Source organism: Erythrobacter sp. QSSC1-22B, from assembly GCF_001678665.1.
In the GTDB taxonomy this organism is placed as follows: Bacteria; Pseudomonadota; Alphaproteobacteria; order Sphingomonadales; family Sphingomonadaceae; genus Qipengyuania.
Genome location: NZ_LZRP01000002.1, coordinates 284,122 through 340,063, shown reverse-complemented (window position 1 = coordinate 340,063; position 55,942 = coordinate 284,122). Strand labels below are relative to the sequence as shown.

Below are 55,942 nucleotides of genomic sequence, written 5' to 3'. Positions count from 1 at the left end.
ATCCCGCGCCTAGGCGGCTTTTCTGCTGCGGACCGCAGCAAGTTCGGCGCCCAGCAACAGGAAGAATGCGCTGAGATAGAACCAGGTGATCAGAACAATCACTCCGCCCAGCGACCCATAGGTCGCGTTGTAACTGGCGAAGTTCGCGGCATAGAGCCCGAAACCTGCGGTGGCCCCGATCCACAACAGCGAGAACAAGCTCGCGGCAGGCCAGATCGCCTGCCATTCCGGACCTGGCTGGTTGGGCGCCACACGATAGAGCAGGCCGGCACCCAGCGTCGCAAAGCCGAACAGGACGACAAAGCCGACCACGCCGCCGGCAGGGCCCGGGATCGTGCTGACCGCTGCCACCACGCCGCCCAGCACCGCGAGCCCGACCACCGCCGCCACGGTGATCGCGAGGGCGATCAGATTGCCACGCACGAATCCGCGCGCGCTCTCGGTGTTGAAGGCGATGTTGAGCCCCGTCATCACCGCGCGCGCGCCATTGCGCGCGCCGAACAGCGCGATTCCCAGCGCGATCAGCAGGCTGAGAATCTTGGTCGCGTCGCCATCCTCGCTCATGCGGCGCAATTGATCGCCGATGATCTCGGCGGCGGCCGCGGGCAGGTTCTCGGCGAGCAACCCGATATGCTGCGAGACGGTCTGCGGATTGGCGAACAGACCGTAGCCCAGCACGGTGACCGCCAGCAGCGGCACCAGCGCGAGCAGGACGTAATAGGCGATCCCGGCGGCGATGATGCCGATATTGTCGTCGCTACCTTCCGCCCAGGCGGATTTTATCTGGTCGAAATAGGAAATCATCAATCAGGGGTCAGATCAGTCGCCATCGCCCGGCTCGGAGGTGAAGTACTTCTCGAACTTGCCTTCTTCGCCCTTGTGCTCGTCGGCATCCTCGGGCGGCGCCTTCTGGCTGGTGATATTGGGCCAGTCGGCGGAGAATTTGGTGTTGAGCTCGAGCCATTGCTCCAGCCCGCCCTCGGTATCGGGCAGGATCGCTTCGGCCGGACATTCGGGTTCACACACGCCGCAGTCGATGCATTCGCTGGGATTGATCACCAGCATCGTCTCGCCTTCGTAGAAACAGTCCACCGGACAGACCTCGACGCAATCGGTGTATTTGCATTTGATGCAGGCGTCGGTGACGACGTAGGTCATGGGTCGGCGTGTCCTCGTGGCGATTGTGTCTTTTCCGCTGCTAGGTCGATATGGCCGTGCGGGTCAAGCATCCGGTAGCAGCTGCGCGCCTCCTCGGGCGGACCGCGGCGGGTTGGCAGCGCGAGCAGTTCGACCAGCCGCACCTGTCGTCCCAGCGGGATGGTGAGCACGTCGCCCGGTCCCATCGGCTGGCTGCTGCGCGAAATCCGCTCGCCATTGCGGCGCAGCTGGCCGCTGTCGACAATGCCCGCAGCGAGGCTGCGCGAACGCGCAAAGCGGAGGAAATAGAGCAGCCGGTCGACCCGCATCAGCGCATGAGTTTGGCGAGCTCGGCGAAGGCGCCGCCTTCGACCGGCGGTGCGGGACGGCTGCTCTCGGGCTGGCGCCGCGCGGGCCGCCAGCTCCAGCGGTGCGGGCGCGGCGGCCCGAAAGCGCCTTCGGCCAGCGCGCGCGCATGCTCAACCCGGAAGCCGGCCTGTCCCAGCAGCCGTTCGGCATTGCCCTGTTCGAGACCGATCGACACCGGCAGTGCGAGATCGAGCACGAACTTACCGCGTCGCTCGGCGCCTTGCGCCTTCGCACGAGCCTCATGTGCAGCGCGAAAGATCTTCTCCGCCAGATCGACGCGGATCGCCTGGCTGCCGGCATTGCGGTAGCCTGCGGGCAGTTTGCGATTTCCGGCGATCACCGGGAGCATCGCCGCCTCGAGCGGGCGTCGATCGAGCCCGAGCGCTGCGAGCAATTGCCGCGGTGCGGGTTTGAGCAGCGCGGGCGCGAAGACGTCGAGCGCGCCGAAGGTGACGCCGATCCGCCGCAAGAATGGCCGCGTTTCCTTGGGAAGATGCTCGATACCCGCCTGCTCGCGGCTAACGAAACCGTGCCCGGCGATCAGATTGAGCAGCAGCGCGCGCGCTTCTGATCCCGCCTCGGGATCGCGCGACGCCTGCTGGAGCTTTTCGAGCGGGTCCAGGACGGCCAGCTTGGTATCGAGCCAGCCTTCGAGCGCTGCCATCAGCATGGCGCGGCTGGATGGCGGTAGCGCGGCGACCTCGCGCGAGGCTTCGAGCACCGGCCGCACCGCCCCGTCGCGCATCGCCAGCGTGGCGAGCACCTGCTCATCCCAGCGCAGCGCACCGCGCGACAGTGTCACCTGTGTCAGCCCGCTCGCCGACGCACCGGGTGCGAGCTCCTTCGCCAGAGCTTCGGCACGTTCGCCCAGCAGCCGCGGCAACGCCTTCTCGGCGGCGGCGAGCAGCATCTTGCGGTCGGCATGACCGGCAGCGTGATCGACGGTGAAGCGCAGACCCTCGAGCCGACCGATCGGCTCCTCCTCGACCCGCACCGTGCCATCGGCATCGATGGCGATCGGGAGCATCGCGGGGTCTTCTCCCAGGGATTTCATCAGTAGTGCGGTCCTTCGATTGACAAAACGTTCGGTCAGGCGGGCGTGCAGCGCATCCGACAGGCGGGCTTCGACCGCCCGGGCACGGGCATCCATCTCGTCGCGGGCCAGCACCCAGTCGGGTCGCTGGCAGATATAGGCCCAGCTGCGAATCGCGGCGATGCGGCCCTGCAGCGTATCGATGTCCCCCGCCATATTGTCGAGTTCGGAGATGCGCGCCGCCACATAGTCGGCACCCAGATAGCCGCCGCGCAGGTCCTGCCACAGCCGCGCCACGAAGCGCGCGTGGACATCGGGGCCGCGCTGGCGGAAATCGGGCAGCGAACAGGCTTCCCAGAAGCGCCGCACCTGGCCCGCGCCGCGGATCTGTGCAGCCAGCGGTTCGTCGGCGAGCCGCTTGAGCGTGGCGAGATCGATGGCTTCGGGGGCCAGCCGCAGCGCTTCGTGCGCAGGCGGGGTCTCGAGATCGGCGACCAGCGCCGCGATCGAATCGAAGCGCGGCTGGGGCTCGCGCCAGAACAGCTTGGTCAGCGGCGCAAAACGATGCTCCTCGATCGCGTAGATTTCTTCCTCGGTGAATTCGGGCGAAGGACCGCCGCCGATGCCGCCGCCCAGTGTGCCGAATGTCCCATCGCGCTGGTGCCGCCCGGCGCGTCCGGCGATCTGCGCCATTTCGGCGGGGACCAGCCGCCGCGTCCGCACCCCGTCGAACTTGGTCAGCCCGGCGAAGGCGACATGCGTGACATCGAGATTGAGCCCCATCCCGATCGCATCGGTAGCGACGATGTAATCGACCTCGCCATTCTGGAACAAGGCCACCTGCTTGTTGCGGGTCTCGGGGCTGAGCGCGCCCATCACCACCGCCGCGCCGCCGCGGAGCCGCCGCAGCATTTCGGCCACCGCATAGACCTGTTCGGAACTGAAGGCGACGATCGCGCTTCTCGGCGGCAAGCGCGAGAGCTTGCGCGGTCCGATGTGCTTGAGCGTGGAGAACCGCGGTCGCTGGGTGATCTCGGCCTCGGGGACGAGCTGGCGCACCAGCGGCGCCAGCGTGGCAGCGCCCAGCAGCATGGTCTCCTCGCGGCCGCGCGCGTTGAGCAGGCGGTCGGTGAAGAGGTGGCCGCGTTCGCGATCGGCGGAAAGCTGTGCTTCATCGAGCGCGACGAAGGCGCGGTTGCCGCCGTCGCGCGGCATCGCCTCGACCGTGCAGCACAGATATTTCGCATCCGCCGGCTCGATCCGTTGCTCGCCGGTAATCAGCGCGACATTGGCCTCGCCCTTGATCGCGCAGACCCGGTCGTAGACCTCGCGCGCCAGCAGCCGCAGCGGGAAGCCGATCGCCCCGCTCGAATGACCGCACATTCGTTCGATCGCCAGATGGGTCTTGCCGGTGTTGGTAGGCCCAAGGACCGCTGTGATCGTGTGATCAGCCACGGTCGGGTGATGGCAGCGCATGTGCCGCGCGACAACCGTTCAGCGCTCACCCGAATCCAACTTGTTGCACAATTCGTCGCTTCGTGGACTCGGATTGCCGCGATTTAAACCGGCCTTAACTTTAATCCGGCAGAAAACTCGGCCAGGGTCCGCGCGCGAACAATCGCGCATCGGGTCGGGCCGCGTATCCCCATGATATTGCGGTCGAAGCGGAGGCATCGCGTGTACACGTCCCCCGAGGACCAGAACCGGAATGAGGCCGGCGCCGGTGACGGCGCAGGCGGCAGGGCGCTGCCCACAGCGCGGCTGGGGCACGACCAGATTGTGCGGGTTTTCGGGGGTAAGCCGGCAGCCGACAAGGCGTCGGACCAAGACCCTGCTCGCAAGACGAACACGCCGCTGGCTTCGCGAATCGCCGGGCTCGAACTCGCGCGGGATCTGAGCTGCGATATCGGCAGCCGTCGCTGGTTTGGCGGGCTTGGGACCTTCATCGGGCTGACCGCGGTCGCGCTCGCATTCTGGCCCAGCTACGCCCCGCTCGAGGCTGCGTCGCCCGTGCGGATCGAGGCTGCGAATGTCGACGAATACCGCAGCCAGATGATCATGCCGCTGGCGCTGGGGAGCGACACTGGTCGGCGGATGGGCGCCACCGCGCTGGTCCGCCCGCTTGCCGCCGCGCCCGAACGTCCGCAGGTTCAGCTGGTCGCGACGCTGGCGCGCGGCGACAGCTTCGACCGGATGCTGCTGCGTGCGGGAGTGGGGCGCAAGGATGCTGCGCGGGTGGCGGCGCTGGTGAGTGACGCCATGGCGATCGAGGAAATCGAGCCCGGCACCAAGGTCGATATCACGCTCGGTCGCCGCGCCGGCGCGAATGCGCCGCGTCCGCTCGACCGCCTGCAGTTCCGCGCCCGCTTCGATCTCGAACTGGCGCTCACCCGACCTGGCCCGGCCAGCGGATTGTCGCTTGAACGCAAGATCATCCGGGTCGACGATACCCCGCTGCGGATCCGCGGCCGCGTCGGCAGCAGCCTCTATCGCTCGGCCCGCGCCGCGGGGGCGCCTGCCAGCGCCGTGCAGGCCTATCTCAAGGCGCTGGGCGAGCATGTGAACATGGACCGCGAGATCGGTGCCGACGACACTTTCGACCTGATCGTCGCGCATCGCCGCGCCGCGACCGGCGAACGGCAGGCGGGGCAATTGCTCTTTGCCGGGCTCGAAAGCGGCGACAAGCCGCGCGCACAATTGATGCGCTGGGGCGAGAAGGGCGACTTCTTCGAAGCGTCGGGCGTGGGCGAACAGCGCAGCGGCCTGGTCGCGCCGGTCCCGGGGCGGATGAGCTCCAGTTACGGCATGCGTCGCCACCCGATCCTGGGCTATCGCCGGATGCATTCGGGCGTCGACTTCCGCGCCCGCCACGGCACCCCGATCGTCGCGGTGACCGATGGCCGCGTGACGGGTGCCGGTCGCATGGGCGGCTGCGGCAACGCGGTTCGGCTGCGTCATGGCGGCAATCTCGACACCCGCTATTGCCATATGAGCCGGATGGCGGTGCAGAATGGCCAGAGCGTGCGGCGCGGGCAGGTGATCGGCTATGTCGGCTCGACCGGCCTCTCGACGGGCCCGCATCTGCATTATGAAATGTACCGCGGCGGGCGGGCGATCAATCCCGCCGGCGTCTCCTTCGTTACCCGCGCGCAGCTCAGCGGCAGCGAGCTGCGCGAATTCCGCGCGACGCTCGCCAAGCTCAAGACGGTCGAGGCGGGTGCGGCGCTCGCCAGACTCGACCAGACCGAGGACGAGCGCGCCGCGCGCGAACCGCTGCGCGAGATCGATCGGCTCGATCCCAACCGGACCGAACCCGTTTCCTGACACCCCGACGCGCGACATCCGCCACGCTCCATTGCACCGCCGGAACGATTGCGGCACACATCGCTGCATGGACGCCAGCTATCCCCACATTCGCCTGCGCCGCACCCGATCGAGCGGCTGGAGCCGCGCGCTCCACCGCGAGAACCGCCTGGCCCCGAGCGATCTGGTCTGGCCGCTGTTCGTCACCGCGGGCCAAGGGGTGGAGGAACCCATCGCCAGCCTGCCCGGTGTCTCGCGCTGGTCGGTCGACGGGATTGCCGAACGCGCGCGCGAAGCGGTCGCGCTCGGCATCCCCTGCATCGCGCTGTTCCCCAACACGCCCGGCGACCGCCGCAGCGAAAGCGGCGAGGAAGCGCTCAACCCCGACAATCTCATGTGCCGCGCGATCAAATCGATCCGCGACGCCTGCGGCTCCGATATCGGCGTGCTCACCGATGTCGCGCTCGATCCCTACACCAGCCATGGGCAGGACGGATTGCTCGACGCGTCGGGCTATGTCGCGAATGACGACACGGTGGCGGTCTTGGTCGATCAGGCGCTCAATCAGGTCGCGGCCGGCGCGGATATCGTGGCGCCCTCTGACATGATGGATGGCCGCGTGAAGGCGATCCGCATGGCGCTGGAGATGGCCGGGCACCACCAGACCCAGATTATGAGCTATGCGGCCAAATACGCCTCGGCCTTCTACGGCCCGTTCCGCGATGCGGTCGGGTCGGGCGGTCTGCTCAAGGGCGACAAGAAGAGCTACCAGATGGATCCCGGCAATTCTCGCGAGGCGCTGCGCGAAGTCGCGCTCGACATCGCCGAGGGCGCCGACAGCGTGATGGTCAAGCCCGGCCTGCCCTATCTCGATGTGGTCGCACGGCTGGTCGATCGCTTCGACCTGCCCGTGTTCGCCTATCAGGTGTCGGGCGAATACGCGATGATCGAGGCCGCCGCCGCGGCGGGCGCGGGGGATCGCGACGCGCTGGTGCTCGAAACGCTGATGGCGTTAAAACGCGCGGGCTGCACCGGGGTGCTGAGCTATCACGCCCCGCTGGCCGCGCGGCTGGCCGCGCGGCTGCTCAACGGCTGACGACGCGTGGCCGGGTTCCACCTCGAAACCGATCGGCTGATCCTGCGCGACTGGCAAGCGGGGGATGTCGACGATCTCCATCGAGTATGCAGCGACCCACAAGTCATGGCGACGCTCGGGCCGGTTATGACGCGCACCGGAACTGCGGCATTGATCGCAGATCTTCAGGCTCGCGCGCTGGATTTCGGGCACACGTTCTGGGCAATCGAGCGCAAGTCCGATGGCCGGGTCATCGGTTTCACCGGGCTTGTGCGCGGTGCGATAATCCAGATCGCCGGGCAGTTGGAAATTGGCTGGCGGCTGGCAGCGGATTGCTGGGGGCAAGGCTATGCGCGCGAGGCGGCAGAGGCTGCGCTCGCTTGGGCACACGAACACCGCTCGGGCGAGCCGGTCATCGCGATTACTGCGCGCAGCAACACCCGCAGCCGCGCGCTGATGCAACGGATCGGGATGAGCTATCAGCCCGAACACGATTTCGAACACCCGGCGTTGACCCAGGGCGACCCGCTCCGTCCACACGTGCTCTATTCGATCAAACCCGGGGCCTGGGATTGAAGCGTCCGATACATTTCGAAACCGACCGGCTGATCCTGCGGGATTGGCGCGAGGCGGACTGGGCCGAATTCTGGCGCGTCACCAACACCCCGGCGGTGATGCGCTGGCTGGGCGGGGTGGCGAATACGGAAAAGCGCGCAGGCGCGCAGGACCGGCTGTTGTCCTACCGCAGCGAGCATGGCCACACCTTCTGGGTGGTCGAGCGCAAGGAAGATGGTGCGCTGCTCGGTTTTTGCGGGCTCAAGCGAAGCAATCAGGCCGGCGGACCGATCGGCGCGATGGAAGTGGGCTGGCGCTTGCGCGAGGACGCCTGGGGGCAGGGCTACGCTAGGGAAGCGGCCACTGCGGCGCTCGATCTCGCCTTCGGCCGTTTCGGCGCGCAGGAGGTCATCGCACTGACGGTGGCTGGAAACGAGGCGAGCTGGGGATTGATGGTACGGCTCGGTATGGAGCGGCGCGAAGATCTCGATTTCGATAACGCCGAGTTCGATCCCGAAAGCGGGCGGATCATTGTCTATTCGATCGCGCGAGAAGCATGGCAGGCGGGACGGGTCGCCGCGCGTGCCTGACATCGTGGTGGAGACCGCAAGGCTGGTGTTGCGCACAATCGCCGAGAGGCGATGCAGCCGAGCAATGGCGAGTGCTCAACACGCCCGCCGTGATGCGCCATCTCGGCGGGCCGAAGGAATTGCACGAGATCGAGGCGCGGCTTGCCAGGGCCATGGCGCTGTATGCACAAGAAGGGTTTTCCTTCCTGATGGCGATCGAGAAGGAAACCGGCGAACTCGTCGGCCATTGCGGAATGAAGCGGGTCGATGCCGAAGGCGCGAAGAACCCGGGCGATCTGGAGATCGGCTGGCTGGTGCGAGAGGATCGCTGGCGTCGCGGTTATGCGCGCGAAGCGGTCGCGGCGGTCATCGACTGGGCTTTCATCCAACACGGGGCCGCCCATGTGGTGGCGCTGACCAGCCTTGCCAACGAACCAAGCTGGCGACTGATGGAAAAGCTCGGCATGCGGCGGCGCGAAGACCTCGATTTCGATGACCCCCGCTTTGCGCCCGAAGACAATCCCACGATCCTCTACAGCCTGACCCGCGAGGAATGGTGCGCCCGCCCATGACCGATATGGATATGGCGGCGCCTCCTGTGCGCACCGCGCGCCGCGACCTGTCGTGGCACCGCCTGCCCGCTCCGGCACAAAACTTGTGGACCGACGATTTCGCGTCCATCCTGCCGCACATCCAATGGCAGAACATCTTGGGAAATTGAGCATGAGCATCCATCGGCCCGGCGTCCGCATCGTCCCGATCCACGGCAAGACCCCGAAGATCCACGAGAGCGTCTTCATCGCGCCGGGCTGCACGATCATCGGCGATGTCGAGATCGGCGAGGGCAGTTCGATCTGGTACAATTGCGTGTTGCGCGCGGATGTCTTTACTATCCGCATCGGCGAGCGCACCAATGTCCAGGACGGCAGCGTGCTCCATTGCGACCCGCCGCGGCCCGGCGATCCGGATGGTTCGCCGCTCGAGATCGGCAGCGATGTGCTGATCGGCCACATGGCGATGTGCCACGGCTGCACCATCGCCGACCGCGGCTTCGTGGGCCTTGGCGCCATCGCGATGAACAAATCGGCCATCGGCTCCGACGCCATGCTGGCAGCCGGCGCCATGCTGACCGAAGGCAAGGTGATGGAGCCGCGCTCGCTGTGGGCCGGTCGCCCGGCCAAGCCGCTGAAGGAACTGACCGACGCCGCAATCATGGGGATGCGCGCCGGGGTGATGCATTATTCCGAGAATGCGAAGCATCATGCTGCGGCTTTGGCGGACGTTACGCAGGCTTGACCATGGTGGCATCGGGCGGACCGCGCCGCTCGATCCAGAATGCGATGCCGCACAGCACGACAGCCAGCGCCGATGCCGCCGATTCCGCGATTGCGGTGTCGTAAGTACACAGCCAGCCGCCGAGAGCCGCGCCTGCGGCAAGGGTTCCCCATAGGAGCCCGTAGCCGCGCGTTGCGGGTCGCGCGTCCCCTGCAAACCGCGCGGCCAGTCCCTGCCCGAACTTGACCAGCGCACCGGTCATGTACGGCCAGTCCCTGCCCGAACTTGACCAGCGCACCGGTCATGTAGGTCACCCCGACCGTCACTTCGCCGTCGCGCGAGAAAACATTGTTGGCGAGGCCCATCGCAACCCCCGCAAGCGCCAGAAACGGCCAGTCGCGACCGGTCCAGAGGCTTACGGTCGCCAGGCCAAGCATCAGCGCGACCAGTCCGAGCAAGACCCGCTTATGCCGTCCCTGAACGCGCCGCAGGATCAGGGCTCCTGCGACAACTCCGCCAAGGAAGCACCCGATCAGCGCCAGCGGGATTGCAGCCATCGCCGGACTAGCGGCTAGATCAACGCCCATCCGGGTGGTGTTGCCCGACATGAACGAGGTGAAATAGCCACCCGCCACGACGAAACCGGTCGCGTCGACGAGGCCCGCCAATCCGGCAAGACCGATGGCCAGTCGCTGGCGCGCAGGATCATAGCGATGCATTTGCCCATCCATGCGCCCGGAGGCGAGAAACTCAATCCCTGATCAGCGCCTCAAGCGCCGCGATCCGGTCCGCCTCGTGCGCGGGCTTGTCCCAGCGGATGCGGTGGATCCGCGGGAAGCGCATTGCGAGGCCGGATTTGTGGCGCTTGCTCGCGTGAACGCTGTCGAAGGCGACCTCGAACACCAGGCTCTTGTCGGTCTCGCGCACGGGGCCGAAGCGCTTGACTGTGTTTCCGCGGACATGGCGGTCGAGCTTCTTCAATTCCTCGTCGGTGAAGCCCGAGTAGGCCTTGCCCACCGGGAGCAGTTCAGCGCCGGCCCCATGCGGATCGTTCGGGTCGCCCGCCCAGCAGCCGAAAGTGTAGTCCGAATAGAAGCTCGAGCGTTTGCCGCTGCCGCGCTGGGCATACATCAGCACGCAATCCACCAGCAGCGGGTCGCGCTTCCATTTGTACCACAGCCCGGTGCGGCGCCCAGCGATATAGGGGCTGTCGCGGCGCTTGAGCATCAGCCCCTCGATCGCCTCCTCGCGGCTGCCCTCGCGGATTTGCGCCAGATGCTCGAAATCGCGCGCCTCGACGACCTTGCTCAAGTCGAAATGGCTGGCGGGGAGCCGCGGCATCAGCGTTTCGAGCCGGGCGCGGCGTTCGCTCCATGGCAACGGCCGCCAGTCCTCGCCCTCGACCAGCAGCGCATCGTAAAGCCGGACGAAAGCGGGCGCCTCGGCGAGCATCTTCTTGCTCACCGTCTTGCGACCCAGCCTTTGCTGGAGCGCGTTGAAACTTGCCGCGCCGCCCTGCGTGCGCTCGTTCTCCTCGCCCCCCTGCGCCGAACCGCGCACCAGCAGCTCGCCATCCAGCACGGCGGGGAAGGGCAGCATGTCCAGCAGCTCGGGGAAGGTGGCGGAAATATCGTCGCCCGAGCGCGAGAACAGCCGGGTCTGCGCCGCCTCGCCCTGGCCTGCGCGAACCAGTTGGACGCGAATGCCGTCCCATTTCCACTCGGCGGCGTAATCCGCCAGATCGACCGTGCCATCCTCGAGCGGATGCGCGAGCATGAAGGGGCGAAAGGTTGGCAGGTTGGCGATATCGGGAGCGGGCTCGCCCTCGGCGGCCCAGGCGAACAATTCGCCATAGGGCGCGTGGAGCCCGTGCCAATACTCCTCGACCTCGTCGACCGGCACCGCAAAGGCCTGCGCGAAGGCGGTCTTGGCGAGCCGGCTCGAAATCCCGATCCGCATACCTCCGGTGGCGAGCTTGAGCAGTGCGTAACGGCCATCGGCGTCGAGCCGGTCGAGCAGCAGCGGCAGTTCGGTGAGCACGCTCTTGCGGGTCATTGCGCTGAGCAGTTCGACCGCTTCGCTCACCCCGGGCGGCGATGGCGCGGCAGCTGGCGCGGGCCACAGCAGGCTGGCGGTCTCGGCGGTGTCGCCGACGAAATCGCGGCTCAGCGTCCACAGCACCGGATCGACACGTTCTTTCAGCAGAGTGCGGATCGTCCCCGATTTGACCGCGGGAAAGTCGAGCCCGTCGGCCAGCGCCGCCAGCGCCCAGCCGCGATCGGGATCGGGAGTGGCGCGCAGATACTCCGCGATCAGCCGCAGCTTCTCGTTGCGGCTCCGGGTGTAGACCAGCGCGTCGATCAGGGCGGCGAAGGCTTCCATCAGATGGGGTTTCGCCTCACCTCAATCATCCTCGTCTTCATACCCGACCAGCGCCAACGCCCGCGCGCGCCGCTGGTGAAGCTGGCACCAGCGCAGCAGCGCATCCTCGCGGCCGTGGGTGATCCAGTTCTCCTGCGCATCGACCTCCTCGATCGTACGGGTCAGCTCGCCCCAGTCGGCATGGTCCGAGATCACCAGCGGCAACTCGACATTGCGCTGGCGGGCGCGCTGCCGGACCCGCATCCAGCCGCTCGCCATCGCGGTGATCGGCTCGGGCAACCGGCGGCTCCAGCGGTCGTTGAGCGCCGAGGGCGGGCAGACCACGATGCTGCCGCGCATCTCCTCCTTCGTGTGATCCGCGACCAGCCGCAATTCGCCCAGAGCCACGCCGTGGTCCTCGTAGAGCCGACACATCCGCTCCATCGCGCCATGCAGATAGATCGGATCATGATGGCCTGCGGCGCGCAGCTCGGCGATCACCCGCTGCGCCTTGCCCAACGCGTAGGCGCCGACCAGCACGCAGGCGTCGGGATGCGCGGCCAGCCGGTCGAGCAGCTTGCGCATCTCCTCGGCGATCGGCGGGTGGCAGAACACCGGCAGACCGAAGGTCGCCTCGGTGATGAAGATGTCGCATTTGGTGACTTCAAAAGGTGGGCAGGTGGGATCGGCGCGGCGCTTGTAGTCGCCGGTCACCACCACCCGCTCGCCCGCGTGCTCGAGCAGGATCTGGGCGCTGCCGAGCACATGGCCGGCAGGGATGTAGGTCGCATCGACCCCGCCGGGCAGGCGGATGGTCTCGCCATATTCGACCGGGGTCGCGCCCTCGCGCGTGTTGTAGCGCAGATCCATGATCGCCAGCGTTGCCGGGGTGGCGACGGTCTGGCCGTGTCCGCCACGCGCGTGATCGGCATGGCCATGCGTTACCAGCGCGCGGTCGACGGCGCGCGAGGGATCGATCCAGCAATCGGCCGGGCCGACATGGATCCCGTGCGGTTCGGGCCGGATCCAGGAAAAGGGCGCTGCCATCCCTCACTCAAACCCGGGGCGTCGCGAGCGTTCCCGCCCATGGTCTCGGCAGCGCATCTTGCGCCCTATTGGGGTGTGGCGCGGAACCGCTCGAACAGCTGCTTCAGGCCCGGTTTCTGTCCCTGCGACAACAGGCTGGCGCGGAACAACCGGCCCAGAAACACGATTTCGAGCCAGACGAAGCCCGCCAGCAACACCCCCGAACCGACGATTTCCCACATCTCGATCCCCGCACCAAGCCGCGCCAGCACCGCGAACGGCGTCCACAGCGGAACCCAGGTCAGGACCTGCACCATGATTCCGGTCTGCCCCATCACGATCGCCTGGATCAGGAAAGTGATCGGCAGCAGGATCCCGAGCAGGATCGGCATCAGATAGCCCTGCGCCTCGCTCATCGAATCGGCCAGCGCGCCGATCGCGACGAACAGGATCGAGATCGCGACATAGCCGGCAACGAAGAAATAGATCATCGCGAGGATGATCCCGGGCGAGGTCAGCGGGGCGAGCGCGGGGCGGATCATGTCGGCGATTGCGCCATGGGTGGCGAAGGCGACCACTGCGGCGCAGCCGACCCAGACCAGGATCATCGAGAAGCCAACCGCCAGCGCGCCCAGCAGCTTGCCGTACATCAGCTCTTCGGGACGAATGCAGGCGAGCAGGCTCTCGAGCAGCTTGTTCGAGCGTTCCTCGACCGAGCCCTGCAACATCCAGCTGCCTGACAGCATCAGGCTCATCATCAATATATAGGCCAGCGCCAACGGCACGATCGAACGGATCAGCAGCGCCTCGCGCGCGCCGCCGCCCGGCGGCGGGGTGGTCACCGCGATGGCGGGCGCCGCCGACTGGATCGCTTGCGCCTCCTGCGGCGAAAGACCCCGGCCGGTGAGCAACCGCTGGCGCAGATCGCCGGTCAGCACATCCTGCAGCACGGTGACGAAGCTGGTGGCGGGCTGCTCGTTGGACCACAGCCGGATCGTGGGATCGGCGGGATAGTCGCGCCCGATCATCACCACCGTCGCCACTTCCTCGTCGCCTTCGGAATCGAGTAGCGTATCGACCCGTGCATCGAGTTCGTCATCGCTGGCCGCAACGAGCGTCTCGGGTGCTGCGGGAAATTCATATTGCGGCTCCGGGGCCTCGAAGCTGGAGGTTTCCTCCGGCTTGACCGCATCGAGCGCGGCGATCGCCGCATCCATGCCGCCCTGGGCGCGAAAGGCGGCGACATCGGCGGCGGTGTACCAGCGGTCATGCTGCGCCCAGGGCGCCTGCGGGTCGGCTTGCTCGAGCCCATGGCGGCGGACGTAGCGCGACAGCGCGCTCAGCCGGTAGCGGTCTTCCTCGAACTCGAAGCGATCGACGATCGCAGCGCGCGCGGTTCCGCCCGAACGATCGAGCACGACCACCCTTGTGGCTTCGTCATCTTCGAGCGCCTGTCCAACGATCGGCCCCAACGCCAGCGCGATCGGGACGAGCAGCAGGGTGAGCCAAAAGCTCTTCATTGCGGCAATCTGGCGGAACTCGCGCCTCGCCACGAGCATGATGCTGGCACGGTTCATGGCTGGACCTCCGCGGTTCCGACAAGCGAGACGAAGACATCGTGGAGACTGGCGCGTCGTTCCTCGAACCGGCGCAGCGGCACGCCGCCCGTAGTGCAGCGTTCCAGAACCTCGCCGACCTCGGTGTCCGGAGCCAGCGTGATGGTCCATTCGTGCCACCCGGCGCCGAGGTCTTCAACGGGTTCGGCGTGGGCCACGCCCGCGACCGCGGCGATGCTGCGCGGCGCAATCGCGGCGATCCGTGCGGGCAGGGTGGCGCGCGCCTCGTCGATCGTGCCCTCGAAGCGCTTGTGCCCCTTGCGCAGCAGCAGCAGCCGGTCGCACAGGCGTTCGGCGTGCTGCATCACATGGGTCGAGAAGATCACCGCGGCGCCGCGTTCGGAAGCGCGCAGGATCTCGTCCTCGAGCAGCCCCTGATTGACGGGATCGAGCCCCGAAAAGGGCTCGTCGAGCATCAGCAGCTGCGGGCGGTTCACGAGCGCGGTGGCGAGCTGGACCTTCTGCGCCATGCCCTTGGACATGTCGGAAATCTTGGCGGTCGCGCGATCGGCAAGATCGAAACGGGCGAGCAGCTCGAGCCCGTGGCTGCGCCCCTCGGCCGCAGCCATCCCCTTGAGCCGCGCGAAATAGACGATCGTGTCGATTGCGCTCATATGGCCGTAGAGCCCCCGTTCTTCGGGCAAAAAGCCGATCGCGGCGGTGTTGCGCTTGTCGGGGGCGTTGCCGAACACCGCAATCCGCCCGGAGCTCGGGCGGATGATGTCGAGCACCATCCGCAGCGTGGTGGTCTTGCCTGCGCCATTGCCGCCGAGAAAGCCGAATATCTCCCCGCGTCGGACCGCGAAGCTCAGGTCGTCGACCGCGAGCACCTCGCCAAAGCGTTTCGTCAGCCTTTCGACCTCGAGCACCGGCATCTTGGTTTGTCCCCCCAAATTGAACCGGGCGGATATGCGCGGCAAGATGGGATGGCGGCAAGGCTTTCTTCTGCCGATGGCATGGGGAGGCCGACGAACCACCGGACCTCCCGCCGTCGGCTGAATTGGTTCAGACCTCGCTGTCGTCCTTGCTTTCTTCACCAGCTTTCGCATCGGATTTGTCGCTCAGCGGCTTCTTGGCCGCCTTCTTGCGGGTAGGCGGCTTGCGCTTGGCTTTGGGCGGGGCGGGAGTGAGTTCGAACGACGGCTTGTCGTCCTTCACGCTCACATGCACCTCGCCGCCATCGGCCAGCTTGCCGAACAGCAGTTCCTCGGCGAGCGGCTGCTTGATCCGGTCCTGGATCAGCCGGCTCATCGGACGCGCGCCGTAGAGGCGGTCGTAACCCTTGTCGCCGAGCCACTCGCGCGCCGCCTTGTCGAACTGGACATCGACATTCTGCTCGGCAAGCTGGAGCTCGAGCTGGAGGATGAACTTGTCGACCACGCGGCCGACGGTGTCCTTGCCGAGATAGCTGAACGGCACGATCGCATCGAGCCGGTTGCGGAATTCCGGAGTGAACATCCGCTTCACCGCTTCCTCGCTGGCGTCTTCCTTGCTGACATTGCCAAACCCGATGCCCTGGCTCGCCATATCGGCGGCGCCGGCATTGGTGGTCATGATCAGCACGACGTTGCGGAAATCGACGGTCTTGCCGTGATGATCGGTCAGTCGTCCGTTATCCATCACCTGCAGCAGGATATTGAACAGGTCGGGATGCGCTTTTTCGATCTCGTCGAGCAACAGCACGCAATGCGGGTTCTGGTCGATCGCATCGGTGAGCAAACCGCCCTGATCGTAGCCGACATAGCCCGGAGGGGCGCCGATCAGGCGGCTGACGCTGTGGCGTTCCATATATTCGGACATGTCGAAGCGCTTGAGCTCGATCCCCATGATGCTGGCGAGCTGTCGTGCGACCTCGGTCTTGCCGACCCCGGTGGGGCCGGAGAACAGGAAGCTGCCGATCGGCTTGTCGGGATCGCGCAAGCCTGCACGGCTCAGCTTCATCGCGGTCGACAGCTTTTTGACCGCCGGGTCCTGCCCGAAGACGACATGCTTGAGATCGCGCTCGAGGTTTTCGAGCGCGCGCTTGTCGTCGGAACTGACCGATTTGGGCGGGATGCGCGCCATGGTTGCGATCACCGCCTCGATTTCCTTGGCGGTGATCTTCTTCTTGCGGCGGCTGGGTGGCACCAGCATCTGCATCGCGCCGACCTCGTCGATCACGTCGATCGCCTTGTCGGGCAGCTTGCGGTCGTTGATGTAGCGCGCCGAGAGCTCGACTGCGGTCTTGATCGCGTCCGGGGTGTATTTGACCTTGTGGTGGTCCTCGAAGGCGCTTCGCAGGCCCTTGAGTATCTTGATCGTGTCCTCGACCGTGGGCTCGTTGACATCGATCTTCTGGAACCGCCGCAACAGCGCGCGATCCTTCTCGAAATGGTTGCGGAACTCCTTGTAGGTGGTCGAGCCGATGCAGCGGATCGTCCCGCCCGACAGCGCGGGCTTGAGCAGATTGGACGCATCCATGGCCCCGCCGCTGGTCGCACCCGCACCGATCACCGTATGGATTTCGTCGATGAACAGGATCGCGTCGGGCATTTCCTCGAGTTCGGACACGACCTGCTTGAGCCGCTCCTCGAAATCGCCGCGATAGCGCGTGCCTGCCAGCAGCGAGCCCATGTCGAGCGAATAGATCACCGCATCGAGCAACACATCGGGGACCTCGCCCTCGACGATCTTGCGCGCCAGCCCTTCGGCGATCGCGGTCTTGCCGACGCCGGGATCGCCGACATAGAGCGGGTTGTTCTTGCTGCGCCGGCACAGGATCTGGATCGTCCGGTCGACCTCGGGTCCGCGGCCGATCAGCGGATCGATCTTGCCGTTTTCGGCGCGCTTGTTGAGGTTGACCGTGAACTGGTCGAGCGCGGTTTCCTTCTTGTTGCCTTCCTTGGCCGCTTCTTCGCCGCCGCGCGCCTCCTCGGCACCCTTGGACGCGCTCGCCTCGATCTGCTTGCCGCCCTTGCCGATCCCATGACTGATGAAGCTCACCGCATCGAGCCGGCTCATGTCCTGCTGCTGGAGGAAATAGACCGCATAACTGTCGCGCTCGGAGAACAGCGCGACCAGCACATTGGCGCCCGTCACCGTGTCCTTGCCTGAGGACTGGACATGCAGGATCGCGCGCTGGACCACGCGCTGGAACCCGGCGGTTGGCTGCGGATCGGCATCGTCGTCGGATTTGAGCGACTGGTATTCCTGGTCAAGATATTGCCGCACCGCCGCGCCAAGTTCGGCAATTTCCACCCCGCAGGCCAGCATCACCTGTTTGGCATCCTCGTCCTCGACCAGCGCCAGCAGCAGATGTTCGAGCGTCGCATATTCGTGGCGACGTTCGGAGGCATCGGCGAGCGCCTGGTGGAGGGTCTTTTCGAGGTTCTGCGCAAAGCTGGGCATTGGGTTTCTTTCGCTGGGTCTCGGGTGCGCCGGGGATGCGGCGCCGCGAGTTGGCAAAGACTAGGCCGATAAAGCGGGCCGCTGCTGTCCTTCGATTGCGAATATGGGGAATATCGCGGCTATTTCGAGTCCCCCCACCATCGTTTCGACATCGTTCAATCCTTTTTCCCGAACAGCGCGTCGGCGGCGACACGATGCGCGGCGGCGTTGTCGCGATGGCGCGTGACGCGGGCGATTTCGGCTTGAAGTTGCGCGATCCGCGCCGTCAGCTCGTCTTGCGAATAGGGGTCCAGATCCTCGGTGGCGAGGCGGTCGGCGGCATCGCCGCGGGGCCTTGGTCTGTCCTCGGGATCCATTGTCTCGCACCATCGCCTTTGCGGCGCATAGCTGTCAATGGTTCGGTTGCGGTGCGGTGCAGCGCGCGATACACCGCGCGGACAAGACAGGCTGGGGGCACATGGGCGACACTATTCCGGACGAGATGACGGCGATCGGCTACGACGAGCCGGGTAAACCCGAGGTGTTACGCCCCGAGAAGCTCCCGGTGCCGCGACCCGAAGGCGGCCAGGTTCTGATCGCGGTCAGCCACGCCGGGGTCAATCGCCCAGATGTCATCCAGCGCCAGGGCTTCTATCCGCCGCCGCCGGGCGCCTCCCCGATCCCCGGTCTGGAGATTTCCGGCACGGTGGTCGCGGTCGGCCCCGATGCTCCGCCCGAAATGCTCAACCAGCCGGTCTGCGCGCTGGTTACCGGCGGCGGCTATGCGCAATATTGCCTCGCGCAGGCGACGCATTGCCTCCACATCCCCGAGAGCATGTCGATGGCGCAGGCTGCCGCCATTCCCGAAACCCTGTTCACCGTGTGGCACAATGTTTTCGAGCGCGGCTGGGCGCGTGAGGGCGAAACCTTGCTGGTCCATGGCGGCACCAGCGGGATCGGCACCATGGCGATCATGCTCGGCAAGGCCTTCGGGCTGACCGTCGTCACCACTTGCGGCAGCGACGAGAAATGCGCCGCCGCCCGCGAGGTCGGCGCCGATCTGGCGATCAATTACAAGACCAAGGATTTCGTCGAGCACGTCCGCCAGTTTACCGATGGCAAGGGCGCGGATGTGGTGCTCGACATGGTCTCGGGCGAATACGTCCAGCGCAATCTCGATTGCCTCGCCGAGGATGGCCGCCACGTCACCATCGCGGTGCTGGGCGGGCTCAAGGCCGAAATCAACATGGCCAAGGTAATGGGCAAGCGTCACACGCTGACCGGTTCGACGCTGCGCGCGCGGCCGGACGAGTTCAAGGCGCTGCTCGCCGATGAAATCCACAACCATGCCTGGCCGCTGTTCGAGGACGGCACCATCTGTCCGGTAATGGACCAGATCTTTCCGCTCGAGCAGGCCGCCGAAGCGCATGCGCGGATGGAAGCGGGCGATCACATCGGCAAGATCGTCCTCGCAACGGGCGCCTGAGCGCATCCCGGGGAGGCATTTCGGCCATCGGGCCGAACTTCCGCAACGCCTCGAAACCGCAACATTGACCCGCGCCCGTCACCGAACTGTGAATCGCCTGTAACATTACCCGTGCAAGAGTAGGCAGCTCTTGCAGGAAGGGACGCATGCGATGACGCAACTGCCTACCGATCTCGCCAGCCTTGCCAATGTGACCAATTTCCCGATCGCCCAGCCGGTCGTGCCCGAACGCACGCTGGGCGAACGGCGCAAATTCCGCACCATCTGGATCAGCGATATCCATCTGGGCACCAAGGGCTGCAACGCGGCCATGCTGATCGATTTTCTCGACCACACCGATAGCGAAACGATGTATCTGGTGGGCGATATCATCGACGGCTGGCGGCTGAAGAAAAAGTTCTACTGGCCGCCCGAACACAACGACATTGTCTGGCGGGTGCTCAAGCGGGCGCATCGCGGGACGCGGATCGTCTATATTCCCGGCAATCACGACGAGATGGTGCGCCCGTTTTGCGGGATGGATTTCGGCGGGGTCGAGATCAAGCGGGCGGATGTCCACACCACCGCCGACAACCGCCGGCTGCTGGTGCTGCATGGCGACGAGTTCGATACCATCATGCTGGCGCACCGCTGGCTCGCCTTCATCGGCGACGCGCTCTATCATGTGATGATGGGCCTCAACGGCTGGGTCAACGCAGTCCGCAACGGGCTCGGACTGCCCTATTGGTCGCTCTCCAAGGCGGCCAAGCACAAGGTCAAGAACGCGGTCGAGTTCATCTCCAAATACGAGGAGGTGGTCGCCCGCGCCGGATCCGAACGCGGCGTCGACGGGGTCGTCTGCGGCCATATTCACAACGCCGAGATGCGCGAGTTCGACGGCATCTCCTACTACAATGATGGCGACTGGGTCGAAGGCTGCACCGCGCTGGTCGAGCACTTCGACGGGACGATGGAAATCCTCCACTGGCCCGACGAGATCGCCAGGCGCGAACCGCTCGCGGAACCGCCGCCCGAGGAGGAACCCGCCGAGACGCTGGAGGCAGCGTGAAACGCAGCGATCTCGCCGGTGGTGAAGCGCCGCCACTTGCGCCCACACATGGGCGGCTTGCGCCCGAGCGGACCGCTCCAGAGCGCATCGCGATCGTCACCGATGCGTGGTTGCCGCAGATGAACGGCGTCGTTCGCACGCTGACCACGACTTGCGACCATTTGCGTGCGCTGGGCCATGACGTGATGGTGGTCTCGCCCGACCAGTTCGCCTCGGTGCCCTGTCCGACCTATCCCGAGATCCGCCTCGCGCTGACCCGTCCCGGCGCGGTGGCATCGCGCCTGCGCCAATTTGCGCCCAATGCGATCCATATCGCCACCGAGGGTCCGCTCGGGCTGGCGGCACGCCGCTATTGCATGAAGGCGGGAGTACGCTTCACCACTGCCTACCACACGCAGTTTCCCGACTATCTCGCCCAGCGCACGCATCTGCCGGCGGGCTGGTTCTGGCGGTATATCCGCTGGTTCCATGGCCCGGCGCAGCGCATTCTGGTCGCGACCGAGAGCATTCGCGAGGAACTGCGCGCGCAAGGGCTGACCCAGCTTCATCACTGGAGCCGCGGGGTCGATCTCGCCTGCTTTACCCCGCAAGCGCCGCCCGCACCCGAATTCGCCGACCTGCCGCGCCCGATCCAGCTCTATGTCGGGCGCGTGGCGGTCGAGAAGAACATCGAGGCGTTTCTCGCCGGCACCCATCCCGGCAGCAAGGTGGTGGTCGGCGATGGCCCTTCGCTCGAACGGCTCACGGCGCGCTATCCGCAGGCGATCTTCCTCGGGCGGCGCAGCGGCGGTGCGCTTGCCGGGTGCTATGCGGGAGCCGATGTCTTCGTCTTCCCGAGCCGCACCGATACCTTCGGACTGGTGATGATCGAGGCGCTTGCTTGCGGCACCCCGGTTGCGGCCTATCCGGTCGCCGGCCCACGCGACATCCTGACCGGCGAGGTCGGCGCGATGTCCGAGAAGCTCGAGGACGCAATCGCCGCCGCGCTTACCCGCGACCCGGGTGCGTGTGCACAATTCGGCGCCGGTTTCAGCTGGGCCGCGGCAACGAGCCAGTTTCTCGCCGGGCTCGCTGCGATGGAGGTCCAGGCCGTCGCGGCCTGAGTGCTTGCCCAACGCCCGCATGTGGCGTAGAAAGGGGTTCCAGCGGCCGCTCCGAAAGGGGCGGCCCTTCTATTTTCAGTCCAGCGAAAGTTTGCCCAATGGCCGACCAACCCAAACCGCTCATGCCGCATGCGACCGCCACCTGGCTGGTCGACAACACCGGCCTGGCCTTCGAACAGATCGCCCAGTTCTGCGGCCTCCACATCCTCGAGGTCCAGGCAATGGCCGACGATCTGGCGAGCTCGAAATACACCGGCCGCGATCCGGTCCATGCCGGCGAGCTGACGCAGGCAGAGATCGAGCGCGGGCAGCAGGACGCCGGCTACGAGCTCAAGATGCAGCGTGCTCCCGTGGAAGTGACTCGGACCAAGGGCCCGCGCTACACTCCGGTTTCCAAGCGCCAGGACAAGCCCGACGGCATCGCCTGGATCCTGCGCAACCACTCGGAAATCTCCGATGCGCAGATCGGCAAGCTGATCGGCACCACGCGCAACACCATCGGCGCGATCCGCGAGCGCTCGCACTGGAATATCCAGAACATCCAGCCCAAGGATCCGGTGACGCTGGGCCTGTGCTCGCAGCGCGAACTCGACGCTGTGGTGGCCAAAGCCGCCAAGTCGATCGTCACCGACGAGGACGCCGCCGAGCCCGAGATCGTCGTCCCAGGGACCAGCGATCGCGAAAAGCTGATCGAGGAGCTGCGCGCCGAGCGCGATTCCAACCAGAAGGCTGCCGCCGAGGCGGTCCAGGAAGCCGAAGCTGCTGCCTGGCTCGAGAACAAGCGCGCCGAGGAAGCGGGCGGCGAAGGCCAGAGCTGAACCGGGCACTCGAACCGATTTCCGCATAAGCGGCAGACCCATAAGCGGCTGACAAAGGCAGGCGGACCCGCGATCCGCCTGCCTTTTTGCTTGCCTTTGAAGGCGAGCGCGTCATGTTATTGACATGACTGTAAATAAGCTTTTTCCGCCCGTTCCGGCCAGCTATGGCCATGCCCGCCCCTGGGAAACCGAGGTGGTTCCCGAGCTGCTCCACGCGACTCTTCAGCGCCAGGCCGAAGCGCACCCCGATGCGCTGCTGGTCGAGTTCCTCGGCCGCAAATACAGCTATCGCGAAATCCATGCCGAAGCGCGGCGCTTCGCCTATGGGCTGATCGCGCGCGGGATCGCTCGCGGCGACCGCGTCGGGCTCTTTCTCCCCAACGTCCCCGCCTATGTCTCGGCCTATTACGGGGCAATGATGGCGGGCGCGGTGGTGGTCAATTTCTCGCCGCTCTATACGGTCGAAGAGCTTGCCCAGCAGGTCGAGGACTCGGGCACACGGCTGCTGGTGACGCTCGATGCACCCGCGCTGCTGCCGACCGCGCTCAAGGTGCTCGACGGTTCCTCGCTTGAGAAGCTGGCGGTCGCCAAGCTCTCCGACATGCTGCCGCTGGTGAAGAGCCTCGCGCTGCGCACGCTGCGACGCAGCCAGATCGCGGTCGTCCCCGATCGCGCCGATGTCGCCCCTTTCGCCGACTGGCTGTCCGATACCCCAAGCCCGTTGCCCGAGCTCGAGACCGGCGATCTGGCGCTGTTGCAATACACCGGCGGCACCACCGGCACGCCCAAGGGGGCGATGCTGTCGCACGCCAATCTGTCGAGCAATGCGATCCAGGTCGACATGATCGATCCCTTCGATCGCGAGCGCGCAGATATCGTTATGGGGGGGCTGCCGCTGTTCCACGTCTTCGCCAACACCTGCGTGCTCAACCGCACCGTGGCGAAGGGCGGGGCGATGGTGCTGGTCCCGCGGTTCGATCCCGGACAGGTCCTCAAAACCATCACCCGTACCAAGCCGATGGCGTTTCCCGGCGTCCCGACGATGTTCCAGGCGCTGCTCGACCACAAGGATTTTGCCAAGACCGACTGGTCCTCGCTGCGGATATGCATCTCGGGCGGGGCACCCATGCCCGCGCCCTTGCGCGAGAAGTTCGAGAGCGCGACCGGGGTGCGGCTGGTCGAGGGCTACGGCCTGACCGAGAGTTCAGGCGTGGTCTCGACCAACCCCTATGAAGGGCTGCGCAAGCACGGGACGATCGGTCAGCCTCTGCCTGCAACGCAGGTCATGCTGCTCGACAAGGAGGACCCGACACGGCTCGCCCCCGATGGTGCACCTGGCGAACTGGTCATCCGCGGGCCGCAGATCATGCAGGGTTACTGGAACCGCCCCGAAACCCAGGCGAGCGCCTTTGCCGAGCATGAAGGTGTAAGCTGGCTGCGAACCGGCGATGTCGCCACCATCGACGACGACGGCTTTCTGACGATTGTCGACCGGATCAAGGACATGATCGCGGTGGGTGGTTTCAAGGTTTTCCCGAGCCAGGTCGAAGCGGTGCTGCTCGAGCATCCGCAGGTCAAGGAGGCGCTGGTGATCGGCCATCCCGACGCATACCTCGGCGAGCACCCGATGGCCTATGTAACGCTCAACAATGCCGATGGCGTCGCAGCGCCCGCAGACGGCGAGTTGAAGGATTGGCTCAACGCGCGGGTCGGCAAGCACGAGCGGGTCGAGGATGTGGTGGTACGTGCCGATCTGCCCAAGACGATGATCGGCAAGCTCGATCGAAAGGCGCTGCGCGCCGAGGTCCTGACCGCCGCCTAGGCGGATTTCGCTCCGGTTTTACTGCACGATTCTTATTGCGCGATGGCGAGCTTTGGTTCGTCGCTGTTGGCGGCGTCCTGATGCTCCGTGCCAGCGGACGCGGCTTTCTGGGTCGCGCGCGGTGCGAAACGGCCCTCGACCTCGGCCCCCTGCTCGATCGTCAGCGCGTCGTAATGGACATCGCCGTCGATCCGGGCCGATTTGAGAATCACCAGCTCGCGCGCCGAGATCGATCCGATCACGGTCCCCGCCAGTCGCGCAGTTTCCGCCGTCACCGCACCGGTGATCGTGCTTCCTTCGCCCTGGACCAGCGAGGAACAGGCGATGTCGCCCTCCACCGAGCCATCGATATGCAGATCGGCGGAAGCCTCGATATTGCCACGGATCGCAATGTCCGTGCCGATGACCGAGAAGGTCGAGGAAGAATTGCGCGTTGCCATGGGTCTCTCGGTTCTAGCGGCTGGCGCGTGGGGACGCGCTTCGGACTTCTTTGAGAACATTGGGTGCCGTCTCCAGGAATGGTCGGGGATTGACGGCCCGGCCGTCGATGCGAACTTCGAAATGGAGGTGCGAACCGGTCGAACGCCCGGTGCTGCCCATTGCGGCGATCGCGGCACCGGCCTCGACCTGCTGGCCCGCGCGGACCTTGAAGGCGGACAGATGCGCGTAGCGCGTCATCAGCCCGCCACCGTGATCGATTTCGACCGTATTGCCATAGCCCGACTTGCGACCGACGAAGCTTACCCGGCCCTTGGATGCGGCGGCGATCGGCGTACCCTGCGGACCGGCGAAATCGAGCCCGCTGTGCATTGCCCCGCGCCCGTTAAAGGGGTCGCGGCGGAAACCGAAGCCCGAGGAAAGCCGGGTGTTGGCCGGCTTGAAGTGCGGCAGCGCGTCGAGCGATGTTTCGAGCGCGCTCATCCGTGCGAGGCTGAGGCCGAGCCGTTCGAAGCGCGGGTCGAGGTCGTCGTCGCTGCCGAGGGTCAGCTTCTCCAGCGGACCACCCATCGCCTCACGCTCGGCGCGGTGCAACAAGGTGTCGGGGTTGAGGCCAAGGGCGCGCAACGCAGCGGCGGCGCGGGTGGAGCGTTGATCCGCAAAGCGCGTCATGCCTTCGACGAAGGCGAGCTGGCGCGCTTCGATCTTCGCCAGTTCGGCGGCTTCGGGAACGACCATCGAGACCTTTTCGACGGTCGCGGCGGCTTCGGTATCCGATCGGTCGGTTGCGCCGGGGGCTGTTGCGGGCACCATCAGATCGCTGGGCAACGAGGCGACCATGGCCTCGATGAATTCCTGCCGCCGCTGGAGATCGTCGGCGACCTCGTCGATATCGTCGCGATAAGTGGCCAGCCGCTCTTCCGAATCGGCGACCTTGTCCTCGCGCTCGGCAAGCAGGACGCGATCGGTTGAAGCGCGGTATTGGGACCAGCTCATCGCGGCCATCGTTCCCACCAAAGCCAGCAAGGCGGCGGCAACGAAAGCGGCGGTGGCGATCTGGACTCGCGAGGAGATGGTCACGAAACGGACCTGGCCTTCGGAGCGCATGAAGAATTCCCGGTCGGGAAACCAACTGCGCACGCGGCGAACCCAGCCGCCAGCGGTTGTATTATCGGACAAACTCGACCCCGTCTTTTTGACTTCTGACCCTCGACCCGTCCGCTAACAGCATTTGTCATGCCTTGCGAATCCGGGGCCGCGGAAATGGTCAGACCGAAAGCCTGGCGGGGTGAAGCGTTGCGCGAATGCGAATTTCGGGCGAATTTCCGGGAACAAAACCTTTCTCGTCGTTTTGCGCCGTCTTTTTGGGGCCGGGATTCGCACTCTCCATCGCACGCAGACAACGCAGAATCGCCCTGCTATCCGCTTAGCAATATGAGCAGTTCCCCTTCCCCTTTGCGCATCGGCCTCGCTGCCGGCACCGTCGCCACCTTCGGTCGCGGGCCGGATGGCGTCTGGCGCGACCTCTCGTGAGCGCGGCGACGCAAGCGCCGGGGCGCGTCGGCCTGCTTGGTGGCAGCTTCAACCCGGCGCATGGCGGGCATCGCCGTATCTCCTTGTTCGCGAAACAGGCGCTGGGTCTCGACGAGGTCTGGTGGCTGGTGTCGCCGGGCAACCCGCTAAAGCCGAGCGCGGGGATGGCGCCGCTGGCGGCGCGATTCGAATCGGCCAGGCTGCAGGCACGCCGCGCACCGATTCGGGTCACCGCGATCGAGCGCGAGCTGGGCACCCGCTACACCGTCGACACGCTCGGAGCGCTGCGCCGCCGCTACCGCCGAATCGACTTCTGCTGGCTGATGGGCTCGGATAATCTGGGCCAATTCCACCGCTGGCGCGACTGGCGCGGCATCGCCCGCAGCATGCCGATTGCGGTGATCGCCCGACCCGGCTATGAAGGCGCTGCCCTCGCGAGCCCCGCGATGGCCTGGCTGCGACGCTTTTCCGCATCCGCCGCCAGTCTTGCAAGAGGGGACGATTGGAGTGCGCCTGCTCTGGTGATTCTGCGTTTCGATCCGGACGAAAGTTCGGCCACGGCGATCCGCCGGGCCGATCCTGACTGGGTTGCGCGCTTCGGATCGCGATCGCTGCGCGACCAGGTGACCCGCCGATTGATCGACGATCGACCGCTCGGCCAAGACCCGAACAGCACGATGGAGGAAACATCAGCACGATGATGTGCGTTGTATCCTTCATGTCTTCTCTTTCCCGTTACAGGAGCACGACCCACGCCGATGACTCAGGCGCAAACCCACTCGGCAGCTGCCGACACCGCCACGGTCCCGTCCATGAATAGCGACGGCACCGATCCGCTGCTCGACCTCGTCCTCCAGCATCTCGACGAAGATCAGGCCCAGGAGGTCGTGACCATCGACCTCGCGGGCAAGAGCTCGATCGCCGATCACATGGTGATCGCCTCGGGCCGCTCGACGCGGCAGGTTGCCGCGATCGCCCAGAAGCTGGCCGAGAAGATCAAAAAGGCCGGCTTCGGTCCGGTCAAGCTCGAGGGTCTTCCCGCGGGCGACTGGGTGCTGCTCGATGCCGGCGATATCGTCGTCCACCTGTTCCGCCCCGAAGTTCGCAGCTTCTACAATCTGGAGCGCATGTGGGCCTTCGGCGATGCGCCGCCGGTTACCGCGTCGACCGCCACCACCGCCGGCTCGGCGTAAGTCCGCCGCTTACCCGGGACCGCGGCCGTGCTGCTCCATGTGATCGCGCGCGGCAAGCTGGGCCGCAGCCCCGAAGCCGAACTGGTCGCCCGCTACGAAAAGCGGCTCACCTGGCCGACGCGGTTCACCGAACTGCCCGAGGCGGGCGGCGCGGTGCCTGCCGCGGTGACGCCGTGCCGTACCGTCCTGCTCGACGAACGCGGGCGCAATCTCGGCTCGCAGGATTTCGCCGACATTCTCGAACGCTGGCGCGATGACGGCATTCGCGAGGCGCGCTTCGTCCTGGGCGCGGCCGATGGCCATTCGCCCGAAGATCGCGCCAGCGCCGACCTGCTGCTTGCTTTCGGAAAGGCAACCTGGCCGCATCTGCTGGCTCGCGCGATGCTGGCGGAACAGCTCTATCGCGCCACCACCATCATTGCGGGACACCCCTATCATCGTGCGTGATCTGGCGGCTAGAGTGACGTCATGACGCGCTTTCTCGCCGCCGGCCTGCTGGGTCTCGTCGCGCTCGGCTTCTGGCTCGGCACCGACGGACGCGGCCAAGCGCAATCCGCGACGCGCTTCGAGGATGCCCCTCAGGCGCGGGCCGCGCTTGAGCTGGCGCGTCGGCAGGCATCCAGCGCCCGCAGCCGCGCCGAACGCTTCGACAGCGAGGCCGCCAGCTCGACGCAGGTCTCCGAGAAGGCGCAAGCCGAAGCCGCCGCGCTCGCCGCGCGGATCCAGCAGGCCGAGGCGGCGATCGGCGTCGCCGAGGCCGAGCTTGCCTTGATCGTCACCGAACGTCGGCTGCTCGATATCCGGCTGGGCGAACGCCGCGAGCCCATCGTCCAGCTAACCAGCGCGTTGCAGACGCTGGTCCGGCGCCCGCTCTCGCTCAGCCTGTTCGCGCCCGGCTCGCTGCGCGACACGGTCTATCTTGGCGCGGTGCTCGACAGCACCGTGCCGCTGGTGCGCGACACGACCGCCGATTTGCGCGCCGAACTCGACCGCGCCGCCGATCTCCAGGCCGAAGCTCGCGTCGCGGTCGCCGCCCGCCGTGCCAGCGAGACGCAGCTGGCGCAGCGCCGCACCGAGCTGATCGCCATGGCGCAGCGCGAGCGGATCGATGCCCGCCGCGCCGCCGGAGCGGCCGATCGCGAGGACCTGCGGGCCATCGCGCTGGGCGAGCGTGCGCGCGACATCGACGGCCTGATCGAGGAGCTGGAGCAGGTCGGCGAACTGCGCGAACGGCTGGCGGCGCTGCCGGGCCCGATCCCGCGCCCCTCCGATCCTGCCGCAGCCCGGGGCGACGCCGCTTCTTCGCCACCGCCTCCGCCATCGCCCGTACCCTCCGCAACCGCGGCACCGCGCATCTATCGCCTCCCGGTCGACGGGCGGCTGGCGGCAACCTTCGGGTCGCGCGAGGACAGCGGTGCAAGGCGCAACGGCCTGCAGTTGCTCCCCCGCAGTGGCGCGCAGGTCGTCGCCCCGGGTGCGGGCCGGATCGTCTTTGCCGGTCCCTATCGCGGCTATGGCACCATCGTGATCGTCGAACACGCCAATGGCTGGACCAGCCTGGTGACCGGGCTTTCGGAACTGGCGGCGAGGGTCGGCCAGAACGTGGTCGCCGGCTCGCCGCTGGGGATGGCGGATCTGCGCGATCCGATGGTGACTCTCGAGCTTCGCCGCGAGGGCGAGCCGGTCAATCCGCTCGATTTCATTGCCTGATCGCATCGCCCGATCTCATCATAGCGGGTGCGTGCCGCTTCGCCTGCAGGTCGTGATGGGCCGGTCGTCGATCCTCAGCTAGCGTTCAGCGAGCGCAGCGGATAGGATGGCGCGACACACGATTGGACATCTGCCATGAAATTCGCCGAACTCGCCCGCAGCGCAGCGCTGGTCACTGCGGTCGCCCTGATCCCCGCGACCACAGCCGGACTGGCGCAGGTCGATGCGCGCGCAGGGCCGGAATTCGCCAGCCTGTTCGCGGCCTACCAGCGGATCAAGGCGAGCTATGTCGAACCGGTCGAGGACGATGTCCTGATTCGCGGCGCGATCGACGGCATGCTTGCCGCGCTCGACCCGCATTCCGCCTATCTCGACGGTTCGGATCTCCAGCGTCTCGAGACGATGATCGATGGCAATTATTCGGGCCTCGGCCTCTCGGTCGTGCTCGACGACGGCGCGGTCAAGGTGATCTCGCCGTTCCGCGGCAGCCCCGCCGAGGATGCCGGGATGAAGGCGGGCGACTACATCACCCATCTCGATGGCGAGCTGATCTATGGCGGCGATCTCGACGAGGCGGTGGCGCGGATGCGCGGCCCCGCCGGAAGTTCGATCCGGCTGACCATCTTCCGGCCGGGCCGCGACGAACCCTTCGATGTCAGCGTCACGCGCGGCGTGATCGAGCTGGAGCCGGTCACCCACGAGCTGATGCCGGGCAACATCGGCCACATCATGGTCAACGAATTCTCGCGCGATGTCGGCAGCGATGTCCTGGCATCGTGGGATGCGCTCAAGGAGCAGGCCAGCGGACGCTTGAGCGGTCTGGTACTCGATATGCGCTCCAATCCGGGCGGTTCGCTCGACGAGGCGGTGGCGCTGGCCGATCTGTTCCTCGACGACGGCCGCATCGTGTCGCAGCGCGGCCGCGCCCGCGGCGAAAGCATTGTCTACGAAGCCGAAACCGTGTTCCGCGGCGATATCGCGGCAGGTGTGCCGATCGTGGTGCTGATCGACGCGGGTTCCGCCTCGGCCTCCGAGATCGTTGCTGGCGCGCTGCAGGACCATCGCCGCGCGGTGATCATGGGCGATCGCAGCTTCGGCAAGGGCAGCGTCCAGTCGCTGCTGCCGCTGGGCCGCGATTCCGCGCTCAAACTGACCACCGCGCGCTATTACACCCCGGCCGGCCATTCGGTGCAGGAAGGCGGTATCAAGCCCGATATCGCGGTTCCGCAATTGTCCGATCCCGACCTCGCCAAACGCTCGCGCTTCACGATGCGCGAATCGGATTTGCGCGGCCACCTGATCAACGAGCTGAAGCTCGAGGATTCGGCGCTGGAAACGGACCGGCAGGACGATCCGCGCTTCCAGAAAACGGCGGAAGAGCTGAAGGACGAGGGGATCGAGGACTTCCAGCTGCATTACGCGCTCGAAACGCTGCGCCGCACCGCGCCGAACGCGGTGGCGGCCCGCCGCTAATGGCGCTATCCCGGATCGGATGATCGTTTCGCCATCCTTCCGCCTGGCGCAGCAACTGGCGCTGGGCATCCCCGCCGTTCTGCTCGGCGGGGCCTATCTCTCCGAATATGGTTTCGGCCTGTATCCGTGCGAGATGTGCTGGTGGCAGCGCTGGCCGCATTTTGCCGCGATCGGGCTGGCACTGCTCTCGTTCCGCCTGCCGCGCCGCGAGGTGTGGGTCGGCCTGGCCGCGCTCGCGATCCTGATTTCAGGGGCGATAGGCGGGTTTCACGCCGGGGTCGAATATGATTGGTGGGAAGGGCTGACCGGCTGCGCCACCATTGTCCCGCAGGATGGCGTAAGCGCGCTCGATGCCATCATGAACGCGCCGATGATCCGCTGCGACGAGGCACCATGGAGCCTGCTGGGCGTTTCGTTGGCGGGATGGAACTTCCTCGTCTCGACCGCCGGGGGTCTCACGATCATGGCCCTTCTTTCACGGAGCAAAGCTTATGCCCAAGCCTGATATCCACCGCATGATCCGCGTCGACCAGGCGGGCGAATTCGGCGCGACGCGCATCTATGCCGGCCAGCTTGCGGTAATGGGCGACCGCGGTCCGCATTCGGCGGAGATCGCCGGCATGGCCGAACAAGAAGCTCAGCACCGCGCTAAATTCGATGCGCTGATGGCGCGTCGCAGCGTGCGCCCGACCGCGTTGCAGCCGTTCTGGTCGGTGGCCGGCTATGCGCTCGGCGCGGCGACCGCGCTGCTCGGCCCCGAAGCGGCGATGGCCTGCACCGCCGCTGTCGAGGAAGAAATCGACCGCCATTATTCCGACCAGCTCGACGAGCTCGAGGAGGATGGCTCCGATCCCGAACTGGCGGGGATGATCGAGGAATTCCGCGAGGACGAGCGCGAGCATCGCGATGCCGCCCTGGCCGCGGGGGCCGAAAACGCTCCTGCCTATCCGCTGCTCTCGGGCCTGATCCGGCTGGGTTGCCGCACCGCGATCAAGGTTTCCGAACGCATCTGACCGTGGAGCGCTCGGTCAGCCGGCGCGCTTCAGGACATATTCACGCCGTCGGGCCCTAATTGACGGGCTGTTGAGAGGATTACGATGACCAAACGCCCGCTTGCCGCCCTGATGCTCGCCACCGCCGCCTGCCTTGCGACCCCGCTCGCCGCGCAGGAAACCGGCGGCGACACGGTCAACATGGTCATTCTGTACGGTGACGATGCCGCGCCCGAGCCGGTCGGCGACGAGATCGTCGTGGTCGCCCGGCTGCCTGAGGCCGATCGCTATCGCATCCCCGAATCGCTGCGCTACAGCGACAATCCTGCCAACTCCAGCTGGGCCGAGCGGGTCGAGCGGCTCGATATCGTCGGCAATTTCGGCACGCTGTCCTGCAGCGCGGTCGGGGTGGGCGGCTCCACCGGCTGTACGCAGGAAATGATCGCGGCGGCCTATGCCGATCGCGAGAACTCGTCTTCGGTCCGGTTCGGCCAGCTGATCGAAGCGGCGCGCGCCGAGCGGCTGTCGCAGATCGACGAGCTTGCTGCCGATGAGCAGTCGCGGGTCGAGCAGGTCGAGCGCGAATATCTCGAGCGGCTCGAGCGCGAGCGCGATGCCGAACTGCCCGATACCGAACTCGCCGCGCCGCCGCCGTCGCCCAATTGATGCGGGACTGACACGCGGCTGCGAACTGCGCTAGAGCGGGCGGCATGAGTGACAAGCGCAAGATCCTGACCGTCTTCGGCACCCGTCCCGAGGCCATCAAGCTGTTTCCGCTGATCCACGCGCTGGAGGCGGACGAGCGATTTGTCTCGCGGGTCTGCGTTTCGGCGCAGCACCGCGGGATGCTCGACCAAGTGCTGGAGATCGCCGGGATTGCGCCGCATCACGATCTCGATTTGATGACCCCGGGCCAGACGCTCGACGCGCTGACCGCGCGCGCGCTGACCGGGATCGGCGAGGTTCTCGACATCGAGAAGCCGGACTTTGTGGTGGTCCAGGGCGACACCACCACCGTGATGGCGGGCGCGCTTGCCGCCTATTACCGCCAGATCCCGGTCTGCCATGTCGAGGCGGGCTTGCGCAGCGGCGATATCCATCACCCCTGGCCCGAGGAGGTCAACCGCAAGGTCGTCGGCACATTCGCGGCGCTGCATTGCGCGCCGACCGAAACCGCCGCCGCGGCGTTGCGGCGCGAGAATGTCGCCGCCGATACCATTCATGTCACCGGCAACACGGTGATCGACGCGCTGCAATGGGTCACCGCCAAGATCGCCGCGCAGCCCGAACTGGCTTCCGGTCTCGCTCCGCTCGAACAACGCTTCGCGGGCAAGCGGATCATCGGCATGACCAGCCACCGCCGCGAGAATTTTGGCGATGGTATGCGCGGGATCGCCGGTGCGGTGCGCAGGATCGCTCAGCGCGAGGATGTCGCGGTGATCTTCCCTGTCCATCTTAACCCCAATGTCCGCGAGGTAATGGAGGCCGAACTCGCCGGGCTCGACAATGTCGCGCTGATCGAACCGCTCGACTATCCCCATTTCGCCCGGCTGCTCGATATCGCGACGCTGATGCTGACTGACAGCGGCGGGGTGCAGGAAGAGGCGCCGGCGCTGGGCAAACCGGTGCTGGTGATGCGCGAGACCACCGAGCGGCCCGAAGGTGTCGCGGCGGGGACTGCGAAACTGGTCGGAACCGATCCCGATACGATCGTCGCCGAGACGACCCGCCTGCTCGACGACCCGCACGCCTATGCCGCCATGGCCCGCGCACACAATCCCTTCGGCGACGGGCACTCGGCACTGCGGATTTGCGATCTGCTCGCGGAGTAATCGGCGCTGTTTGAGCGCGTGTTACTGTAAAATTTACCGACAGAGGCTAGGGATCGCTGAAACACTTCAGGGATACCCATTTCATGCGCGGTGATATCAAGCCCGACGTCTGCGTCATCGGTCTCGGCTATATCGGCCTGCCCACCGCCGCGATCATCGCCCGATCGGGCTGCCCGGTCCACGGGCTCGACGTCTCGCAAAGCGTCGTCGACACGATCAATCGCGGCGAAATCCATATCGAGGAGGTCGATCTCGACGGGCTGGTGCAGGCGGCGGTGCAACGCGGCCTGCTCAAGGCCTCGACCCAGATCGCGACCGCCGATGTCTTTGTGATCGCGGTCCCCACGCCGTTTGCGAAGGATGGCAACCACACGCCGGACACCAGCTTCGTCATGTCTGCGGCGACACAGATCGCCACGGTCCTCAAGAAGGGCGACACGGTGATTCTCGAATCGACCTGCCCGGTGGGCACCACCGAGGCGCTGCGCGACCTGATCGCGCGCGAGCGGACCGATCTGGCCTTGCCGGGCATGAGCGAAGGCACTCCCGATGTCTCGATCGCCTATTGTCCCGAACGCGTATTGCCGGGCAAGATCCTCGAGGAACTGACGCACAATGATCGCTCGATTGGCGGGATCACCCCGCGCTGCGCACGCAAGGCGCTGGCCTTCTACAAGCGCTTCGTGAAGGGCGAATGCGTCACCACCGATGTCCGCTCTGCCGAAATGACCAAGCTGGTCGAGAACGCCTTCCGCGACGTCAACATCGCCTTCGCCAACGAGCTTTCGATGATCGCCGACCGGCAGGGGCTCGACGTCTGGGAGGTGATCCGCCTCGCCAACCGCCATCCGCGGGTCAACATCCTCACCCCCGGGCCGGGCGTGGGCGGGCATTGCATCGCGGTCGATCCGTGGTTCATCGTCCATGGAGCCCCCGAAGACGCGCGGATCATCCGCCAGGCGCGCGAGACCAATGACGCCAAGATGGCGCATGTGCTGGCGCGCGCCAAAACGCTGATCGAAGCGCATCCCGAACAGCGCGTCGCCTGCCTCGGTCTCGCCTTCAAGGCCAATATCGACGATTTCCGCGAGAGCCCCGCGCGCTTCGTCGCCGCCGGGCTGGCGCGCGAATTCGGCGAGCGGGTCCATGTGGTCGAACCCTATGCAGGCGAATTGCCTGGCGAATTCGATGGCACCGGCGCGGCTCTGGTCGATCTCGACACCGCGCTGGAGGAATGCGGCATCATCGTGGTGCTGGTCGATCACGATATCTTCAAGGTCGTCCCGCCCGAGGAACGCGAAGGGGCGCTGGTCTACGACACGCGGGGAATCTGGCCCGACGTCGCCTGAGGCATAGCTGGCCCGCAGGCCTGGCCGTCAGGCCCCGTGATAGTCGCGATACCAGCGCACGAATTGCGGCACGCCGTCCTCGATCAAAGTAGCAGGTTCGTAGCCATGATCGGTCCGGATCGCTGCGATATCGGCATAGGTCTTTTCAACATCGCCCGGCTGCATCGGCAGCAGCACGCGCTCCGCCTTGCGCCCGCAGGCCTCCTCGATCAGGCCGATCACCTTGAGCAGGGGCTCCGAGCGATTGTTGCCGATGTTGTAGAGCGCATGCGGCTTGGTGCTGCCGCCGGCCTTTGCCGCGCCGTCATCGGCGGGGGGCGCATCGAGACAGGCCAGCACCCCTGCGACGATATCGTCGATATAGGTGAAGTCGCGGTACATTTCGCCGTGGTTGAAGACCTTGATCGGCCGCCCCTCGAGGATCGCGCTGGTGAACAGCCACATCGCCATGTCGGGACGGCCCCAGGGGCCGTAGACGGTAAAAAAACGCAGTCCGGTCAGTGGGATGCGATAGAGATGCGCATAGGTCTCGCTCATCAACTCGTCGGCGCGCTTGGTCGCGGCATAGAGCGAGACCGGGTGATCCGCGCGATCATCGACCGAAAAGGGCAGCTTGGCATTGCCGCCATAGACCGATGAGGAGCTGGCATAGACCATGTGCTCGATCTGACGGTAACGCGCCACTTCGAGCAGTGCGAGATGCCCGGTGATGTTGGAATGGGCATAGGCGTGCGGATTCTCGAGCGAATAACGAACGCCGGGTTGCGCACCCAGATGGACGATGCGGTCGAAATCTTCGCCCTCCAGCGCTTGGGCCAGCGCCGCCGGATCGGCAAAATCCACACCGCGAAATGCAAACGCCCCGTCACCCGCAATCCGCGCCCGCTCGAGCCGTGCCCGCTTGAGCGCCAGAGAATAGTAGTCGTTGCCATTGTCGATGCCGAGCACTTCATTGCCGCGATCCATCAACGCCATAGAGACGGCGTTGCCGATGAACCCGGCTGCCCCGGTGACAAGAATCCGCATATCGCTCTCCGTCTTCTGGCCCGTTTACACTGAGCCCTTCAGCTCATCGCGCGCAGACAGCCTATCGCAATCTGTCCGCGTTCGCGGGGCTCGGGGATCTCTTCGGAGCGTTGTTGGCGATCGTCTGCGATATCGGAAGCGGACTTGTTTTCCGCCGAGCCGAGTTGCTGAACCCGCTGATTATAGATCGTGCGGACCTGTTCGATGGCGTTGACCATCGCGGTGTCGAGCTGTCCGCTCTTGGACAATTGCGAAGAGACCGATTCCAGAGCGATGCTGCACGACAGCGATCGGTCGTAAGCGCTGGTCTCGGCCGACAGCGCGCTAACACTGCCGATGGAAAGAGCCAGTGCCGCCTGCTTGTCCTGCGCGCTGAACTCGCGGGCCTGCTCGGCCATCTTGTCCGGCGGGGGTGACACCTCGTTCGAGCCGCAAGCGGCCAGCGGCAGCGTTATCAGGATTAGATTGGTTGCCACCGCATTGCGGCGTGAGGTTCTGAGAATGGCCATGGCCCCAGTAATGGCACAATTGGTTTTGCGCAAACGGGAAATCCTCTGTCCGCCGCCCGATGCTGCTTCCTGACCCCTCCCCCGCGCGCCGTCGGTGATGGCGATGCTGGCTTTTGCAGCGGTGTGACTGCCGACGGCCCAAGGGAGCCGACGCGAACCTGCAGGTTCTCCCGCGGGATAGCCCCTTCTCTCCTTTACGTTCATCCCCTCCCATCTTATAAGCCGCGAAATGCTCGCCAGACCGGATTAATCAGCTTAAAATGCGCAATATATTCCTTAGCATATTGGCCTGCGTCGGCCTGGCCGGGTGCGCGGGGCAGCCGCCCGTCCAGTCGACCGCCGACCTGACCGTTATCGATGGCGAGATGACGCTTCCGGCGCCCGGCCGTACCGATCTAGCCGCAGCAGACCGGGTCGCCCTCATCGGCCCGCTCGATACCATCACCGTGCGAGTTTTCGGCGTTCCCGAGCTTGGTGGGCAAATGCAGGTCGATACCAGCGGTCGGATCGCCATGCCTCTGATTGGCGCAGTCGACGCCGGCGGCAAGACCTCGGCTGAGCTCGCACGCGACATCGAGCTTGCCTTGGCCCAGAACTTTCTCCGCGATCCCGATGTCACGATCAATATCAACAGCTCGGTCAGTCAGGTGGTGACGGTGGATGGGCAAGTTGTGGAGCCCGGACTTTATCCTGTAACCAACCAGATGACACTGCTCCGCGCGGTCGCCTCGGCCCGCGGCCTGACCGAATTCGCCGATCAGGACGATGTCGTCATCCTGCGCACCGTGGAGGGCCAGCGGCTTGCCGGTCTCTACAACATCGGTGCTATCCGTCGCGGCTTATATGCCGATCCGGAAATTTACGCCAACGACTTGATTGTGGTCGGCGACAGCCCGCAGAGGCGCCTTTTCCGCGACTTTATCGGAGTGGCCCCGCTTCTTGCTGCACCGCTCATTGCAATCTTGCAGAGATAGACCCGTTGAAATCATGAACATTCTTGCAAGCAGCCCCGAAGAGCGGCGCTCTGATCGAACTGCCGAGGCCAATGCGCCGTATAATTCGGTCATGGCGATCGAGGAGCCTTCCATCCTGCAGCACTACATGCGGATCGCGTTGCGCTGGCGCTGGATCATCATCGGGGCGACCATCGCCGTGATGGCGCTCGGCCTCGTCGTTACCTTGCTAATGACGCCGCAATATACCGCCGCTTCAACGATCGAGATCCTGCGAGAATCCGATCAGGTGACGAGCTTCGAAGGCGTCGAGCGCGAAACCAGTGTTGCGGATCAGGAGTTCTACCAGACCCAGTACGGGCTGCTGCGCGCCCGAACTCTCGCCGAGCGGGTGGCTACCGAACTCAATCTGATCGACGACCCCGAGTTCTTCGAGATGTTCGGCGCAGCGGAAGAAGGCGAGGAAGCCTTTCAGATCAACAATGGTCGCTTCCCGGCGCAAGGCCGCGCGCAACGCCAGCGCGTTGCGGGTGAAGTGTTGCTGGACCATGTGAGCATTGAGCCCACACGGTTGTCGCGGCTTGTGGACATCCGTTTCACCAGCCCAGACCCGGCATTTTCCGCCAGCGTGGCCAATGCCTGGGCGGAGAATTTCATCGAATCCAATCTGGAGCGCAAGCTTCAGTCGACCTCTTACGGACGCGACGCGCTTCAGCGTCAGTTGACCGATTACAAGCAGCGGCTCGACGAATCCCAGCGTCAATTGGTGACTTACGCCTCGAACCAAGAGATCATCAATCTCCCGGCCACCAGCGAAGGTGCCCAAGAGCGTCCCATTGTGGCGGATAATCTTGCGGCTCTCAACTCGGCGCTGAGCGAGGCGATTGCGGATCGTATTGCTGCCGAGTCTCGCTTCCGTCAGGCCGGAAGTGCCGGCAGCACCGCAGCAGCTCTGGGCAACACGGCCATCAACAATTTGCGCCAGCGGCGCGCCGAACTGGCGGCGGATTATCAGCAATTGATGGTTCGCTTCGAACCCGGCTATCCCGCCGCTCAGGCAATCCAACAGCAAATCGACGCGCTGGATAGCGCAATCACGCGCGAGGAGTCGCGCGTTTCTGGATCGGTGCAGGCCGAATATCGCCAGGCGGTGCAGCGCGAGAGCGCCCTGGAGATGCGCGTCAACTCGCTGAAGGACGAGTATCTCGATCTTCGTCGGCGTTCGATTCAGTACAATATTTTCGAGCAGGAGGTGGACACCAACCAGGCGCTCTACGATGGCCTTCTCCAGCGGTTTGAGGAGATCGGTATCGCGGGCGGCGTCGGGGTCAACAACATCGCGATCGTCGATCTTGCCGATGTTCCGCAAATCCCGTCGAGCCCACGCCTGGTGCTCAATTTGCTGATCGCTCTGCTGGGCGGCATGCTGCTCGGTGTGGCGATTGCACTGGGTCTCGAGCAACTCGACGAATCCATCGGCGACCCCACCGAACTGCAGCGTCGGCTCGGCCTGCCGCTGCTCGGGTCGGTGCCCAAGGTAGCGGACGAAACCCCGATGGAGGCTTTGCTCGATCGCAAGTCCGAACTGGTGGATGCCTATCTCGCGGTCCAGACGAACCTTGGGTTTACGACCGAGCATGGCATTCCGCGGGCGTTTTCGGTTACCTCCACTCGTCCCGGCGAAGGTAAATCGACCACCGCGCTGGCGCTCGCGACGATTTTGTCGCGCCAGGGCCGCAAAGTCATATTGATCGACGGCGATATGCGCTCGCCATCGGTCCATCAACTCGCCGGGGTCGATCATGATCGCGGACTGAGCAATTTCCTCACCGGCGAAGATGCGCTGGAGAGTCTCATTTTCAAGATGGAAGATCTCGGCGTCGATGCGATGACGGCCGGCCCGATCCCGCCTAACGCCGCCGAATTATTGACGGGGAATCGCCTTTCCCTTCTGGTCGACCGGTTGCTGGTGACCTACGACCATGTAGTGGTCGACAGCCCTCCGGTCCTTGGTCTCGCCGATGCTCCGCTGATCGGCTCGCAGCTGGACGGTGTCATCTACGCCGTCGAATCGCATGGCATTCGCAGCACGCAGGTAAAGACCGCGCTCGGGCGTCTGGTCAGCGCTAGGGTCAAGGTGTTCGGCGGCATTGTTACCAAATTCGACGCTCGCAAGGCGCACTTTGGCTATGATTACGATTATGGCTATGGCTACGGGCGAGACGCGAAAACAGAGTCGGCCTGATGCCGAAGCGACGCCGCCCCCCATTCACCTCCCGCGCCATGCCGCGCCGGACGTCGCGCGAGTGGCTGGGGCGCGGGGTGCTTGCTCTGGGTGCACTCACTCTTGGTGTCATGAGCGTGGGTGGCTCGTTCGCGCGAGTGGTCGAAGGGGTCGATCCTGCGCGCGCTGCCGTGCTGGCGCCGGGTAACGGTGTTATCCTCGCCGCCAGCGCGCAGCAGGCATTCACCATTGCCCCGAGCGATGCCGAAGATTCAAAACCGGCACGGCTTGCTCGCATGGCGCTGCGCGAGGATCCGACCGCCGTGGATGCGCTCAACGTGCTCGGGCTTCAGGCGCAATTGCGCAGCGAAACCGAGCGGGCTAGGGAAATTTTTCAATACTCGTTGCTGCTGACGCGGCGCGAATTGCGGCCGCAAATCTGGGCAATCGAGGAGGCGGTGAATCGTGGCGACATCGCCGCAGCCTTGCGCAGCTACGACATCGCCCTGCGCACCTCCAGAGAAGCGCCCGCGTTGCTTTTGCCCAACCTGGTTGCCGCCTTGGCCGAACCCAAAGTGCGGTCCGGCCTGCTGTCGATCATGGCGAGCGAACCCATCTGGACCAATAGCTTTCTGAACCGGGTCGCGACTAGCGGCATCGCTCCGGCAGCGGGTGTGACATTCTTCCGCGAGGGTGAAGCGATCGACCTGCCCGTCACCGATGATCTGCGCGCGGCGCTGGTAAATGGATTGCTGGCTGAGGGAGAAACCGAGCAGGCCTGGGATTATTATTCCGAATTCCGCCGCGGCGCCGTGCGCGACCGCTCGCGCGATGCGGAGTTTGCACTGAACACCGGGATCCGGGCCGCTTTCGATTGGCTGCCGAGCACCGAGTCGGGCATTTCGGCCGCCATTCTGCAACAGGGGCAGGGCGGCATACTCGACTTTTCACTGCCCCCCGGCACTGGCGGTATGCTCGTCCAGCAAACCCAGATGCTCCCGCCGGGCACCTACCGGATTTCGGGGAGCAGCCAAGCGATCGACCTGCCCGAGCGCTCGCGTCCCTATTGGGCGCTGCTTTGCCAGGATGGGCGCGAACTGGGCCGCGTCGAGGTGCCCAATTCGGATGTCGCGAAGGGCTCCTTCGATGGGGCGGTTAGCGTTCCGGGCGATTGTAGGATGCAGACCTTGTCCTTGATAGCACGGGCATCTGATGACATTGTCGGTGTTTCAGGTCAGATCGAACGGGCTTCGCTCGTTCCGGCAGGAGCGGTGCGATGAATGCTAGGTACGACAGATCGGCGATGCTCGGCATGACCGGCGCCGCGCTTATCGCGATAGGCTTCGCCGTACCCGCAGTAGCGCAAGAACTCCCTCCCTTCGATCCCACCGAGGAGATGGAGGAGGTTGAGGAGGCGGACACGCAGAACGAGGGACTGGAAAGGACTGCCCGGACTGCGGATACCGGCATTGGCGAGGTCGGTCAGCGCCAGACCGCGCAGGACAGTGCGGCGATCCAGGCACCGCTGGACCGGATCGCGTCGCGCATCAACAATCGCATCGAGAATCGCATCCGCAACCGGATCGATCGCAATTACGACCCGACCGCGAACGCCACCTCGCCCTATGCAGTTGCCGACCGGCAGACGCGCGCGAGCAGAATAAGCGGACCGCGCTAGGATTAGCGACCCCGGCCTGTCCATTGCCGACGAAGGCTAGAGCACCTGTTCCGACCCCTCAATCCAGCGCGATATCGGGCGCGTCTTCCTGTTTCATGCCGACGACGTGATAGCCGCCATCGACATGATGCACCTCGCCGGTCACCCCCGATGACAGGTCGGAGAGGAAGTACAGTCCCGAGCCGCCGACATCCTCGATCGTGACGTTGCGGCGCATCGGCGAATTGAGTTCGTTCCAGCGCAGGATGTAGCGAAAATCGCCGATCCCGCTGGCGGCCAGCGTCTTGATCGGCCCCGCGCTGATCGCGTTGACGCGGATGTTCTCGGGCCCGAGATCATTGGCGAGATATTGCACGCTCGATTCCAGCGCCGCCTTGGCGACCCCCATGACATTGTAATGCGGGATGACCTTTTCCGCGCCGTAATAGGTCAGCGTCAGGATCGAGCCACCGTTGGGCATCATCGGTCGCGCGCGCTTGGCCACCGCGACCAGCGAATAGGCCGAGATGTTCATCGTCATCAGGAAATTCTCGAGGCTGGTGTCGACATAGAGACCGCGCAGTTCGGCCTTGTCGGAAAAGCCGATCGCGTGGACGACGAAATCGATCGTTTCCCAGCGTGCCCTGAGCGTCGCAAAGGCTTCGTCGAGCGCGTCCATGTCGGAGACGTCGCATTCGAAGATGAAATCGCTGTCCAATTGCTCGGCCAGCGGGCCGACGCGCTTCTTCAGCGCCTCTCCCTGGTACGAGAAAGCCAGTTCGGCGCCCTGTTCGCGCAAGCGCTTGGCGATGCCCCAGGCCAGCGATTTGTCGTTGGCGAGGCCCATGATCAGGCCACGCTTGCCTGCCATCAATCCGCTCATTCTGCGTTCCCTTCGGTAGTTGTGTTCTGCAGCCCTTGCTCGGTCTCGTCGATTGCGCTGGATTCTTCCTCGGGCGTTTCTGCCAGAGCGGCGTTGAGTTCGGCGCCGAGCACGACGCCAAGCCCCACCAGCCAGAAGAAGAACAGCGCAACCATGATCCCGGCAAGGCTGCCGTAGGTGAGGTTGTAGGTGAAGAAACTGCGCAGCACGATGGGCATCAGGATTGCGACCAGGATCCACCACACCGTCGTCAGCAACACGCCGGGCCATTTAGGGTAGCGGCTTGCGCGGTATTGCGACGGCGTGAGCGTGTAGAAGATCAGGTAGAGCGATGCGAACAGCCCGAGCGCCGGGATGATCCGTGTCAGCCGCAGATCGTTGACCCGATCGACCAGCTGCGGGAAATACGCCTCGATCACTTCCTGCGCGGCACCGATCAGGAACTGCGCGATGAGCGACAGCATCAGCAGCACCACCGCACCGACGATCACCCCGGCGGAGAGCAGGCGGTATTTCCAGAACGCATGCATCAACTGCGTTCCGTAGGCGCGGCGCAGGATGTCGCGGATCGTCTCGACCAGACTGCCGACGGTCCACAGCGCGACCAGCGCACCGGCCCAAAGCAGCCAGCCGCTGCGCGCCGAGATCACGTCGCGCGCCACCGGTTCGATGACATTGCCGACCACCGGGGGCAGTGCGACCAGCACCGCATTGATGCTGGCGGCGCGGTCGCTTTCCTCGCCCACCAGCGAGAACAGCGCGGCGCCCAGGATGAAAAAGGGGAAGATCGAGAAGATCGCCAGATAGGCGAGATTGCCGGCATGGATGAAGCCGTCGTTGAAGGTGCCGATGGCGGTGCGCTTCATCACCTGCCAGGCTCTGGTCCCCGGACCGAGCTGGCGAACCACTCGCCCGTGAAAGCTTGTCGCCTGGTGACGCCGAGCCTCGGGCGAGAGCGACTCGACCGGCCGCTCTTCGATTTCCGGCGCATTCCCGGCCGGGGAATCCTCGGGCGGAGGGTTCGACGCGGATTTCAGCAGAGAATGCGGTGGCAAGCCCTAGACCCCGAGCCTGGCTCTGGGATCGCTGTCGTCTCGCCAGCCTTCCAGGCGCTCGGCGAGGGTCGCAAGATCTTCGGGCAACTGGATCTCCAGTGTGACGAGCTGATCGCCGCGGCCGCCGGATTTGCGCGAAAAGCCCTTGCCCTTGAGCCGCAGTACGGTGCCGCTGTCGGTGCCGGGAAGAATCGTCATCATCACCGGGCCATCGACGGTGGGGACGCGGACTTTTCCGCCGCCTACGGCCTCATCGAGCGTGATCGGCAGACCAAAGCGCACGTCGTCGCCCTCGCGGCGAAAGACATGGTGCCTGTCGATATCGATCGTCACCAGCCCGTCGCCTGCGCCGCCGGGACCCTGCTCGCCCTTGCCCTTGAGGCGCATCTGCGTGCCGTTCTCAACGCCCTTGGGCAGTTTGAGATCGATGGTCTTGCCGTCGGACAGGGTGATGCGCTGATCCTTGAGCGCCGCAGCCTCGATGAAGGGGACCCTCAGGCGATAGCCGATGTCTGCACCCTTGCGCGGCGGGGCCTGCTGGCCGCGGCGCGCTGCGCCACCGCTTGCACGCCCGCCGCCGAACAGGCCTTCGAACAGATCGCTCAGATCGACGTCTTCCGAGCCGCTGCGCTGGAAATCCTCGGGCCGGTAGCCGGCCTGGCCGCGGGGCTGGCCGCGCGATCCGAAACCACCGCCGCCACCACCCATTCCGGAGAAGGGGTGGGTGGGGTTGCCTTCCATGTCGATCTCGCCGCGATCATATTGCGCGCGCTTGGCCTTGTCCGACAGCAGATCATAGGCTCTCGTCGCTTCCGAAAAACGTTCGGTGGCATTGGGATTGCCGGTGTTGCGGTCGGGGTGGAGTTCCTTTGCCAGCGTGCGATAGGCGCTCTTGATGTCCTTTTCGGACGCGGTGCGGGGGACGCCAAGGGTGGAATAGGGATCGGCCATGGCGTGTTAGCTAGGTGGAGCGGTGTGCAAGGGCAAGCGCGATGGCTTTGCCAATGCAGACGAGGGCGTTAGGGCGTCGGGTCATGGATAACAAAAGCGCCATTCCGCAAAGCGATCCGTTCGATCTGTTCGAGACCTGGTTCGCCGAAGCCCGCGAAAGCGAGCCCAATGATTCGAACGCGATGGCGCTGGCCACCGCCACTGCGGCGGGTGCGCCCTCGCTACGGATGGTGCTGCTCAAGGGGCATGGGCCCGAGGGCTTCACCTTCTTCACCAATGCCGAGAGCCGCAAGGGCGAGGACATCCGCGGCAATATGCAGGCGGCGCTGCTGTTCCACTGGAAGAGCCTGCGCCGTCAGATTCGTATCGAGGGTCCGCTCGAAGAGGTCAGCGCGGATGAGGCGGATGCCTATTTCCACTCGCGCGCCCGGGTGTCGCAGATCGGCTCCGCGGCATCGGACCAGTCGCGCCCGCTGGACGAGCGCGCCACCTATTTTACGCGGGTCGAGGCGCTCGCCAAGGAATATCCCGAGGGCGATATTCCGCGGCCCCCGCACTGGACCGGGTTCCGGCTGACCCCGCAGCGAATCGAGTTCTGGCTCGACCGCCCCAACCGGCTGCACGATCGCCGCCTGTTCACCCGCGCGGGCGAGGGCTGGACTGACACGCTGCTTTACCCATGAGCCTTGTCTCATGGCGATGAAGCGCTCGACGCTGGCGCGCTCCGCCGCTTTCGCCTCGATCGCGGTGGCGCTGTTGCTGGTCACGCTCAAGACCTGGGCGAGCTGGCGCACCGGCTCGACCGCCATGCTCGGCAGCCTCGCCGATTCGGCGCTCGACCTGGTGGCCAGCCTCGCGACGCTCGTGGGCGTGTGGTTCGCCGCGCAGCCAGCCGATCGCGAGCATCGTTTCGGCCACGGCAAGGCCGAGGCGCTGGCGGCGATGTTTCAGGTCGTGCTGATCGCGCTGTCGGCCATGGCAATCATCGTCCGCGCAGCGATGCGGCTGGTGGAGGGCGGGGAGACCGCCGGCGCGCAAGAGGGGATCGCGGTCTCGGCCATTGCGATCGTCGCCACCTTCGCATTGCTCGCTTGGCAGCGCGTGGTGATCGTACGCACCGGCTCGGTCGCGATCCAGGCGGATAACGTCCACTATCAGTCCGACCTGCTGCTCAATCTTGCAGTAATCGCCGCGCTCGTGATCGATCAGTATTTCGGCTTCGGCCTTGCCGATCCGCTGTTCGGGCTCGCTATCGGCGCATGGCTGCTGTGGGGCGCGTGGTCCGCCGCCTCGACCGCCGTGGATCAATTGCTCGACCGCGAATGGCCCGACGAGAAGCGCGAGGCCTTCGTCGCCGCGGCGGCGCGTCATCCCGAACTGTCCAACCTCCACGATCTGCGCACCCGCACCAGCGGCACGCAGGATTTCGTCCAGTTTCATGTCGATCTGCCCGGCGGCATGACGGTGGACGAAGCGCATGATGTGATCGAACGGGTCGAGGCCGACCTGTGCGCCCGTTTCCCCGAAATGGAATTGCTGATCCATATCGATCCGCAGGGCCATGTCGACGAGCCGGGCAACCGGCTGGTCGAGGAAAACCAGTTCGATCGTCTCGAAGGAAAAACCCCATGACGAAGCTGCCATACTGGCATGTCGATGCCTTTGCCGACCGCCCCTTCGCGGGCAATCAGGCGGCGGTGATGCCGCTCGAAGCCTGGCTCCCCGATGCGGTGCTCCAGGCGATCGCCGAGGAGAACAATTTTGCCGAGACCGCCTTCGTGGTGCGCGACGAGACCGGCGCGGCCGATTGGGAATTGCGCTGGTTCACCCCGACCAGCGAGGTCAAGCTGTGCGGCCATGCGACGCTGGCGAGCGGGCATGTCCTGCTGACCCGCGACGGCGGCGAACAGGTGAGCTTCCGGACCCGCCATGCCGGCATGCTCCAGGTCCGGCGCGACGGCGCAGGCTACGCACTATCGCTGCCGACCAGCCGGGTGGAGGCGCTAGCCGTGCCGGGCCTGCTCGAAGCGCTCGGGGTCGATGCCCCGGTGTTCGACACGGTCGCGGGCACCGAAGAAACCTCGGTGGTCCTGCTCGAATCCGAAGCACATTTGCGCGCGCTCTCGCCCGACATGCGCGCGCTCGAAAAGATCGATCGCATGGCGATCTGCACCGCGCCCGGAGACACCGCCGATGTCGTCAGCCGGGTGTTCGTGCCCGCCTGGGGCGTTCCCGAGGACAGCGTGACCGGTTCCGCCCACGCGGTGCTCGCGCCGTTCTGGGCCGAACGGCTCGGGCGCGAGACCTTCACCGCGCATCAGGCCTCGCAGCGCGGCGGCGATCTCACCTGTCGGCTCGAGGGCGACCGGGTCTGGCTGGGGGGACCCTGTGTGACAGTGGTCGAGGGCAGCTTCCACCTTCCCGACTGACAGGTATCCCGATCGCTCAGCTCTGCGGGTAGAGCTCCAGCACATCGGCGGCCTGCTGCAGCATCGCCCGGCGTTGCGGCGCGTCGGAATGACCCAGCCGCACCAGCGTCACCTGCTGGCTGGGCGAGACCAGCGCATATTGGCCCATATGGCCGATCATCGCGAACATGCTCTCGGGCGCGCGTTCGGGGAGCAGCGGGTGCTCGCGCTCGCCGGTCTGTCGGTTGAGCCAGGTCTGGAAGCCGTAATGCGGCGATTTGGGGCTCGGGGTCACCATCTGCTCGATCCATTGCCGCGGGACGAGCTGCGCGCCGCGATAGGACCCCTTGTTGCGCAGGAAATCGCCGAACCGCGCCCAGTCGCGGGCGGTCGCATGCATCAGGCTGCCGCCGATCAGCGTCCCGCGGGCGTCGAATTCGGGCACCACCGATTGCATCGCCAGCGGTTCGAACAGCCGCGCGGAGAGATAGTCCGCCACCGCCTGCCGCCGTTCCTCTGGATCCTCTCTGTCGGTCAGCGTGCGCGCGGCGATATCGGCGAGGATGACGGTGGTGTTGGAGGAATATTCGAAGCGCTCGCCTGGCTCGGCCTCGAGCGGCTGCTCCTCGGCCCAGCCCGCCATGTCGTCGCGCCCGTCGAGGAACAGCATCCTCACTTCGCTCGATTCGACCGGGACCGGCCCGGCCTCGGTGTGGTCGAGCCCGCTGCGCATCTGCAGGAGGTGGCGCAGCGTGATCTCGCTGCGGGCATCGCCGGGACGCTGCCAGGCGGGCACCGGCGCGGGGGCGTCCAGCTCAAGCCGCCCGTCGGCCACCAGCATGCCGATCATCACCCCGGTGACCGTCTTGGCCATCGACCAGCTGATGAACAGCGTATCGGCGTCGTAGCCGGGGGCGTAGCGTTCGGCGGCGATCGCTCCTTCGTGCAGCAGCACCACCGCGCGGGTCTCGCCCAGCCCGTCACGGGTGAACAGATGGTCGATCTCGCGCGCCAGCGGGCGCCGGGCCGCGCCGGGATCGTCGCCCACGGCGGCCAGCGCGGCCTCGGTCAGCGGCGGTTCCTGCACCGGGGCCGGGGCGGAGCAGGACGCAAGGCTTGAGGCGCTGGCAAGGATGGCGATAAGGGGAGCGAGCCGCATGGTCATGCGGCGTAACTCGCATGGGGGTTCTCGGCTTGGCAATGTCAAAATCGGCGGGGTCAAAATCAACTGGACGGCGGCGCCGTTGGCCCCGGGTGGTACTGGTGCTCGTCGTGCTGCTCGTCAGCGGCTGGTGGTATGTCCGCGACAATGTCACCGGCAATGCCGCTGCGGGGACCGCCTATGCCGCCCGGGTCGGTTGCTCGTGCCGCTTTGTGGCCGGGCGCAGCCTGGAAGACTGCAACAAGGACAAGCTCGCCGGGATGGAGATGATTCGGCTCAGCGAGATACCCGAGGACATGAGCGTCACCGCCAGCGTGCCGCTGATCGCCAGCGAAACCGCGCGCTATCGCGAGGGTTTTGGCTGCGTGCTCGATCCGTGGGAGGAATAGCGCCAAGACCGGGTGCGGTTCATGCCGCTCCGGTCTCGGCGATCCAGCCGCCGCCGAAGACCCGCTCGCCCGCATAGATCACCGCCGCCTGACCGGGCGCAACGCCGTATTCGGGGGTTTCGAAGCGCAGCGTGACCGTGGCATCTTCGCCCAGCGGGCCTTCGAGCCGCACCGGCATCGGCTTGGCGAGCGAACGGACCTTGGCAGTCAGCGGCACTTCGGGCAGCGGGCCGATGCGGTTGGTCTCGATGACGCAGGCGCTCGTTACCGCGAGCATCCGCCGCGGCCCGGCCCGCACTTCGCGCGTTGCAGCATCGATACCCACGACATAGAGCGGTTCGCTCTGGCCGCCGATATCGAGTCCGCGGCGCTGCCCGACGGTGTAATGGATCACACCCTTGTGCTGCCCCAGAACCTCGCCGCTCTCCGCATGGACGATATCGCCCGGCACCCCTCCTTCGGGCCGCAGCGCGCGGACAATCTTGGCGTAATCGCCATCGGGGACGAAACAGATGTCCTGGCTGTCGGGCTTGGCGGCGTTGCGCAGACCTGCCTGCTCGGCCAATTGCCGGACTTCCGACTTGGGCAGACCGCCCAGCGGGAAGCGCAGATAGTCGAGCTGCGCCTCGGTGGTTGCGAACAGGAAATAGGACTGGTCGCGCGCCGGATCGAGCGCGCGGTGCAGTTCGGGGCCGGCTGGACCCATGACGCGGCGGACGTAATGCCCGGTGGCGAGGCAATCCGCGCCCAGTTCGCGCGCCATGGCGAACAGGTCGGTGAATTTGGGTCCCATGTTGCAGCGGATGCAGGGCACCGGGGTACGCCCGGCGAGATATTCGTCGGCGAAGGTCTCGACCACCTCTTCGCGAAAGCTGCTTTCGTGATCGAAGACGTAATGCGCGATGCCAAGCCGGTCGGCGACCGCCTGCGCGTCGCGGATATCGTCGCCCGCGCAACAGGCGCCCTTGCGCCCGGTTGCCGCGCCGAAATCGTAAAGCTGGAGCGTGATGCCGATCACCTCGGCGCCGCTGCGTGCGGCCAGCGCGGCGACCACCGAACTGTCGACCCCGCCCGACATGGCGACCACAATGCGGCATTGGGCTGCGGGGCGCGGCAGATCGAACAGCGCGGCGGCGTCTTCGGGGCGGGTCCAGCGGTCGCCTGCGACCGCGGAAAGGGCGGGGTGGATGTCGGTGGTCGTTGGGGTGCTCATGGGCCGCGGCCCATACACCCGCAGGCACCGGGTGGCCAGTATAGGACAGCCCAATGGTGCGCGTCTGATGTTTCACGGACTGTTTACCACATCGACTTATAGCTAGAGCCCATGTTCGAGGGTCACATCAACACATCGCAGGCGGAAGCTCAGGGCGAATCGCAGGATTTGCGCCAGTTGCGCTGGACGGATCTGGTCGCGCGCCTGGCCGCGACTCGCGACCTGCGCGAGGAACTTGATCACACCTGCGAGGCGGGATTCGCCGGATTTTCGACCTCGCTCCCCGAACTTGGCGACAAAGGTAAACGCGACGGTAACCAGGATATTTTAAGGCATGGCAAATTCAACGGCTCTAAGCCTTCACTTGCCGCGAATGACACGGCCCAAGGCGACCGGGACGACACATGATTGAAAACCAAGATATCCGCCCAGCTCAAGTCATCGGTCCGCTCGGTGAACCGCTGACGATCGCCGACCTGCCGGCCCCCAACACCAAGCGCTGGGTGGTGCGCCGCAAGGCGGAAGTGGTCGCTGCGGTGAATGGCGGCCTGCTGACGATCGACGAAGTGCTCGAGCGCTACGGCCTGACGCTGGAGGAATTCGCCTCGTGGCAGCGCGCGGTCGACCGCTCGGGCATGCAGGGGCTGCGCGTTACCCGCATCCAGCATTATCGCGATCTCTACGAACGCCAGCTGAAATACTGACCACCTGCTGACCATATCCGGAATCGGGGGGAAAGGTTCTCGCAGTGATGCGGGAACCTTTCTCCTGTCCACCGGGTAATCTCCTGTAGCCCGGCACCCCCGGGAACCGTTTTTCCTGCACGACCGTTGAGACGGCATCAAGAAAAACGAAGAGTTACAAACAGGAGGATTATTATGGGTTGGATTATCGCAATTATCGTCGGCGGCATCATCGGCTGGCTCGCCAGTCTCGTGATGAACCGCGATGCCTCGATGGGCATCTTCTGGAATATCGTGGTCGGCATCATCGGCTCGTTCATCGGCAGCTTCATCGGCACGCTGATCGGGGTTGGCGCGACCTTGACCTCGTTCAGCCTTCCCGGCCTGCTGATGTCGTTCCTGGGCGCCGTCGTGCTGCTCGCGATCGTCAACATGGTTCAGCGCGGCCGCGTCCGCTAAGCGCAACGCAACCTACACGTTAAAGGGCGGTTGGCACGGTGCCAGCCGCCCTTTTTCGTGCCTGAAATGCTAAAAGGCGCGCACAAGCTCCCTGTCGCTCGTGGTTTGGGCATCGCCGCCGGTCGAACGGCACATTGCCCTCGGCGCGGCTCACGAGTAGGGCCATTGCGAACTGCTCCTTGCACAGACTGATGTAGTCATCTAACACACCTGCAAGTTCTGCAAGCCGAGGCATAGGCGCGATGAATTACGAAACGACCATTACGGGCGAGGGGGGGCAACCCCTGACCAGCGATCTCGAGACGCTGGAGGCCGAAGACCGCACGCGCAGCCGGCGGCGGCTGTTTATCGTCTTGGGCATCATCATCGCCGCGCTGATCGCGGCTGCGGTCGCTTGGCAGATGACCAGCAGCGAAGCCGTCCCCGTCGCCGATCGCGAGGGCCAGCTCCCCACGGTTACCGTCATCGCCCCGGGCCAGACCACGGTCGAAGGCGAGATCACCGCCACCGGAACGCTGGCGGCACGGCGCGAAATGCCCGTCGGCGTGGTCGGCGAAGGCGGGCGAGTGGTTTCGGTCCCGGTCGATGCTGGCGATTGGGTCAATCAGGGCCAGGTGCTCGCGGTGATCGATCGTTCGGTCCAGTCGCAGCAGGTCCGCAGCGCCCGCGCACAGATCGAAGTGGCGCGTTCGGAAGCCAATCTCGCGCAGGCCAATCTCGACCGGGCGCTGCAGCTCGTCGAACGCGGCTTTATCTCCAAGGCCGATGTCGATCGCCTCACTGCCACCCGCGATGGCGCCGTGGCCCGTCAGCGCGTGGCGCAGGCGCAGCTCGGCGAGCTTCAGGCGCGCAACGAGCGGCTCAACATCGTCGCTCCCGCCGCCGGACTGGTGCTGTCGCGCGATGTCGAGCCGGGTCAGACCGTCAGCGCCGGGTCGGCCCCGCTGTTCCTGATCGCTCGCGGCGGCGAAATCGAGATGCTGGCACAGGTCGGCGAGACCCAGCTGAGCAACCTTTCGACCGGCGTCCGCGCCGAAGTCACCCCGGTGGGCAGCGACACCACTTATGTCGGACAGGTCTGGCAGCTGTCGCCGATCATCGACGCGGCCAATCGCCAGGGTACCGCGCGGATCGCATTGTCCTACGAGCCGGGCCTGCGCCCCGGCGGCTTTGCCACTGCGCGGATCGCCAGCGGCACGATCGTCGCGCCGGTGCTGCCCGAATCCGCGGTGCTGTCGGATGGTGAGGGCAGCTTTGTCTACATAATCGATTCCGACAACAAGGCGCAGCGCCGCTCGGTGACCACCGGTTCGGTGACGTCCGCGGGTATCGTCATCACCGAAGGCCTGACCGGAACCGAACGCGTCGTGCTGCGCGCCGGGGGCTTCCTGACCGCAGGCGAAACGGTCAACCCGCAACTGACCGAGAACGCCGGGACCTGACGCGCGATGAACTTCCAGAACATCTCCGCCTGGTCGATCCGCAATCCGGTGATCCCGCTGGTCGCGTTCACCGCGCTGCTGTTCGCCGGTCTGCTCGCCTTCGCGCAGATGGATGTGGTCAACAATCCCGACATCGAATTTCCCGCGGTCAGCGTCTCGATCTCGCAGCCTGGTGCCGCGCCGACCGAGATCGAGAACCAGATTACCCAGCTGGTCGAATCCGCGGTCCGTTCGATCAATGGCGTCAAGACGATCAATTCGACCGCCAGCGAAGGCAATTCCAACACCTTCATCGAATTCGAGATCGGCATCGATCCCAATGATGCCACAGTCGAGGTCAAGAACGCCGTCGACACCATTCGCGGCAGCCTGCCCGAGGGGATCCTCGAGCCGCGCGTCTCCAAGCAGGAAATAGCCGGCGGTTTCCTCGCGATCTACGCGGTCGAAGCCGACGACATGACGATCGAGCAGCTCAGCTGGTTCATCGACGATGTCGTCGCCAAGCGACTGCTCGGCGTCGAGGGGATGGCCGAGGTCAACCGCTTCGCCGGGGTCGATCGCGAGATCGAGGTCATTCTCGATCTCGATCGGATGCAGGCCTATGGCGTCACCGCCAGCCAGATCAACAACACCCTGCGTTCGACCAATATCGACGCCGCGGGCGGGATGACCGAGGTCGGCGGCACGCGCCAGTCGGTCCGTGTGCTGGGCAGCAGCGAAACCGCTTTCGAGCTGGGCCAGCGCCAGATCCAGCTGGGCAATGGCACCACCGTCAAGCTGTCCGATGTCGCCACGGTGCGCGACGGCTATTCCGAACGCACCTCGATCAGCAAGGTGCGCGACAAGGAGGTGGTCAATTTCGCGATGTCGCGTGCCAAGGGCGCGTCGGACGTGACCACTTTCGACCTCGCGGTCGAAGAAATCGCCGCGATCGAGGCGGAAAACCCCGGCGTCACCTTCGTACCGCTGTTCAACACCGTCAAATACACGCTCGAGCAATATGAAAGCTCGATGGCGGCGATGATCGAGGGCGCCATCCTGGCGGTCGTGGTGGTGTTCTTCTTCCTGCGCGACTGGCGCGCCACCGCCATTTCCGCGGTCGCGATCCCGCTGTCGGCGATCCCGACCTTCTGGTTCATGGATCTGCTGGGTTTCAACCTCAACCAGCTCTCGCTGCTCGCATTGGGGCTGGTGGCGGGCGTGCTGGTCGACGATGCCATCGTCGAGATCGAGAACATCGTCCGACACATGCGGATGGGCAAGACCGCCTATCAGGCATCGATCGACGCGGCGGATGAAATCGGCCTACCCGTCGTGGCGACTAGTTTCTGCATCGTCGCGGTGTTCCTGCCGGTCGGGTTGATGCCCGGCATTCCCGGCCAGTTCTTCAAGAATTTCGGCATCACCGTGGTGATCGCGGTGCTGATGTCGCTCGCCGTGGCGCGGATGATCACCCCGATGCTGGCGGCCTATTTCCTCAAGGCGCATGGCCATGCCGAACATGGCGAGGGCAAGTGGATGGACCGCTATATGCGGGTCCTCGAATGGACGCTCAATCGCGGCAAGATGTTCGCCAGGCGCGAATCGGTCGAGCCGCCGCGCCATCGCTTCGTCTATGCCCTCTGCCTGCTGGCCACGGTGCTTGCGGTGCTGGGTGCGTCCGCCGCCGCCGTCTTCTTCGTGTTCAACATCATCTCGGGCTTCGACGTGCCCACCGTCATGGGCGACGCCGTCACCCCCGCCGGTGCCGATTCGAACGATCAGGGCCCGGCCTTCATCGTGGTCGAGAAGCTGTTCTCCATCCTCGAGATCATTATCGCTCTGGCTGCGGGCTTCATCGCCGCGGTGCTGGTCTTCCAGTTGGGTCGGTTGCTGACTTCGCTTGCTGGCACCCGGACCGCGAATGGCTGGCGCTACCTGTCCGCCCGCTTCCTCGACCATCGTATCTGGATGGTCGGGATCGGTTATTTCGCGCTGCTGCTCACCGTGCTGCTGTTCATGAATGTACCGGCGCAGTTCCAGCCCACCACCGACAGCGAGAATTCGCGCATCGAGATCGAGATGGTGCCCGGGACCACGCTCGAGACGACCGAGCGCGTCACCGATCAGGTCGCGGCGCTGCTCTATGAACAGCCTGAGGTAGACCTGGCGCTCGAGCGCGTCCGCGAAGGTCAGGCGACGCTTTACATCACGCTCAAGGAAGACCGCGAGCGCAGCTCGATAGAGTTCGAGCGCAGCCTTGCGCCCGCGCTGTCGCAGATCGCCGATGCGCGGGTGCGCTTCGCCTCGCAATCAGGCGGCTTTGGCAGCGGGCGCGACATGACCATCATGCTCGTAGGCTCAGACCCCGAGCAGCTCGAACAGACCGCGGCGGCGCTGGTCGAGCAGATGAAGGGGATCGAGATGCTGGTCGCGCCGCGAATCAGTGCCGACATCAACCGGCCCGAACTGATCATCGAACCGCGGGCCGATCTGGCCGCGGAACTGGGCGTCACCACCGCCGAGCTAAGCCGCACCATCCGGATCGCCACGATGGGCGAGATCGAGCAGAATGCGGCGAAATTCTCGCTCTCCGATCGCCAGATACCGATCCGGGTCAAGCTGCCCGAACTGTCGCGCGAAAGCTTGGTGACGATCGAGAACCTGCCCGTCCAGACCCGCAGCGGCGGGACCGTGCCGCTGTCGCGCGTTGCCGAGATCAGCTTCGGCTCCGGCCCGACCACGATCCAGCGTTACAACCAGAACCGCCGGGTGCTGGTGGGTGCCGATCTGGCGCAGGGGGTCATCAAGGGCGAGGCTCAGGCGGAAATCGACAAGCTTCCGGTGCTCCAGAACCTGCCCCTGGGTGTGGCGCGCGATGTGGTGGGCGAGGACGAATGGCAGGCCGAGATGCTCAACAGCCTCGTCATCGCGATCCTTGCGGGCTTCCTGCTGGTCTTCGCGGTGCTGGTGTTGCTCTACAAGCGGCTGATGAGCCCGCTGGTCAACATGACCTCGCTGCTGCTCGCCCCGCTGGGCGGCATCTTCCTGGTCTGGATCATCGGCCAGCCGCAATCCATGCCGGTCTATATCGGCGTCCTGCTCTTGCTGGGGATCGTGTCGAAGAACTCGATCCTGCTGATCGATTTCGCGATCGAGGCAATGGCAGACGGCAAGGAGAAGTTCGCGGCGATCATGGATGCCGGCCACAAGCGCGCCCAGCCGATCGTGATGACCACCGTGGCAATGACTGCGGGCATGGTCCCGGTCTCTCTGTCGGGTCTGATCGGCTCGGGCGACGGCGCCTTCCGCGCTCCGATGGGGACGATGGTGATCGGCGGACTGATACTTTCGACCGTGCTGACGCTGCTGATTGTTCCCGCGGGCTTCAGCCTCGCCGACGGGGTCGAACGGCGCCTCGGTCCGTGGATGCGCAACAAGTTCCTGACCTATCGCCCCGGCGACGAGGACCGCGACCAGCGCGAGGGGGAGGTCGCTCCTGCCGAGTGACAAATCCCGTGGCGGCTTGCTTTCCCGGTCCCGCGTTCGGGTCGCCCCCGGCGAAATGCTGAACCAGGACCGGGTGCGCCGGATGCGCTGGACCGCGACCGGGATGCTCTTCCTCATGGCCGCGGTGTTCGTGCTCTCGGGCCGCTACCTCGATCTGCATCCCGCCTGGGGCTATGTCCACGCCTTCTCCGAAGCGGCGATGGTCGGCGGTCTGGCGGACTGGTTCGCGGTCACCGCGCTGTTCCGCCGCCCGCTGGGCCTGCCGATCCCGCACACCGCGATCATTCCCGAAAACAAGGATCGCATCGCCGACACCATGGCGCAGTTCCTGCGCGACAATTTCCTTACTCCCGCGGTGGTGGCGCGGCGGATGCGCGCGATGAATCTGGCGCAGGCGGTCGGGCGCTATCTCACCGAGCCGGCCGAGCAGGGCGGGGGTCGGATTCGCGCGGGCGCGGGCGACCTGTTCGTGGAAGTGCTCGAATCGCTCGATCCCGAACGGCTCGGCGGGCAGGTCCGCAGCGCGCTCAAGACCGGGCTCGACCGGATCGAAATCGCGCCGCTGCTGGGCCAGATGCTCGAGGCGATGATCGCCGACGGGCGCCATCGTCCGTTGATCGACAGCATGATCCGCTGGGCTGGGCTGGTGCTCGAGGACAATGAGGACATGGTCCGGGCGATGATCAATCAGCGCGCCAATGCGCTGCTGCGTTTCACCGGGCTCGACGAGCGGCTGGCCAATTCGGTGCTCGACGGGCTCTATCGCCTGCTCGCCGAGGTGCTGGTCGATCCCGAGCATCCCTTGCGCGCCAAGGTCGAGGACGGGCTGGCGGATCTCGCGCGCAGCTTGCGCGAGGATCCCGAGATGCAGGCCAAGGTCGAGCGGATGAAGCGCGAGATGCTCGACAATCCCGCCATCGCCACCTGGTGGCAGGGAGTGTGGGAACGGCTGCGCCA

At 65.6% G+C, this 55,942-nt stretch carries 56 protein-coding genes and 1 pseudogene (1 of these 57 cut by a window edge); 36 read left to right on the top strand and 21 right to left on the bottom strand.

Annotated features, from left to right (window positions below; translation table 11 throughout):
* Positions 1–9 precede the first annotated feature (9 nt).
* Genes A9995_RS05430 through A9995_RS05415 form a run of 4 tightly spaced genes read right to left on the bottom strand, consistent with a single transcriptional unit; the run spans position 10 to position 4,015 of the window.
* Entirely contained in the window at positions 10–804 is a 795-nt protein-coding gene (locus A9995_RS05430) for a YihY/virulence factor BrkB family protein (RefSeq protein WP_067610098.1), read from the bottom strand.
* 15 nt (positions 805–819) lie between these two features.
* Positions 820–1,158, bottom strand: a complete 339-nt coding sequence (gene fdxA, locus A9995_RS05425) for a ferredoxin FdxA (protein WP_067610096.1) — start codon at positions 1,156–1,158, stop codon at positions 820–822.
* Complete coding sequence (locus A9995_RS05420; protein WP_067610094.1) at positions 1,155–1,466, bottom strand: RNA-binding S4 domain-containing protein; 312 nt, start codon at positions 1,464–1,466, stop codon at positions 1,155–1,157. Before A9995_RS05420 ends, fdxA begins: the two co-directional genes overlap by 4 nt.
* Complete coding sequence (locus tag A9995_RS05415) at positions 1,466–4,015, bottom strand: helicase-related protein (RefSeq protein ID WP_067610092.1); 2,550 nt, start codon at positions 4,013–4,015, stop codon at positions 1,466–1,468. The genes A9995_RS05420 and A9995_RS05415 overlap by 1 nt, the downstream gene beginning before the upstream one ends.
* Before the next feature lie 171 nt (positions 4,016–4,186).
* Here A9995_RS05415 and A9995_RS05410 point away from each other — a divergent pair, with 171 nt between their 5' ends.
* The 7 genes from A9995_RS05410 to A9995_RS05385 all read left to right on the top strand — a co-directional run bounded on the left by A9995_RS05410 (position 4,187) and on the right by A9995_RS05385 (position 9,337).
* On the top strand, positions 4,187–5,863 hold the full coding sequence (locus tag A9995_RS05410) for a M23 family metallopeptidase (protein WP_082992498.1): 1,677 nt from the start codon (positions 4,187–4,189) through the stop codon (positions 5,861–5,863).
* A gap of 67 nt (positions 5,864–5,930) precedes the next feature.
* Complete coding sequence (gene hemB, locus A9995_RS05405; RefSeq protein ID WP_067610089.1) at positions 5,931–6,938, top strand: porphobilinogen synthase; 1,008 nt, start codon at positions 5,931–5,933, stop codon at positions 6,936–6,938.
* A gap of 6 nt (positions 6,939–6,944) precedes the next feature.
* A complete protein-coding gene (locus A9995_RS05400) occupies positions 6,945–7,493 on the top strand; it encodes a GNAT family N-acetyltransferase (RefSeq protein ID WP_067610086.1) in 549 nt (182 codons plus the stop codon).
* Positions 7,490–8,062 (top strand): GNAT family N-acetyltransferase, encoded by a 573-nt coding sequence (locus A9995_RS05395; protein ID WP_233998092.1) that lies wholly within the window; start codon positions 7,490–7,492, stop codon positions 8,060–8,062. The genes A9995_RS05400 and A9995_RS05395 overlap by 4 nt, the downstream gene beginning before the upstream one ends.
* A gap of 71 nt (positions 8,063–8,133) precedes the next feature.
* On the top strand, positions 8,134–8,613 hold the full coding sequence (locus A9995_RS05390; protein WP_233998091.1) for a GNAT family N-acetyltransferase: 480 nt from the start codon (positions 8,134–8,136) through the stop codon (positions 8,611–8,613).
* Positions 8,610–8,762 (top strand): hypothetical protein, encoded by a 153-nt coding sequence (locus A9995_RS16985; RefSeq protein WP_168157338.1) that lies wholly within the window; start codon positions 8,610–8,612, stop codon positions 8,760–8,762. The genes A9995_RS05390 and A9995_RS16985 overlap by 4 nt, the downstream gene beginning before the upstream one ends.
* Positions 8,763–8,764: 2 nt before the next feature.
* Entirely contained in the window at positions 8,765–9,337 is a 573-nt protein-coding gene (locus tag A9995_RS05385) for a gamma carbonic anhydrase family protein (protein WP_067610084.1), read from the top strand.
* On the opposite strand, the gene A9995_RS17515 is transcribed toward A9995_RS05385, so the two are convergent.
* The 8 genes and pseudogenes from A9995_RS17515 to A9995_RS05345 form a co-directional block, all read right to left on the bottom strand.
* Positions 9,324–9,578 carry a hypothetical protein gene (locus A9995_RS17515; RefSeq protein ID WP_067610082.1) on the bottom strand — a complete coding sequence of 85 codons (255 nt, stop codon included), beginning with the start codon at positions 9,576–9,578 and terminating at the stop codon, positions 9,324–9,326. The two genes, A9995_RS05385 and A9995_RS17515, sit on opposite strands and share 14 nt — an antisense overlap.
* Positions 9,579–9,684: 106 nt before the next feature.
* Positions 9,685–10,035: pseudogene (locus A9995_RS17620) on the bottom strand (DUF1275 family protein); the annotation flags it as partial.
* Between the two features lie 31 nt (positions 10,036–10,066).
* Positions 10,067–11,698 carry a cisplatin damage response ATP-dependent DNA ligase gene (locus tag A9995_RS05370; RefSeq protein ID WP_067610078.1) on the bottom strand — a complete coding sequence of 544 codons (1,632 nt, stop codon included), beginning with the start codon at positions 11,696–11,698 and terminating at the stop codon, positions 10,067–10,069.
* Positions 11,699–11,719: 21 nt separating this feature from the next.
* Positions 11,720–12,724, bottom strand: a complete 1,005-nt coding sequence (locus A9995_RS05365) for a ligase-associated DNA damage response exonuclease (RefSeq protein ID WP_067610077.1) — start codon at positions 12,722–12,724, stop codon at positions 11,720–11,722.
* A gap of 65 nt (positions 12,725–12,789) precedes the next feature.
* Positions 12,790–14,280, bottom strand: a complete 1,491-nt coding sequence (locus A9995_RS05360) for an ABC transporter permease (protein ID WP_067610076.1) — start codon at positions 14,278–14,280, stop codon at positions 12,790–12,792.
* Entirely contained in the window at positions 14,277–15,194 is a 918-nt protein-coding gene (locus A9995_RS05355; protein ID WP_067610074.1) for an ABC transporter ATP-binding protein, read from the bottom strand. The genes A9995_RS05360 and A9995_RS05355 overlap by 4 nt, the downstream gene beginning before the upstream one ends.
* A gap of 130 nt (positions 15,195–15,324) precedes the next feature.
* Positions 15,325–17,706, bottom strand: coding sequence for an ATP-dependent Clp protease ATP-binding subunit ClpA (clpA, locus tag A9995_RS05350; protein WP_067610072.1), 2,382 nt, complete (start codon positions 17,704–17,706; stop codon positions 15,325–15,327).
* 155 nt (positions 17,707–17,861) lie between these two features.
* Positions 17,862–18,062: a DUF1192 family protein gene (locus A9995_RS05345; protein WP_067610070.1), complete on the bottom strand. Its 201-nt coding sequence runs from the start codon at positions 18,060–18,062 to the stop codon at positions 17,862–17,864.
* Between the two features lie 101 nt (positions 18,063–18,163).
* On the opposite strand from A9995_RS05345, the gene A9995_RS05340 reads away from it, so the two are divergent.
* The 5 genes from A9995_RS05340 to A9995_RS05320 all read left to right on the top strand — a co-directional run bounded on the left by A9995_RS05340 (position 18,164) and on the right by A9995_RS05320 (position 23,962).
* On the top strand, positions 18,164–19,171 hold the full coding sequence (locus A9995_RS05340) for an NAD(P)H-quinone oxidoreductase (RefSeq protein ID WP_067610357.1): 1,008 nt from the start codon (positions 18,164–18,166) through the stop codon (positions 19,169–19,171).
* 151 nt (positions 19,172–19,322) lie between these two features.
* On the top strand, positions 19,323–20,219 hold the full coding sequence (locus tag A9995_RS05335; protein ID WP_067610067.1) for a UDP-2,3-diacylglucosamine diphosphatase: 897 nt from the start codon (positions 19,323–19,325) through the stop codon (positions 20,217–20,219).
* Positions 20,220–20,338: 119 nt separating this feature from the next.
* A complete protein-coding gene (locus tag A9995_RS05330) occupies positions 20,339–21,322 on the top strand; it encodes a glycosyltransferase family 1 protein (protein ID WP_067610355.1) in 984 nt (327 codons plus the stop codon).
* 98 nt (positions 21,323–21,420) lie between these two features.
* Complete coding sequence (locus A9995_RS05325; RefSeq protein WP_067610066.1) at positions 21,421–22,140, top strand: DUF1013 domain-containing protein; 720 nt, start codon at positions 21,421–21,423, stop codon at positions 22,138–22,140.
* Between the two features lie 124 nt (positions 22,141–22,264).
* On the top strand, positions 22,265–23,962 hold the full coding sequence (locus tag A9995_RS05320) for an AMP-binding protein (protein WP_067610064.1): 1,698 nt from the start codon (positions 22,265–22,267) through the stop codon (positions 23,960–23,962).
* A gap of 32 nt (positions 23,963–23,994) precedes the next feature.
* Here the strand turns inward: A9995_RS05320 and A9995_RS05315 are convergent, their stop codons facing one another.
* Entirely contained in the window at positions 23,995–24,402 is a 408-nt protein-coding gene (locus A9995_RS05315; protein ID WP_067610062.1) for a polymer-forming cytoskeletal protein, read from the bottom strand.
* Between the two features lie 13 nt (positions 24,403–24,415).
* Complete coding sequence (locus tag A9995_RS05310) at positions 24,416–25,579, bottom strand: M23 family metallopeptidase (protein WP_233998090.1); 1,164 nt, start codon at positions 25,577–25,579, stop codon at positions 24,416–24,418.
* Positions 25,580–25,929: 350 nt separating this feature from the next.
* On the opposite strand from A9995_RS05310, the gene A9995_RS05305 reads away from it, so the two are divergent.
* From A9995_RS05305 to wecC, 10 genes are all read left to right on the top strand, one after another.
* A complete protein-coding gene (locus A9995_RS05305; RefSeq protein WP_067610055.1) occupies positions 25,930–26,634 on the top strand; it encodes a nicotinate-nucleotide adenylyltransferase in 705 nt (234 codons plus the stop codon).
* 111 nt (positions 26,635–26,745) lie between these two features.
* Entirely contained in the window at positions 26,746–27,126 is a 381-nt protein-coding gene (rsfS, locus tag A9995_RS05300) for a ribosome silencing factor (protein ID WP_233998107.1), read from the top strand.
* 27 nt (positions 27,127–27,153) lie between these two features.
* Positions 27,154–27,573 (top strand): 23S rRNA (pseudouridine(1915)-N(3))-methyltransferase RlmH, encoded by a 420-nt coding sequence (locus A9995_RS05295; RefSeq protein ID WP_067610051.1) that lies wholly within the window; start codon positions 27,154–27,156, stop codon positions 27,571–27,573.
* Between the two features lie 21 nt (positions 27,574–27,594).
* Positions 27,595–28,836 carry a murein hydrolase activator EnvC gene (locus tag A9995_RS05290; protein ID WP_067610050.1) on the top strand — a complete coding sequence of 414 codons (1,242 nt, stop codon included), beginning with the start codon at positions 27,595–27,597 and terminating at the stop codon, positions 28,834–28,836.
* A gap of 135 nt (positions 28,837–28,971) precedes the next feature.
* Positions 28,972–30,309, top strand: a complete 1,338-nt coding sequence (locus tag A9995_RS05285; RefSeq protein WP_067610049.1) for a S41 family peptidase — start codon at positions 28,972–28,974, stop codon at positions 30,307–30,309.
* Positions 30,310–30,328: 19 nt separating this feature from the next.
* Positions 30,329–30,814, top strand: coding sequence for a disulfide bond formation protein B (locus A9995_RS05280; protein WP_067610047.1), 486 nt, complete (start codon positions 30,329–30,331; stop codon positions 30,812–30,814).
* Positions 30,801–31,322: a demethoxyubiquinone hydroxylase family protein gene (locus A9995_RS05275; RefSeq protein ID WP_067610045.1), complete on the top strand. Its 522-nt coding sequence runs from the start codon at positions 30,801–30,803 to the stop codon at positions 31,320–31,322. Before A9995_RS05280 ends, A9995_RS05275 begins: the two co-directional genes overlap by 14 nt.
* Positions 31,323–31,406: 84 nt before the next feature.
* The gene (locus A9995_RS05270; protein WP_067610043.1) at positions 31,407–31,967 is read left to right on the top strand and encodes a hypothetical protein; all 561 of its coding nucleotides are present in this window, start codon (positions 31,407–31,409) and stop codon (positions 31,965–31,967) included.
* 44 nt (positions 31,968–32,011) lie between these two features.
* The gene (wecB, locus tag A9995_RS05265; protein WP_067610041.1) at positions 32,012–33,133 is read left to right on the top strand and encodes a non-hydrolyzing UDP-N-acetylglucosamine 2-epimerase; all 1,122 of its coding nucleotides are present in this window, start codon (positions 32,012–32,014) and stop codon (positions 33,131–33,133) included.
* 83 nt (positions 33,134–33,216) lie between these two features.
* On the top strand, positions 33,217–34,482 hold the full coding sequence (wecC, locus tag A9995_RS05260) for a UDP-N-acetyl-D-mannosamine dehydrogenase (protein ID WP_067610039.1): 1,266 nt from the start codon (positions 33,217–33,219) through the stop codon (positions 34,480–34,482).
* Between the two features lie 27 nt (positions 34,483–34,509).
* Here the strand turns inward: wecC and A9995_RS05255 are convergent, their stop codons facing one another.
* Positions 34,510–35,508, bottom strand: coding sequence for an NAD-dependent epimerase/dehydratase family protein (locus A9995_RS05255; RefSeq protein ID WP_067610037.1), 999 nt, complete (start codon positions 35,506–35,508; stop codon positions 34,510–34,512).
* A gap of 38 nt (positions 35,509–35,546) precedes the next feature.
* The gene (locus tag A9995_RS05250; protein ID WP_067610035.1) at positions 35,547–36,017 is read right to left on the bottom strand and encodes a hypothetical protein; all 471 of its coding nucleotides are present in this window, start codon (positions 36,015–36,017) and stop codon (positions 35,547–35,549) included.
* A gap of 284 nt (positions 36,018–36,301) precedes the next feature.
* Here A9995_RS05250 and A9995_RS05245 point away from each other — a divergent pair, with 284 nt between their 5' ends.
* From A9995_RS05245 to A9995_RS05230, 4 genes are all read left to right on the top strand, one after another.
* Positions 36,302–36,991 carry a polysaccharide biosynthesis/export family protein gene (locus A9995_RS05245; protein WP_233998089.1) on the top strand — a complete coding sequence of 230 codons (690 nt, stop codon included), beginning with the start codon at positions 36,302–36,304 and terminating at the stop codon, positions 36,989–36,991.
* A complete protein-coding gene (locus A9995_RS05240) occupies positions 36,957–39,215 on the top strand; it encodes a polysaccharide biosynthesis tyrosine autokinase (protein ID WP_233998088.1) in 2,259 nt (752 codons plus the stop codon). Before A9995_RS05245 ends, A9995_RS05240 begins: the two co-directional genes overlap by 35 nt.
* 275 nt (positions 39,216–39,490) lie before the next feature.
* Complete coding sequence (locus A9995_RS05235) at positions 39,491–40,474, top strand: hypothetical protein (protein ID WP_145916815.1); 984 nt, start codon at positions 39,491–39,493, stop codon at positions 40,472–40,474.
* The gene (locus A9995_RS05230; RefSeq protein ID WP_145916814.1) at positions 40,471–40,872 is read left to right on the top strand and encodes a hypothetical protein; all 402 of its coding nucleotides are present in this window, start codon (positions 40,471–40,473) and stop codon (positions 40,870–40,872) included. Before A9995_RS05235 ends, A9995_RS05230 begins: the two co-directional genes overlap by 4 nt.
* Positions 40,873–40,930: 58 nt before the next feature.
* Here A9995_RS05230 and fabI read toward each other — a convergent pair whose 3' ends face one another.
* The 3 genes from fabI to A9995_RS05215 form a co-directional block, all read right to left on the bottom strand.
* Positions 40,931–41,734, bottom strand: coding sequence for an enoyl-ACP reductase FabI (gene fabI / locus A9995_RS05225; protein WP_067610027.1), 804 nt, complete (start codon positions 41,732–41,734; stop codon positions 40,931–40,933).
* The gene (locus A9995_RS05220; protein WP_067610351.1) at positions 41,731–42,603 is read right to left on the bottom strand and encodes a YihY/virulence factor BrkB family protein; all 873 of its coding nucleotides are present in this window, start codon (positions 42,601–42,603) and stop codon (positions 41,731–41,733) included. The genes fabI and A9995_RS05220 overlap by 4 nt, the downstream gene beginning before the upstream one ends.
* A 189-nt stretch (positions 42,604–42,792) precedes the next feature.
* Positions 42,793–43,740, bottom strand: a complete 948-nt coding sequence (locus A9995_RS05215) for a DnaJ C-terminal domain-containing protein (protein WP_067610025.1) — start codon at positions 43,738–43,740, stop codon at positions 42,793–42,795.
* A gap of 83 nt (positions 43,741–43,823) precedes the next feature.
* Between A9995_RS05215 and pdxH the strand changes: the two genes are divergently transcribed.
* From pdxH to A9995_RS05200, 3 genes are read left to right on the top strand one after another with little or no spacing between them, the layout of a single operon-like run.
* Positions 43,824–44,423 carry a pyridoxamine 5'-phosphate oxidase gene (gene pdxH, locus A9995_RS05210; RefSeq protein ID WP_067610023.1) on the top strand — a complete coding sequence of 200 codons (600 nt, stop codon included), beginning with the start codon at positions 43,824–43,826 and terminating at the stop codon, positions 44,421–44,423.
* A 10-nt stretch (positions 44,424–44,433) separates the two neighbouring features.
* Positions 44,434–45,372: a cation diffusion facilitator family transporter gene (locus A9995_RS05205; protein WP_067610020.1), complete on the top strand. Its 939-nt coding sequence runs from the start codon at positions 44,434–44,436 to the stop codon at positions 45,370–45,372.
* Positions 45,369–46,169 (top strand): PhzF family phenazine biosynthesis protein, encoded by an 801-nt coding sequence (locus A9995_RS05200; protein ID WP_067610018.1) that lies wholly within the window; start codon positions 45,369–45,371, stop codon positions 46,167–46,169. Before A9995_RS05205 ends, A9995_RS05200 begins: the two co-directional genes overlap by 4 nt.
* 16 nt (positions 46,170–46,185) lie before the next feature.
* On the opposite strand, the gene A9995_RS05195 is transcribed toward A9995_RS05200, so the two are convergent.
* Positions 46,186–47,313 carry a serine hydrolase gene (locus tag A9995_RS05195; RefSeq protein WP_067610016.1) on the bottom strand — a complete coding sequence of 376 codons (1,128 nt, stop codon included), beginning with the start codon at positions 47,311–47,313 and terminating at the stop codon, positions 46,186–46,188.
* Between the two features lie 89 nt (positions 47,314–47,402).
* Between A9995_RS05195 and A9995_RS05190 the strand changes: the two genes are divergently transcribed.
* Positions 47,403–47,699: a hypothetical protein gene (locus A9995_RS05190; protein WP_233998087.1), complete on the top strand. Its 297-nt coding sequence runs from the start codon at positions 47,403–47,405 to the stop codon at positions 47,697–47,699.
* A 19-nt stretch (positions 47,700–47,718) separates the two neighbouring features.
* Here the strand turns inward: A9995_RS05190 and mnmA are convergent, their stop codons facing one another.
* The gene (gene mnmA, locus A9995_RS05185; RefSeq protein WP_067610349.1) at positions 47,719–48,912 is read right to left on the bottom strand and encodes a tRNA 2-thiouridine(34) synthase MnmA; all 1,194 of its coding nucleotides are present in this window, start codon (positions 48,910–48,912) and stop codon (positions 47,719–47,721) included.
* Between the two features lie 111 nt (positions 48,913–49,023).
* Between mnmA and A9995_RS05180 the strand changes: the two genes are divergently transcribed.
* The 6 genes from A9995_RS05180 to A9995_RS05155 all read left to right on the top strand — a co-directional run.
* Positions 49,024–49,320 carry a hypothetical protein gene (locus tag A9995_RS05180; RefSeq protein ID WP_067610011.1) on the top strand — a complete coding sequence of 99 codons (297 nt, stop codon included), beginning with the start codon at positions 49,024–49,026 and terminating at the stop codon, positions 49,318–49,320.
* Positions 49,317–49,616 (top strand): DUF1153 domain-containing protein, encoded by a 300-nt coding sequence (locus A9995_RS05175; protein WP_067610009.1) that lies wholly within the window; start codon positions 49,317–49,319, stop codon positions 49,614–49,616. Before A9995_RS05180 ends, A9995_RS05175 begins: the two co-directional genes overlap by 4 nt.
* Before the next feature lie 174 nt (positions 49,617–49,790).
* Complete coding sequence (locus A9995_RS05170; RefSeq protein WP_067610007.1) at positions 49,791–50,054, top strand: GlsB/YeaQ/YmgE family stress response membrane protein; 264 nt, start codon at positions 49,791–49,793, stop codon at positions 50,052–50,054.
* 242 nt (positions 50,055–50,296) lie between these two features.
* Positions 50,297–51,496 (top strand): efflux RND transporter periplasmic adaptor subunit, encoded by a 1,200-nt coding sequence (locus A9995_RS05165; RefSeq protein WP_067610005.1) that lies wholly within the window; start codon positions 50,297–50,299, stop codon positions 51,494–51,496.
* Positions 51,497–51,502: 6 nt separating this feature from the next.
* Complete coding sequence (locus A9995_RS05160) at positions 51,503–54,985, top strand: efflux RND transporter permease subunit (RefSeq protein ID WP_067610003.1); 3,483 nt, start codon at positions 51,503–51,505, stop codon at positions 54,983–54,985.
* 82 nt (positions 54,986–55,067) lie between these two features.
* Positions 55,068–55,942 carry the 5' portion of a DUF445 domain-containing protein gene (locus tag A9995_RS05155; protein ID WP_067610347.1) on the top strand. The gene runs 343 nt beyond the window's last position, so the window shows 875 of its 1,218 coding nt (coding positions 1–875); it begins with the start codon at positions 55,068–55,070; the stop codon falls past the right edge of the window.

What these genes read in the sequence shown, in the direction of transcription:
- A9995_RS05315 (WP_067610062.1), bottom strand. Translation starts at nt 24,402, where the DNA reads ATGGCAACGCGCAATTCTTCCTCGACCTTCTCGGTCATCGGCACGGAC.
- A9995_RS05280 (WP_067610047.1), top strand. Translation starts at nt 30,329, where the DNA reads ATGATCGTTTCGCCATCCTTCCGCCTGGCGCAGCAACTGGCGCTGGGC.
- fabI (WP_067610027.1), bottom strand. Translation starts at nt 41,734, where the DNA reads ATGAGCGGATTGATGGCAGGCAAGCGTGGCCTGATCATGGGCCTCGCC.
- A9995_RS05330 (WP_067610355.1), top strand. Translation starts at nt 20,339, where the DNA reads ATGAACGGCGTCGTTCGCACGCTGACCACGACTTGCGACCATTTGCGT.
- A9995_RS05360 (WP_067610076.1), bottom strand. Translation starts at nt 14,280, where the DNA reads ATGAACCGTGCCAGCATCATGCTCGTGGCGAGGCGCGAGTTCCGCCAG.
- A9995_RS05200 (WP_067610018.1), top strand. Translation starts at nt 45,369, where the DNA reads ATGACGAAGCTGCCATACTGGCATGTCGATGCCTTTGCCGACCGCCCC.
- A9995_RS05170 (WP_067610007.1), top strand. Translation starts at nt 49,791, where the DNA reads ATGGGTTGGATTATCGCAATTATCGTCGGCGGCATCATCGGCTGGCTC.
- A9995_RS05235 (WP_145916815.1), top strand. Translation starts at nt 39,491, where the DNA reads ATGGCGCTGCGCGAGGATCCGACCGCCGTGGATGCGCTCAACGTGCTC.
- A9995_RS05420 (WP_067610094.1), bottom strand. Translation starts at nt 1,466, where the DNA reads ATGCGGGTCGACCGGCTGCTCTATTTCCTCCGCTTTGCGCGTTCGCGC.
- A9995_RS05250 (WP_067610035.1), bottom strand. Translation starts at nt 36,017, where the DNA reads ATGGCCATTCTCAGAACCTCACGCCGCAATGCGGTGGCAACCAATCTA.
- A9995_RS05230 (WP_145916814.1), top strand. Translation starts at nt 40,471, where the DNA reads ATGAATGCTAGGTACGACAGATCGGCGATGCTCGGCATGACCGGCGCC.
- A9995_RS17515 (WP_067610082.1), bottom strand. Translation starts at nt 9,578, where the DNA reads ATGACCGGTGCGCTGGTCAAGTTCGGGCAGGGACTGGCCGCGCGGTTT.
- A9995_RS05370 (WP_067610078.1), bottom strand. Translation starts at nt 11,698, where the DNA reads ATGGAAGCCTTCGCCGCCCTGATCGACGCGCTGGTCTACACCCGGAGC.
- pdxH (WP_067610023.1), top strand. Translation starts at nt 43,824, where the DNA reads ATGGATAACAAAAGCGCCATTCCGCAAAGCGATCCGTTCGATCTGTTC.
- A9995_RS05215 (WP_067610025.1), bottom strand. Translation starts at nt 43,740, where the DNA reads ATGGCCGATCCCTATTCCACCCTTGGCGTCCCCCGCACCGCGTCCGAA.
- A9995_RS05355 (WP_067610074.1), bottom strand. Translation starts at nt 15,194, where the DNA reads ATGCCGGTGCTCGAGGTCGAAAGGCTGACGAAACGCTTTGGCGAGGTG.
- A9995_RS05335 (WP_067610067.1), top strand. Translation starts at nt 19,323, where the DNA reads ATGACGCAACTGCCTACCGATCTCGCCAGCCTTGCCAATGTGACCAAT.
- fdxA (WP_067610096.1), bottom strand. Translation starts at nt 1,158, where the DNA reads ATGACCTACGTCGTCACCGACGCCTGCATCAAATGCAAATACACCGAT.
- A9995_RS05345 (WP_067610070.1), bottom strand. Translation starts at nt 18,062, where the DNA reads ATGGATCCCGAGGACAGACCAAGGCCCCGCGGCGATGCCGCCGACCGC.
- A9995_RS05410 (WP_082992498.1), top strand. Translation starts at nt 4,187, where the DNA reads ATGATATTGCGGTCGAAGCGGAGGCATCGCGTGTACACGTCCCCCGAG.
- A9995_RS05430 (WP_067610098.1), bottom strand. Translation starts at nt 804, where the DNA reads ATGATTTCCTATTTCGACCAGATAAAATCCGCCTGGGCGGAAGGTAGC.
- A9995_RS05285 (WP_067610049.1), top strand. Translation starts at nt 28,972, where the DNA reads ATGAAATTCGCCGAACTCGCCCGCAGCGCAGCGCTGGTCACTGCGGTC.
- A9995_RS05255 (WP_067610037.1), bottom strand. Translation starts at nt 35,508, where the DNA reads ATGCGGATTCTTGTCACCGGGGCAGCCGGGTTCATCGGCAACGCCGTC.
- A9995_RS05365 (WP_067610077.1), bottom strand. Translation starts at nt 12,724, where the DNA reads ATGGCAGCGCCCTTTTCCTGGATCCGGCCCGAACCGCACGGGATCCAT.
- A9995_RS05165 (WP_067610005.1), top strand. Translation starts at nt 50,297, where the DNA reads ATGAATTACGAAACGACCATTACGGGCGAGGGGGGGCAACCCCTGACC.
- A9995_RS16985 (WP_168157338.1), top strand. Translation starts at nt 8,610, where the DNA reads ATGACCGATATGGATATGGCGGCGCCTCCTGTGCGCACCGCGCGCCGC.
- mnmA (WP_067610349.1), bottom strand. Translation starts at nt 48,912, where the DNA reads ATGAGCACCCCAACGACCACCGACATCCACCCCGCCCTTTCCGCGGTC.
- A9995_RS05385 (WP_067610084.1), top strand. Translation starts at nt 8,765, where the DNA reads ATGAGCATCCATCGGCCCGGCGTCCGCATCGTCCCGATCCACGGCAAG.
- A9995_RS05415 (WP_067610092.1), bottom strand. Translation starts at nt 4,015, where the DNA reads ATGCGCTGCCATCACCCGACCGTGGCTGATCACACGATCACAGCGGTC.
- A9995_RS05205 (WP_067610020.1), top strand. Translation starts at nt 44,434, where the DNA reads ATGGCGATGAAGCGCTCGACGCTGGCGCGCTCCGCCGCTTTCGCCTCG.
- A9995_RS05325 (WP_067610066.1), top strand. Translation starts at nt 21,421, where the DNA reads ATGGCCGACCAACCCAAACCGCTCATGCCGCATGCGACCGCCACCTGG.
- A9995_RS05175 (WP_067610009.1), top strand. Translation starts at nt 49,317, where the DNA reads ATGATTGAAAACCAAGATATCCGCCCAGCTCAAGTCATCGGTCCGCTC.
- wecB (WP_067610041.1), top strand. Translation starts at nt 32,012, where the DNA reads ATGAGTGACAAGCGCAAGATCCTGACCGTCTTCGGCACCCGTCCCGAG.
- A9995_RS05160 (WP_067610003.1), top strand. Translation starts at nt 51,503, where the DNA reads ATGAACTTCCAGAACATCTCCGCCTGGTCGATCCGCAATCCGGTGATC.
- rsfS (WP_233998107.1), top strand. Translation starts at nt 26,746, where the DNA reads ATGAATAGCGACGGCACCGATCCGCTGCTCGACCTCGTCCTCCAGCAT.
- A9995_RS05270 (WP_067610043.1), top strand. Translation starts at nt 31,407, where the DNA reads ATGACCAAACGCCCGCTTGCCGCCCTGATGCTCGCCACCGCCGCCTGC.
- A9995_RS05320 (WP_067610064.1), top strand. Translation starts at nt 22,265, where the DNA reads ATGACTGTAAATAAGCTTTTTCCGCCCGTTCCGGCCAGCTATGGCCAT.
- A9995_RS05290 (WP_067610050.1), top strand. Translation starts at nt 27,595, where the DNA reads ATGACGCGCTTTCTCGCCGCCGGCCTGCTGGGTCTCGTCGCGCTCGGC.
- A9995_RS05275 (WP_067610045.1), top strand. Translation starts at nt 30,801, where the DNA reads ATGCCCAAGCCTGATATCCACCGCATGATCCGCGTCGACCAGGCGGGC.
- wecC (WP_067610039.1), top strand. Translation starts at nt 33,217, where the DNA reads ATGCGCGGTGATATCAAGCCCGACGTCTGCGTCATCGGTCTCGGCTAT.
- hemB (WP_067610089.1), top strand. Translation starts at nt 5,931, where the DNA reads ATGGACGCCAGCTATCCCCACATTCGCCTGCGCCGCACCCGATCGAGC.
- A9995_RS05180 (WP_067610011.1), top strand. Translation starts at nt 49,024, where the DNA reads ATGTTCGAGGGTCACATCAACACATCGCAGGCGGAAGCTCAGGGCGAA.
- clpA (WP_067610072.1), bottom strand. Translation starts at nt 17,706, where the DNA reads ATGCCCAGCTTTGCGCAGAACCTCGAAAAGACCCTCCACCAGGCGCTC.
- A9995_RS05195 (WP_067610016.1), bottom strand. Translation starts at nt 47,313, where the DNA reads ATGACCATGCGGCTCGCTCCCCTTATCGCCATCCTTGCCAGCGCCTCA.
- A9995_RS05340 (WP_067610357.1), top strand. Translation starts at nt 18,164, where the DNA reads ATGGGCGACACTATTCCGGACGAGATGACGGCGATCGGCTACGACGAG.